Genomic DNA, 42,644 nt, shown 5'->3' on the forward strand with positions numbered 1-42,644 from the left:
TTGTAAGGAAGAATTGGAGATATATTATACCGTGGATGTGGGTATCCGGCAGCTGGATATGGACACCGGCACCTATAATATAAAGGGAGCCATGGAGGAGGACATTATCACGTCCAAACAGCGGCTCTACACGCTGAGGGTATTTGATATCTGCCGGTATGCCTTTGACACCCTGATGGTCATCTGTGTGCTGGTCATACTGGTGCTTCAGATGCGTATCTGGTGGCAGACGGGGATTTTTTAGATTTTTGATAACGATGGGATAGGAGCAGACGATGAGCAAATTAGTTTTGATTGACGGACACAGCATATTGAACCGGGCCTTTTACGGGGTTCCGGAGCTTACCAATTCTGAGGGACTTCACACCAACGCGGTGTACGGGTTCCTCAATATTATGTTTAAGATACTGGAGGAGGAGAAGGCGGACCATCTGGCGGTGGCCTTTGACTTGAAGGAGCCTACCTTCCGCCACAAGATGTTCGAGGCCTACAAGGGCACCAGAAAGCCTATGCCGGAGGAACTGCGGGAGCAGGTGCCGCTGATGAAAGAGGTGCTGGCCGCCATGGAGATTCCCATTATGACTATGGCCGGTTACGAGGCAGACGATATTCTGGGAACGCTGGCGAAGCGGTGCGCGGCCGACGGAATTGAGGTTTCGGTGATTTCCGGCGACAGGGATTTGCTGCAGCTGGCGGACACCCGCATCAAAATCAGGATTCCCAAAACCAGCCGGGGCACAACGGAAGTGAAGGATTACTACCCGGAGGACGTGAAGCGGGAGTACCAGGTGACGCCCACGGAATTTATCGACGTGAAGGCCCTGATGGGAGATGCCTCCGACAATATTCCCGGCGTGCCGTCCATCGGCGAGAAGACGGCTACCACCCTGATCGTCAACTACGGAAACATTGAAAATGCTTACGCCCACTTAAGTGAGATTAAGCCCCCAAGGGCCCAGAAGGCGCTGGAGGAGCATTACGATATGGCGCAGATGAGCAAGGAGCTTGCCACCATCTGCATCGACTGTCCCATCCCATTTTCCTATGAGGATGCGAAGATTGGGAATCTGTACACGAAAGAGGCGTACCAGTTTATGAAGCGCCTGGAATTCAAATCCATTCTGGCCCGGTTCGACGCGGATGAGGTGGGCGGCGTGGATGTGGAACAGCATTTCCGTGTCATCGACGATTTTGGACAGGCGGAGGAATTTTTTAACCTGGTATTAAAGGAAAAGAAAAGCACACTGGGCTTACAGTTGATTGTGGAGGCCGGAACAGAGAAGTCAGAGTCGGGAAAGACCGGCGCTTCCGTAAAGGGACTCTCGGTCTGCGTGGGCGAGAAGACATGCGCCTGCGTGACAGCCGGTGGCTTTATCACGCCGGACTATCTGGTGGAGAAAGCGGGGATGCTCTGTGAGAACGCCGGTCTGACGGCAGTGCTGGGAGTGAAAAAACTGCTGCCTTATCTGGAACTGGAGGCGGACAGCTCCCTGTATGACACCGGAGTGGCCGGATATCTGTTAAACCCGCTGAAGGATACCTACGACTACGACGATCTGGCCCGGGATTATCTGGGCATGACCGTGCCGTCCCAGGCCGATTTGCTGGGAAAGGTGAGTGTGGGGAAGGCGCTGGAGGACGGCCAGGAGAAAGCCGGCATCTGTGCCTGCTATATGGCCTATATCCCATGGAAAGTGGCCCCTATTCTGGAAAGCCGTCTGGAAGAGACAGGGATGAAGAGTCTGTTCCACGATATCGAGATGCCTCTGATATACAGTCTGTACCATATGGAGAAGGCCGGCATCAAAGTGGAGCGGGATGCATTAAAGGAATACGGCGAGAAGCTGAAAGTAAAGATCGATGTGCTGGAGCAGGAAATCTATGAGGAGGCGGGGGAGAGCTTCAATATCAATTCCCCAAAACAGCTGGGAGAGGTGCTTTTCGAGCATCTGAAAATGCCTCACGGCAAGAAGACCAAGACCGGCTACTCCACAGCGGCGGACGTTCTGGACAAACTGGCGCCGGATTTCCCGCTGGTGCAGAAGGTACTTGACTACCGCCAGCTGACCAAATTAAACTCCACCTACGCGGAGGGTCTGGCCAACTACATCGGAGCCGATGGAAGGATTCACGGAACCTTCAACCAGACCATTACGGCCACCGGACGAATCAGCAGCACGGAGCCCAATCTTCAGAATATTCCGGTGAGAATGGAACTGGGAAGGGCCATCCGCAAGGTGTTTGTGCCGGAGGACGGATATGTGTTTGTGGACGCGGATTATTCCCAAATTGAGCTTCGGATTCTGGCTCACATGTCGGGGGACGAGCGGTTGATTGCCGCTTACCGGGACGCCCAGGATATCCATGCCATCACGGCCTCCCAGGTGTTCCATACGCCTCTGGAGGAGGTGACCCCGTTGCAGCGGCGCAATGCTAAGGCGGTGAACTTTGGAATCGTGTACGGCATCAGCGCTTTTGGACTCAGCGAGGGCTTGAGCATTTCCAGAAAAGAGGCGCTGGAGTATATTAACAAATATTTTGAGACTTATCCGGGAGTGAAGGTGTTCCTGGACAACCTGGTGGCCCAGGGCAAGGAGCAGGGCTATGTGTCCAGCATCTTTGGCAGGAGACGGCCCATACCGGAGCTTAAATCCGCCAACTTCATGCAGCGCTCCTTCGGGGAGCGGGTGGCCATGAACTCTCCGATTCAGGGGACGGCGGCCGACATTATGAAGATTGCCATGATTCGCGTGGACGATGCCCTGAGAACAGCTGGCATGAAGTCCCGGATTGTGCTTCAGGTCCACGATGAGCTTCTGGTGGAAACCCACAGGGATGAGGTGGAGCAGGTGAAGGAAATCCTGACGGAGCAGATGAAGCATGCGGCGGACTTGAAGGTATCCCTGGAGGTGGAGGCATCCACCGGAGACACCTGGTTTGACGCGAAATAGAGGGTGAGAGATGAAGGTAATCGGGATTACAGGTGGCGTCGGTTCAGGAAAGAGCCGGGTGCTGGAGATTCTGGAACGGGAATATGGCGCCCAGGTCATCCAGGCCGATTTGGTGGCCAGGGAGCTGATGGAGCCGGGGGGCGCCGGGTATGAGAAACTGGTGGCCCTGTACGGGGATAGGATTTTGGCGACCGATAAGACCATCGACCGCCCGCGGATGGCGGCGCTGATGTTTCACGACGATGAGATGCTTCAGACGGTCAACGGCATCATCCACCCGCTGGTCTGGGCGTCCATCCGCCGGCAGATTGAAGGTTCCGATTCGGAGCTGGTGGTGGTGGAAGCGGCGCTTCCGGATGAAAATCATCGTGACATTTATACAGAATTATGGTATGTTTATACATCAGAGGAGAACCGCATGGCCCGTCTTTTGGAGGGACGCGGTTACAGCCGGGAGAAAACCAGGAGCGTTATGGACAGCCAGCTGCCGGAGGAGGAGTTTCGAAGGATGGCGGACGCTGTCGTTGACAACAACGGCTCCCTGGAGGATACGGGGCGGCAGATTGCCCTGCTCCTGAAATAAGAGTATAATTGCCCCTGCCGGAGTGGAAGGCGGGGCATTGGAGGTAGAGATGAGACTAGTAAGTATTGCCAGCGGAAGCAGCGGCAACTGTATTTATGTGGGCTCCGACAACACCCATATCCTGGTGGATGCGGGCATCAGCAACAAGCGCATTGAGCAGGGATTAAATGAAATCGGCATCAAGGGCGGGGAGCTTGACGGGATTGTCATCACCCACGAGCATTCCGACCACACGAAGGGGCTTGGCGTGCTGGCGAGGAAGCACGGCGTTCCCATTTATAGCACCAGGGAGACGCTGGAGGAGATACGGAAGATGAAATATCTGGGGGAATACCCGGAGGAGCTGTTGAAGCCCATTCACCCGGATGTGGATTTCATGATTGGTGATATGGAGGTGAAACCCTTCCGCATCGACCACGACGCCGCTAACCCGGTGGCCTACCGGATTCAGTGCGAGCGCAAATCGGTGGCGGTGGCGACGGATATGGGACATTTTGACCAGTACATCATCGACCATCTCCAGGGGCTGGACGCCATTTTGCTGGAATCCAACCACGATGTGAATATGCTGGAGACGGGCCCTTATCCCTATTATCTGAAACGCAGGATTTTGGGCGACCACGGACATCTGTCCAACGAAAATGCGGGAAGGCTTTTGAATTACATACTGCATGACAATTTAAAGAACATCCTGCTGGGACATTTAAGCAAGGAAAATAATTATGAAGAGCTGGCGTATGAGACGGTGAAGCTGGAGATTGAGCAGGGAGACCACGGGTATCACTCGGCGGATTTTTCTATCGCGGTGGCGAAGCGGGACTTTATGTCGGAGATCATTACTATTTAATGTAAATCGTAACTATTCAGGGGGGTATCTTCTTGCATGGCTTACAGCCATACAAGAAGCATCGGAGGTCCCTCCGATGTGAATAATGATATAAAAATCCTCTTACAAGCAAGCTTGACGCTGATTTTTATATCATTATTCCCGCCCTTTGGACAGTTAACATAAATCATAAGAAAAAAGAGGAGATGCATTATGAGCAAGACTATCATTACCGTAGTAGGAAAAGATACCGTAGGAATCATTGCGAAGGTATGTACGTACCTGGCGGACAACCAGATTAATATTCTGGACATTTCCCAGACCATCGTTCAGGGATTTTTCAACATGATGATGATTGTGGATAATGACGGCGCGGCGAAGCCTTTTGAGGCGGTTTCGGAGGAGCTGGAGCAGCTTGGCGATGAGATTGGCGTCAAAATCAAATGCCAGAGAGAAGAAATCTTTACAAAAATGCACCGGATTTAAGACCGAAACCAGAAGAGAAGGATGGACCAGCCATGTTAAATATGTTTGAAGTAATCGAGACCAACAATATGATTGAGCAGGAGAAGCTGGATGTGAGAACCATTACCATGGGGATCAGCCTGTTAGACTGCTGTGACAATAATCTGGAAGCCCTGAATCAAAAAATATACGACAAAATTTATGGGAAGGCCAAGGATTTAGTGTCCACCGGCGACGCCATCGCCAGAGATTTCGGCGTTCCGATTGTGAACAAGAGAATTTCCGTGACTCCTATTGCGCTGGTTGGCGGCTGTGCCTGCAAATCCCCGGAGGATTTCGTCAGTATTGCCAGGACCCTTGATAAGGTGGCGAAGGATGTGGGAGTGAATTTTATCGGCGGATATTCGGCTCTGGTGAGCAAGGGCATGACGCCGGCGGAGGAGAATCTGATACGCTCCATTCCCCAGGCTCTGGCCAGCACGGAGCGGGTGTGCAGTTCAGTCAATGTGGGCTCCACGAAGACGGGACTGAATATGGACGCGGTTCGTCTCATGGGGGAAATTATCAAGGAGACCGCCATGGCCACCAAGGAGGATGATTCCCTTGGCTGTGCCAAGCTGGTGGTGTTCTGCAATGCGCCGGATGACAACCCGTTTATGGCGGGGGCATTTCACGGCGTGACGGAGGCGGATGCCATCATCAATGTGGGCGTCAGCGGACCGGGCGTAGTGAAGACGGCTATTGAGAAGGCCCGCGGGGAGAATTTTGAGGTGCTGTGTGAGACCATTAAGCGGACGGCGTTTAAGATTACCCGTGTGGGACAGCTGGTGGCCCAGGAGGCGTCCAAACGTCTTGGGGTTCCTTTTGGCATTATTGATTTGTCTTTGGCGCCGACACCGGCGGTGGGAGACAGTGTGGCGGAGATTCTGGAGGAGATTGGACTGGAGCGCGTGGGCGCGCCGGGAACGACGGCGGCTCTCGCCATGCTCAACGACCAGGTGAAGAAGGGCGGCGTGATGGCGTCTTCCTATGTGGGGGGACTCAGCGGCGCGTTCATTCCGGTCAGCGAGGACCAGGGAATGATAGACGCGGTGACCATGGGCGCCCTGACCCTGGAGAAGCTGGAAGCCATGACCTGTGTCTGCTCCGTGGGACTTGATATGATTGCGATTCCGGGAGATACCACGGCGGCGACGCTGGCGGGCATTATCGCGGACGAGGCGGCTATCGGTATGATCAACCAGAAGACCACGGCAGTCCGGCTGATCCCGGTGATTGGAAAGGGAGTCGGGGAGACGGTGGAGTTTGGTGGATTGCTGGGCTATGCGCCGGTAATGCCGGTGAACCAGTATTCTTGTGAAAAGTTTGTCAATCGAGGCGGAAGAATACCAGCGCCTATACACAGTTTTAAAAACTAGGATGGTAATAGGATGAAAATATATTTGATACGGCATGGCCGGCAGTGCAGCCGGTTGTGCAATGCCAATGTGGATTTATGTGAAGAAGGATACCGCCAGGCCGAGCTTGTCGGCAGGAGGCTTGAGCATGCCGGAATCGAAAAACTCTATTCCAGCGATTTACTGAGAGCCGTCCAGACTGCCGAGACCGCCAACCGCTACTGGAACGTAGAACACGTCATCCGCCCGGAACTGCGGGAGATATCCTTCGGCGATATGGAAGGACTCAGCGACGATGTCATTGCGGAGCGCTTCGCCGAATTCAAACTCCGCCAAAACCAAATGCTGGAGGACCTGCCATACCCCGGCGGCGAGTGCGCCGGTGATGTGATTCAACGTGCCATGCCAATCCTACTGGAGATTGCCCAAAGCGGTCTTAACCGGGTGGCGGTGGTCACCCACGGCGGTGTCATCCGTAGTGTAACAGCGGGAATACTGGAAATGAATCTGGCCAAGGCCCGCCTGATTGGCGGCAGCTTAGAGAATTGCAGCATCACAGAACTGGAGTACAGCCCGGAGAAACCGTTTTTTGTGCTGGAGCGTTTCAATGACTATGCCCATCTGGAACAGGAGCCGGAGCTTTTGCGGTGTCACTGGGCGGGGCAGGAAAATTAAGCAGGTATCTATGAATAAAGATTTGGAAGAGCAACTGGAATATTTTTTAACCGAGTCCATGGAGCAGGCAGTGTTCAGCAACTCCTGTGATAAGGAATCCATCCTGAAGGCGAAAGTCCGTCCGCTAATCATGCGGGAGAAACTGGTATTCCAGGTGGAGGAATTCCGTGGAAAGCAGGCATTTCACAAGAATCTGGAAAAAGAGGAAGCCATCCGTTACATGGTAGCCCTGCTGGATGGAACCTTCCGGCAGATGGAGCTTACCTCCAGGGCCGGCAGTCTCCATGTGCTGGTGAGCAAAAAGGGCACGGTTACGGTGAAGGCCAGGCGGCAGCAGCCGGCGAAAATAACGGCCGCGCCTGTGAATTTGAGCCATAACCGGCAGAAGCGGTATATCCTGGAAGAGGGAAAGCCGGTTCCATTTCTGGAGGATTTGGGGGTGCTGACGGCCGACGGGGCCGTTGTGAAGGCAAAATACCACAAGTTTAAACAGATTAACCGGTTTTTAGAGTTTATCGAGGATATTCTGCCGAGACTGCCAAAGAACCGGGAAGTGACCATTATTGACTTTGGCTGTGGGAAATCCTATCTGACCTTTGCCATGTACTACTATCTGCGGGAGTTACAGGGGTATTCCATTCGGATTATCGGTCTGGACTTGAAGCAGGATGTGATAGACCGGTGCAACCGGCTCAGCGAGAAATATGGATTTGAGAATCTGAAGTTTTACCATGGAGATATCGCCACTTACGAGGGCGTCAGCCAGGTAGATATGGTAGTGACGCTTCACGCCTGTGATACGGCCACGGACTATGCGCTGGCCAAGGCGGTGAAATGGAACGCGTCGGTGATATTGTCGGTGCCATGTTGCCAGCATGAACTGAATGGTCAGATGGATAATAAACTGATGGGGCCGGTGTTTCAATATGGGCTGATAAAGGAACGTATGGCGGCTCTCTACACGGATGCCATCCGCGCCCAGCTGCTGGAAAGCCGGGGGTACCGGACGCAGATTCTGGAGTTTATCGATATGGAGCATACGCCAAAGAATATTCTGATTCGGGCGGTGCGCCAGGGAGAGAAGAAGGACAACCGGAAGGAATTGGAGGAACTGATGACATTTCTGTCGGTGGAGCCAACGCTGTTCCGGTTGTTGAAGGATGAAGAGGATTGAGACATTCACATAACAGGAAAATATGGGAAATGTGGTTAAAAAACAGCCGTCAGAGAGTTAGAGGATAACTATCTGGCGGCTGAATTCGTTGGGGAGCGGCTGCTGATAGCGGCCATTCCATACGGCATTGTATAGGTGGGAGCAGTGGAAATCCTGTTGCAGCATCGTATAGGCGGCTGGCGTCAGGATGTTTTCGGCGTCAGCTGTTTTAGTTATCAGCGGGATATCACTCCGGGCCTTGATTTGCGTCAGAAGGCCGGTGGAATCCTTTTTAAATCCCAGGACTCTGGCATAAGGAGCATAATCCAGGGCGCGGCCGGCTTCCATGTCAGTTTTCTTGATGCCTAACATCAGGTGAAGCAGGGCGCGGCTGACTCTGGTGTAGGTGTACTGCCTTGTTTTTAACCGCTGAATCCGCTCCTCCCAGGAGCCAAATTCCAGCAGCATAGAGCGCAGTCTGGCTTCCAGCTCCTCTGAGACGTCCGCATAGTCACTGAGACGCGCTCCGCTGTGGACCAGATTTAGCAGTGTGGCGTTTAATAAGGCGGAGAAATCTTCGGCAAACAGCGGACGGCAGTCGGTCAGGGCGGTGAGAACGTCCTCCGGAACCTGATTTTTAAGCGCCTGCAATGGCTGTCCATCCTGCATCTCCTGCAAAGTCTTCCGGATTCCGGTAGCGGAGGCAAAGCAGTCCGTCATCTCCGTGTCATGGTAACCACTGCCTGCCCGCTGAATAGTCAGAGGCGTGATATTACAGTTCTGCCGGTTCAGTGCCTTGCAGTACTCAATCCCCAGAATATTATTGGGGGAACCAAGAACCTGCCGCAAGGATTCTATCAGCGGCTCATTGGACCCGGCTTCATTTCCGGAAGTCTTCAGATACTCCATCACAGCCGGTTCTCTGGCTTCCGGAAAGGTGAGTCCCTGCCGCAGTCCCTCCTTCAGCGTTTCTGTATAAACAGCCGGTTCCCTGGCTAAAATATCAGATACCTGGGACAACAGATGCATATCCCCACACTCACTCCCAAAACAGAGGTGGGAAACCACTTCAAGATGGCGGAGCAGAGCCACGCCGCAGGCCGCAAAATCCTCGGCGCTGGAGGCAGCGAAGCGCGCCGGCATTTCCAGCACCAAATCGGCCCCGGACTTCAGGGCCATAGCGGTGCGGATATATTTATCATAGACAGCGGGAGCACCCCGCTGCACAAAGTCGCCGCTCATCACCACAACGCAGGCATCCGCCCCGGACAACTCCTTCGCTTTAGCGATATGGTAGGCATGTCCATTGTGAAACGGATTATACTCCGCTATGATTCCAACGACAGAAAAATTCCCCGATTTTTTCATACACTTTGTCCTTTTTTTAACAAACTTAGGCTTTTTATCATCATAGCCCGTGAATAGTATACCATTTTTTATAAGAAAAGCCATTGTTTTGTAAAAAATGCAAAGTTATTTCAGGACAAGACTTGAAAAAATAAGGTAAAGCAAATAGAATAAGGGTAGAGACACTGAGAAAGAGTGTTTGATTGTATTTCTAAAGAATAGGAGAGTATATAAGTATGAAATTCATGGTTGAAACATCTGCGCGTCACGTACATGTAACACAGGAGCATCTGGAGATTTTATTTGGGAAGGGTTACGAGCTGACCAAGAAGAAAGATTTATCCCAGCCAGGCCAGTATGCCTGTGAGGAGAGAGTGACTGTTGTTGGAAGCAAGAAGGAGATGCCAGGCGTATCCATCTTGGGACCGGTTAGAAAAGACACCCAGGTAGAGTTATCCCTGACTGATGCCCGCTCCATCGGTGTGAGCGCACCGGTAAGAGAGTCCGGCGACATTGCTGGCAGCGGCTCCTGCAAGCTGGTAGGTCCCTGCGGCGAGGTAGAGCTGACCGAGGGCGTTATCGCTGCAAAACGTCATATCCACGCAACTCCGGAAGATGCGGCAGAGCTTGGCGTTGCTGACAAGGATATCGTATCCGTTAAGATTGACACTCCGGAGAGAAGCCTGGTGTTCGGCGACGTCGTGGTACGTGTCAGCCCATCCTACGCGCTGGCGATGCACATTGATACCGATGAGTCCAACGCGGCTGGCTGTGGCAGAGAAGTATTCGGCGAGATTGTGAAATAGGGAATTGAAAAAGAAAGTAAAATAAAGGAGAAATAATCCAATATGAAAATTTTAGTAATCAACTGCGGCAGTTCTTCCCTGAAATATCAGTTAATTGATATGGAGAACGAGAGTGTACTGGCAAAAGGTCTCTGTGAGAGAATCGGTATCGAGGGCTCCAAGCTGACCCACGAGGCGGAAGGCAAGGACAAGCATGTGGTAGAAAATCCAATGCCGAACCATTCCACAGCCATCAAGATGGTTATGGACGCGCTGGTAGACCCGGTTTACGGCGTTATCAAGGATACCAGTGAGATATCCGCAGTGGGACACCGTGTGCTCCATGCAGGAACTGTGTACAGCGATTCCATTATTGTCAATGACGACGTGAAGAGAGTCGTAAGAGAGTGTTTCGACCTTGGCCCGTTACACAACCCGGCCAACTTGATGGGCATCGAGGCCTGCGAGGAGACCATGCCTGGCACACCGAACGTGGCAGTCTTTGACACTGCATTTGGCATGTCCATGCCGGAGAAGGCTTATCTCTATGCCATTCCTCACGAGTACTTTGAGAAATACAGCATCAGAAGATACGGCTTCCACGGCACCAGCCACAAGTTTGTATCCGGCGAGGCGATCAAATTTGGCAATCTGGACCCGGAGAAGGCAAAGGTTATCGTATGCCACTTAGGCAACGGCGCCAGCGTTTCCGCTTCCATCGGCGGCAAATGTGTGGACACCAGCATGGGCCTGACCCCTCTGGAAGGTCTGATTATGGGAACCAGAAGCGGCGATATCGACCCGGCTGTGGTACAGTTTATCTGTAACAAAGAGGGCAAGACCGTCAACGAGGTTCTGGATATTCTGAACAAGAAGTCCGGTGTCCTTGGCATGAGCGGCGGCATTTCCAGCGACTTCCGTGACATTGAGAACGCGAAGGCGGAGGGCAACCACCTGGCAGCCGTAGCGCTTGACGCGTTCCAGTACCGTGTGATTAAATACATCGGCGCTTACGCGGCAGCCATGAACGGTGTGGATGCCATCGTATTTACCGCAGGTGTGGGCGAGAACGACAAACCTGGAAGAAAGGCTATCTGTGAATCCTTAGGCTACCTTGGCGTGAAGATTGACGATGAGGCCAACAATGTGAGAAGCCAGAAGAGAATCATCTCTGCTCCGGATTCCAAGGTGAAAGTAATGCTGATTCCGACCAACGAGGAGCTGGCAATTGCGAGAGAGACCCTTGCTCTGGTGAAATAAGTTTCCATCCGGGCTATATATAGTAGAATCTTAGCAATAATTTAGAAAGATTTGGTTGACAAACCGGATTTGCGTATGTATAATAGCAGAGGTGCGTATTAAGGAGATTAATATGCTAGTTAATTTATCAGAGTTGTTTACCAGTGAAGGAAAAGTAAAACACTATACTCTTGATATTGAGATGAAACAGTTTCAGGCACCTGACGGTGTCTATGAGATTGTCAGCCAGGAACCGGTGAGTCTGAAGGTAACCAATGTGGGTGACCGGACGCTGGTGCTGGAGGGGGAAGCAGGTCTTTCCCTGATGATTCCATGTGACCGCTGTCTGGAACCGGTGAGGAATGATTTTCATCTTACTATCGAACGGACGCTTGATATGAAGCTGACGGAAGAAGAGAGGTTAGAAGACCTGGATGAGCAGCCCTATTTAAAAGGTTATAATCTGGATGTCGACCAGCTTGTTCGTGATGAACTGTTGCTGAACTTACCTATGAAGGTCCTGTGCGATGAAGATTGCAAGGGGATTTGTAATAGATGTGGGGCGAATCTCAATCACGAGACATGCGAATGTGATAGAAGTTCGCTTGACCCGAGAATGTCAGTCATTCAGGATATTTTTAAACAGTTTAAGGAGGTGTAACCATGTCTATCTGTCCAAAGAATAAATCTTCAAAAGCAAGAAGAGATAAACGTAGAGCTAACTGGAAGATGAGCGCTCCAAACCTGGTAAAATGCAGCAAATGTGGCGCTTTAATGATGCCGCACAGAGTCTGCAAGGCTTGTGGCTCTTACAACAAGAAAGAAATCATCAGCGTTGACTAAAAACAAAAACAAGGCCTTTGGGGAGTTTCCTCAAAGGCCTTATGTTTTACCCGGAAACGGATTCCGGACGCTCAGGTTCTACATAGTTTGATTTCATAAATTCTGAATCCACATCTTCTGTCTCCACCTGTTCCCTGGCCGGATTGACGAGAACCGTGCAGTGTTTTACCTTCGGGAAATCCCGTTCCACCGCGTCGTGGACCTGCTGGGCGATACCGTGAGCCTGGGAGAGAGGGATATCCGCATCCGTCTCAATTTCCAGTTCCACATAAAATTTATCCCCAAACAGCCGGGTGGTAAGGCGGTCAATCGCCCGCACCTGTTCGTTGGCCCTCACGGTATCGCCGAGGGCACTGATAATGTCGTCATCGCAGGAGCGGTCCGTCATTTTGGAAATCGCGTCCCGGAAGATGTGGACGGACGCCTTGATGATAAAGATGCAGATCACCACGCTGGCCGCCGGGTCCAGAACGGGAAAGCCCATACGGGCGCCCAGAATACCAGCAAAGCTGCCCACGGAGGACAAGGCATCCGAGCGGTGATGCCAGGCGTCAGCCATGAGGGCGCCGGAATTTATCTTTTTTGCGGTGGCCCGGGTGTACCAGTACATGGCCTCCTTGACGACGATGGAGACTACGGCGGCGGCCAGCGCCAGCCTGCCGGGCACCACCAGCGCCTGGCTGCCTGCCCTGATTTTTTCCACCCCCGTCCAGCCGATGCCAAGGCCGGTGAGTCCCAAAAGAACCGCCAGTATCAGCGCCGCCACACATTCCAGCCGCTCGTGGCCATAGGGATGCTCCTTGTCAGGCTCCCGGTTGGCCAGCTTCACACCCACCATCACCACACAGGTGGTCATCACATCGGAGGCGGAGTGGACGGCATCGGAAATCATGGCCCCGGAATGGGCAATCAGCCCGGCCGCCAGTTTAAAGACGCTCAAAGTTAGGTTCTGGACAATGGTTATTACGGATACGTGCATTGCAATTTGTTCGTTGGTACGTTGTTTCATAATAGTTACCTCCAGGTTTGAGATAGCTCTATGACACTCCATTTGATAGCGCGTGTGTCCCGTCTATACGGAAAAAGGGTAAAAAAATACACCCGCAGGACACACTGACTGTCCCGCAGATGCCATGCACCTGCTGCCAAAAATGGCCCGGCCCCACGAACCTCCTGATAAAAGGTCCATCGCCTGCTCAGTTTGTACCGCTGCTATAACATAGCCCGAAGGCTGTTGGCAGTGCAAAGAGATGTCTGTAATGATAACATATGTGAGGCAGGGCGTCAAGGTTCCTGCTGATTTTTATTGTCCAAACCCGTCAATTCGTTTATAATAAAACAGATATCAAGAAATACATACGGGGACAAATGAGATGAAGCGGAATATCTTTCAGCAAAAAGATGCAGAGGCCGGACCGATCAAGTTTTCCATCAACCAGAAGATACTGATGTTATCGGCGGCCATTGTGGTGCCGTTTTTGATTCTGGTGGTGGTGCTGTTAGTGTCCATGATTAATTACAGCCGGACCTACGACAAGATCGTGAGCAGCATGACCGTGGCCAACGGCTATAACCTGAACTTCAAGGAGGAGATGGACGAGAGTCTGTACAAGCTGGTGGTGGGGTATGTGGAGTTCGAGAACATTTCCGAGGACGAGATGTTGAAGGACCCCTACGCCCTGATTGACGAGCTGCGCAGCGAGTTTACGATGCTTCGTGACATCACCACCGAGGCGGAGAGTAAGGTGTGGCTGGAGACTCTGCTGAGAAATATTGACACCCTGGAAAAGCGGGTGGACGACATTCTGGATAATATCAGAATCGGCGGGAAGTACGATGAAAACATCGAGATGCTGGACAACAACATTTACATCCTGACGGAGCTGATACAGGACGATATCCAGTACTATATCTACTACCAGACCCAGAGCATGGAGGAACTGACCGGCAACTTGAACCAGCGGATCCAGAGCTTTCTCATCGCCTGCGGCGTGCTGGTGGTTGTGCTGGTGGTGTTGACGGTGGCTGTGACCTACGTGATTACCTCCGGCATCCTGCGGCCGGTGAAGGTACTCTACGACGCCACCAGAAAGGTCTCCGAGGGAGATTTCAGTGTCCGGGCGGAGATTGACTCCAAGGATGAGCTGGAGGTGCTGGCCAACGGGTTTAACGACATGGCGGGGAACATGCAGAGCCTGGTGAACAAAATCAAGGAGGATGAGCAGAAGATGAGACAGCTGGATCTGCGGCTGTTACAGGAGCAGATTAATCCTCATTTTCTGTACAATACTCTGGACACCATCGTCTGGCTGATTGAGGGGAACAAGGCGGACGAGGCGGTGGACATGGTGGTGACATTGTCTGACTTCTTCCGGCTGGTGCTCAGCGGGGGAAAGGAATTCATCACCCTGCGGGAGGAAAAACAGCACATCAACAGCTACCTGGAGATACAGAAGGTGCGCTACCGGGACATTCTGGAGTACGACATCCGGATCGACGAGGAGCTGTACGACTACCAGATACTGAAACTGACCCTGCAGCCCCTGGTGGAAAATGCCATCTACCACGGAATCAAATACAAGCGGGCCAAGGGCTGCATCCACATCAGCGGGGAGAAGGACGGCGATATCCTCCGCCTCATCGTCAGCGACAACGGCGTGGGTATGGAGGAGGAAGAGTTAGAGCAGCTGCGCCGGGAGATGGAACGCCCCTGCCGGGAGACGGAGAAGGGCTTCGGTCTTGCCAATGTCAACGAGCGGATTCATATGTATTTCGGCGGGGAATACGGATTGGGCATCGAATCCGGTAAAATGGTGGGAACTACCGTGGCGCTGACCATTCCCGCCACAAAAGCGAAGAGGGGGGAACATGCATGAAACTGTCAGTGAAACGAACCGGCCGCCAGTTCTTTGGCCTGGTACTCCCTGTCCTCCTCTTTGTAATGCTTCTGGCGGGCTGCCATGCGGCTCCGGGGGAGGAGAAGGCGGAGGATATGCGGACACCCACCGATGACAACCTGATTGTGGTAGGGGTATCCCAGGTGGGCAGCGAGTCGGTGTGGAGAACCGCCAACACCGCCTCCATCCGGAAGGCATTTACAAAAGAAAACGGTTACTTCCTGATTTTTGACAATGCGAGACAGAAGCAGGAGAATCAGATTAAGGCGCTGCGGAGTTTTATCTCCCAGCGGGTGGACTATATCGTATTTTCCCCCATCACGGAGGACGGCTGGGACACGGTGCTCCAGGAGGCGAAGGAGGCCGGTATCCCGGTGATTTTGATAGACAGAAAGGTAAATGTGAAAGACCAGTCTCTCTACACCACCTGGATCGGCTCTGACTTCCAAAAGGAGGGGCAGATGGCCGGGGAGACCTTAGCCGGATATTTGAAGGCCCGGGGGCGCCAGGAGGAGGACATCCGGATGGTTGTCCTTCAGGGAACAAAAGGGGCCACCGCAACCATCGGGCGGAGCACCGGATTTGATGAAGTGGCGAAGCTGCATCCCAACTGGCTGATACTGGAGCAGGTGGACGCGGAGTTCACGACGGCCAAGGGGCAGGAGGAGATGAAACGGCTGCTGGCCCGGTATGAGGATATCGACGTGGTCATTTCCCAGAACGATGACATGACCTTCGGGGCCCTGGACGCCATTCACCAGGCGGGGAAGACCGTGGGGGAGGCCGGAGACATCCTGGTCATCTCCTTCGACGCGGTGGAGGATGCGTTAAAGCTGGTGGAGGACGGAATCATAACCGCCGACATCGAGTGCAACCCCAACCAGGGGGAGTATGCGGAGGCCATCATCAGACAGCTGGAGAGCGGCAAAACCGTGGATAAGATGAATTTTCTTCCGGAGCGGGTATTTACAAGAGAGAATATCCAGGAATTCCGAAGCGGCAGTGACGGTTAGCATATAACAATTAGCGTAAAGAGAGGGAAGCAGGATGCTGAAAGTATTTTTGGTTGAGGACGAAAGCGTTATCCGGGAGGGATTCCGGGATAAAATCCCCTGGGAGCAGTATGGATTTAAACTGGCGGGGGAGGCCAGCGACGGGGAGATGGCCCTGCCTCTGATCCGGAAAATCAAGCCGGACGTGCTGCTGACCGACATCAAGATGCCCTTTATGGACGGACTGTCCCTAAGCGAGATTGTGAAGGAAGAGTTCCCCAAGATGAAAATCATTATCATCAGCGGCTACGACGATTTTGAGTACGCCCGCCAGGCCATCGCCGCGGGGGTGGACCAGTACTTATTAAAGCCCATCACCAGGACCGTGCTGCGAAACGCCCTGTTAGAGATAAAGGAAAAAATCGAGCAGGAGCCGGAGCAGAAGGATTACCAGGCCAGATACCAGGACGAGATGCAGGAGTTTGAGCAGTTCGCCCTCCGGCGGTTCTTTGAGAAGATTCTGGACGGCAAGCTGTCCGTCAAGGAGATCTACGAGGAGGCGGCCCAGAAATCCATTCCGCTGACAGCCTCCTGTTACAACCTGCTTCTCTTCTCCATCTACGAGAAACACGAGTCCCCCACCAGGGAGTCGGAGGAGCGTTTTATGAGGAAGCAGGAGGAGGTGTTCCACTATTTTTTAAGACACCCCCAGTACATCCTGTTCCGGTTAAATGTGAACTGCTACGGCGTCCTCATCAAGGGAGAGCCGTCCCAGATGGAGCTGCTGGCGGAGAACAGTCTGGCCCACATGAAACAGGTCTGCGGCCCGGAGGAGGCAGACACCAGCTGGTATGTGGCCGTGGGAATGCCGGTGGAGCGGTTAAGCCTTCTTCCCCAGTGCTACGAGAAGGCCAACCATTATTTTGCCTACCGTTTCATCATGCCAAACCAGCACATCCTCACGGAGGCCACTCTGGCCGGCTGCCTGGGCGGGCAGGAGGAGGAGAAGCTGGAGAAGGTGGATTTCATGCGGATGGACCCGGAAATCATCCGGGATTTTCTGGCGAGAGGGGGAGACAAGGAGATACACGATTTTGTGGAATCCTATCTTCAGAATATCAACAGCGCGCTGAAATCGAGAATGTTTCGAAGCTACGTGATTTTAAATATCCGTTTCGCCGTCGTGGCCTTTCTGGAGTCCTTAGGGGCCGACCAGAAGGACTACCAGGATGATATCGAGGAGGCCGTCCGGATGATTCACCAGGACGACAGCCAGGTGTTTGAGTATTTCGTCCTGATGCTGCGGACCGCCATGGAGATACGGGATCGGGAGAACAGCTATCAGGGCGGGAAAATGTTAAAGAAGGCGCTGGACTACATCGATGAGAACTACGACAGCGACGCCCTGTCTTTAAATCTGGTGGCCGAGCATATCGGCATGAGCGCCAATTACCTAAGCGCCATCTTCAGCCAGACTATGCAGAAAACCTTTGTGGAGTATGTGACGGAGAAGCGGATTGAGAAAGCCAGGAAGCTGCTAAAGCAGACCGACAAAAGCTCCAGCGAAATCGCCAGAGAGGTGGGTTACAAGGATGCCCACTATTTCAGCTTCGTGTTCAAAAAACAGCTGGGATGCAGTCCCAGGGAGTACCGCGCCGAGAAAAAACACTGATAAGGTTACCGGTCCGTCTGCGTGCTCTCTTTCAAATTCAGTTTCCAACGGGTTTCCTGTGACAGAACAGGGAGCCCGTTCAGTTTTTGGATGACGGCCTGGGCCGCCTTCGTCCCCATCTCGTGGGGTTCGTGGGAGAGGGTGGTCACCGTCAGCAGGGGAGAGTTGCTGAAGTAGGTATTGTCAAAGGCGGCAATAGCCATGTCGGTCGGCAGCTTGTAACCGGCGTTAAGCAGCTCATCCACGAGATAGTAGGCAATGATATCATTGTAGCAGACAACCGCCGTGCAGCCGCCTAAAGATTCCTCTATCATTTCCTTCAAAAAGCCGGTATCCTTGTGGCAAAGCAGCCGGTCTAACTGGCGGGAGCCATACCAAGAGACCCGCTTGTCCGACACCGGTATCCCCATATCCCTCATCGTCTCAGCAAACCCCTGATACCGCTCGATGCCCTGCATATCATCCGATTTGAAAATGCCGCCGATGGCCGTATGCCCCTGCCGCACCAGATATTCCACCAGCAGGGCGCTGCCGGAAACATTGTCATCCTTGATGTGGATGCAGTCGGACAGGGCGGGATAGTAGTTATATAAAAATACAATCTGACAATTCTTTTTCATCAATTTCCGGTACAAATCCAGATTCGGGTTGGGGAGCGCGCTCTTACAACCCTCCACAATCAGCGCTCGAAGTGGATTCTTCAGCAGTTCCAGTAGAATTTCCCGCTCTTGTTCCACCTGGTTGCCGGTGACAAACACCTGTCCGGTGAACCCGTGGCCGGAGAGAGTATCTTGAATATCGCTTATCACTCCGGGATAGATATATTCCTGGTCGCTGGAGATGAGAATGCCGATGACATTGCCCAGGGGCTTTTGGGAGCGCCCGGTGATGTAGGCGCCGCTTCCCTGCTTCCGGACAATCAGCCCCTTTTCCTCCAGAATCGCCATCGCCATGCGCACCGTCTGGCGGCTGACGTGATACCGGGTGCAGAGCTGCTGCTCGGTTGGCAGCTTGTGGATACCGGCCTGAATATTCTTCAGTATCAGCAGCTCCAAACGCTCCGCCAGCCATTTGTACTTGATTGCCATAAAATACCTCCGTCCCATCATAGAAAAGTCGACAATCTGCCGAAATCCGACTACCTCCGGCAGCGTAAAAAATTTACAAACAGGATAAAAAATCTCCCCTTTTTTCCGGAAAACAGAAAAGTGCACAAACGGAAAATTGTCGAATTTTGTTGGAAAACCAGGGGAAATCTTAAGATTTTCTACTTATCCTGAAAAAATAACCGTCCAGATGTAAATTTGTATTGTATTTCGATTATAACATGACAAAATTGTATTGTAAAGAACTGCCAAATCAGGAATTACAAAGGGTTTTTCGATTGAAGACAGAACTTTCGGCTGATAAGATAAAAGCACAGGGAAGAACAACTCCCCAGTGTGAAAAAAATCAGATAAGCGGAGGAAAAAAGATGAGAAAGAAAGCACTTGCAACAATGTTGGTATTATCCATGGCAGCAGTTGGGCTGGCCGGATGCGGAAGCTCCGACACGGCGGCAACCACCCAGGCGCCGGCGGCGACGGAAGCGCCAGCCACAACTCAGGCACCGGCAGCGGATGCTGGCACAGAGGCGGCAGCTCCTGCAGCTGACAGCGGAGAGTTAATCCGGGTCGGCATCATCAACAATGACCCCAACGAGTCCGGGTACCGTACCGCCAACGATGCTGATTTGAAAGCCATGTTTACCAAGGAAAATGGCTATGACGCTTCATTTGCTTACAGCTTAAAGAACGATGAGCAGATTACGGCGGCACAGAAGTTCATCCAGGATGAGGTGGATTACCTGCTGTTATCCGCGGCAGATACCTCCGGATGGGACAGTGTGTTGAAGGATGCCCAGGACGCAGGCATCGGCGTGATCTTGTTTGACCGTACCATCGACGCCAGCGAGGACTTATATCTGGCTTCCATCGTTTCCGATATGAACAAAGAGGGCGACACCGCCGTGAAATGGCTGGCAGACCAGGGCTTAGACGATTACAACATCATCCACATTCAGGGTGTGATGGGCTCCGCCGCACAGCAGGGACGTACCGGCGCGCTGGATACTAAAGTTGCCGCTGAGGCTTCCTGGAATCTGGTAACCCAGCAGACCGCAGAGTGGAACTCGGAGAAGGCACAGCAGATTGTACAGTCCGTCATTGACTCCGGCACCAAATTCAATGTGATCTACGCGGAGAACGACGATATGGCAAAGGGCGCCGTGGCAGCGCTTGATAAAGCCAATATCTCCCACGGCGTGGGCAAGGACGTCATCGTTATGGGCTTTGACTGCAACAAGTGGGCGCTTCAGGAACTGTTAGACCAGAACTGGAACTACGACGGCCAGTGTAACCCATTCCAGGCCGCTTACATTGATGAGGTTATCAAGAAGGTGGAGAGCGGAGAAGCTCTCGGCGAGAAGACCATCATTATGGAAGAGAAGGGCTTTGACGCGACGACCATCACAGCAGAAGACGTTGAGAAATATGGAATCTAATGGCTAAAACAAAAAAGAGCGCAGCGCGGCATCTGCGCTCTTTTTCAATAAAAAGGAGTGAATATCACTGGTGAAAGAACATTCTGTATTGGAAATGAGAAATATACACAAGAGCTTTCCCGGGGTACGGGCGCTGCAGGCGGTGGACTTTACGCTGTGCGAGGGGGAGATTCACGCGCTGATGGGAGAAAACGGAGCGGGAAAATCCACCTTAATCAAGGTTCTGACCGGGGTATACGAGAAGGACGAGGGCGAAATCTATCTGTCCGGTCTCGACAAGCCGGCAGTCATTAAATCGCCCCAGGACGCCCAGAACCTGGGCATCAGCACGGTGTATCAGGAGATTACCCTGTGCCCCAATCTGACGGTGGCCGAGAACATGTACATCGGCCGGGGAAAATCCCAGATCACCAATTGGAAGAAAATAAACGGGGACGCCGAGCGGATGTTAAACAACCTGGGGATTCCGGCACAGGCCACCCAGCAGTTGTCCGACTGCTCCATCGCCATCCAGCAGATGGTGGCCATCGCCCGGGCGGTGGATATGGACTGTAAGGTGTTGATTCTGGATGAGCCAACCTCCTCCTTAGATGAGTCGGAGGTGGAAAAACTCTTCGGCCTGATGCGGGATTTGAAGGCGAGGGGCGTGGGCATCATCTTTGTCACCCATTTTCTGGACCAGGTGTACGAGGTCTGTGACAAAATCACGGTACTGCGGGACGGCCAGCTGGTGGGCGAGTATGTAATCGAAGAACTGCCCCGGTTAAAGCTGGTTGCCAAGATGCTCGGCAAGGAGCTGGACGACATGGAGGATATCAAGGGGGAGACCACAGGCTACAACGGCGACGACGAGTACGTCATTGAGGCCGAGGGCCTTCAGAGCGACGCGGGAATCAAGCCCTTTGACTTCCATATCAAGAAGGGCGAAGTGAACGGGTTTACCGGCCTTCTGGGTTCCGGGCGGAGTGAGTGCGTGAGAGCCCTCTTCTGCGCGGATAAGGTTATCGCCGGCACCATCAAAAAGAACGGGAAACCCATCAAGATAACCAAACCTCTGGACGCCATGAAAAACGGCATTGCCTACCTGCCGGAGGACAGAAAGCGGGACGGCATCGTGGGAGACTTGTCCGTGCGGGACAATATCATCCTGGCGGCCCAGGTGCTCCGTGGCTTTTTCAAGCCCTTCTCCAAGGCGGAGGCCAACAAGCTGGCGGAGGAGTATATCAAACTGCTGGAAATCAAGACGGCCTCGGCGGATACGCCGATCAAGTCTCTCTCCGGCGGAAACCAGCAGAAGGTGATACTGGCCCGCTGGCTGCTGACCCATCCGGAGTATCTGATCCTGGATGAGCCCACCCGAGGTATCGATATCGGAACCAAGGTGGAGATTCAGAAGCTGGTTCTGAAACTGGCCTCGGAGGGCATGAGTCTGACCTTCATCTCCTCGGAGACGGACGAGATGCTGCGGACCTGCTCCCGGCTGATTGTCATGCGGGACAGGAGAGTGGTGGGAGAGCTTTCCGATGAGGATTTGACACAGAGCAAAGTGATGGAAACTATTGCCGGAGGTGAGATGTTATGACAGAGAAGAAACATGTAACTGCATCCGGGGCCATGGGCCATATCTTCCGGAAGCAGATCTTTATCCCCATAGCGGCGCTGTTACTTCTGGTGGTATTCAACCTGGCACTGGACCCATCCTTTTTCAAGATTACCCTGGGAAGAAACAGCGGGGGAGACCCGGTCCTGACCGGATACCTGATGACGATTCTGGATTACGGCTCGGAGGTGGCGATTCTGTCCATCGGCATGACGTTAGTGACGGCGGCATCCGGCGGACAGGATATCAGTGTGGGGGCGGCGACAGCCATTGCCGGCTCCGTGATACTCCGGGTTTTAGTGGGCCGCGGCGGAGACGGAACCCTTCAGGCGCCGATACTGCTGGCATTCCTGACAGCCTGTGTGGTCGCCATGCTGTTCGGCGCCTTCAACGGCGTTTTGGTGTCCATCTTTAACATCCAGCCCATGGTGGCCACGCTGATTCTCTACACGGCAGGCCGCTCCATCGCCGCCTGGATTAACAACAATGAGCTTCCCATCGTCACGGACAGGAGTTTCACCTATTTTGGCGGATTTATTCCCGGAATACCGATTCCGACGCCGTTTTTCCTGGCAGTGGTGTGTATCGTCATCACCATGCTGGTGCTAAAGTTCACCAACTTAGGGCTTTACACCCAGGCCGTGGGCATCAACTCGGATTCCTCCAGATTAAACGGACTGAATCCCACATTTATCAAATGGCTGAGCTTTGTGATTCTCGGCCTGTGCGTGGCCGTGGTGGCCCTGATCAAGACCAGCCGCTTATCCACCATCAACTACTCGGTGATCGCGAAGGATATTGAGATGGATGCGATTCTGGCTGTGGCCCTTGGTGGAAATGTGTTGAGCGGCGGCAAGTTCAACATCATGGCCTCCATTTTAGGGGCATACGTGATTCAGTTCCTGACCACGACGCTCTACAAATTCAATGTCTCCTCAGACGCGCTTCCAGCCTACAAGGCCATGGTGGTTATTCTGCTGGTGGTGATCAGCGCGCCGGCCGTCAAGGCGAAGCTGTCCGCTTTGGGAAAGAACTTAAAAAAGCAGAAGGAGGTCGGTTGATATGGCAAAGAAACATAATACGGGCGGCAGCGTCATGCCGGGCAGGACAAAAAAGCTGACCGACACCAATCTGCTGCTGTTCATCACCGTGATCGTCTTCGTCGTGATGTACATAGGAGCCATGCTGTTCTTAAAAAAGGGTTTTTTAAAGCCCCAGACATTCTTTAATATTTTAAATGCCAACGCGGCGCTGATTATCACGTCCTGCGGCATGAGTCTGGTGATGATAACCGGCGGGATTGATATCTCCGTGGGCGGCGTGGTGGCTCTGGTCAGCATGAGCTGCGCCGTGTATCTGGATTACCAGGGAGGCGATGTGTTTACTTCCCTGCTGATTGCTCTCGGCATCGGCCTGGCTTTTGGAGCGGTGCAGGGCTTTCTGGTGGCCTACTTGGACATCCAGCCGTTTATTGTGTCCCTGGCGGGGATGTTCTTTGCCAGAGGCATGACGACCATCGTCCACACGGCGCCGTTTAACGTGGCCAACGAAGCGTTTTCCGCCCTCAAGAATGTGAGAATCAATATTCCGGGGCTGGGAACGGTGAATAAACTTGGAAAATATGTCAATGCCTACGTGGAAATCGGCGTTATCGTGGCGATTCTGACGGTCATTATCCTGTTCTGCGTGCTGAAATGGACGAAGCTGGGCCGCAATTTCTATGCGGTGGGCGGAAACCGGCAGAGCGCGCTGATGCTGGGCATCAATGTGAAGCGGACCAGATTCCTGTCCCATTTACTTTGCGGACTGCTGGCTGGTATCGGCGGCTACGTGTACTTCCTCCACGTGGGCTCTGGTTCGGCTTCCCACGCCAGCGGCATGGAGATGAACGCCATCGCCTCCTCCATTATCGGGGGGACCCTGCTGACCGGAGGCGTTGGAAATATTTTCGGAACCTTTGTGGGGGTGCTGTCCCTGAGCACCATCCAGAATATCGTGTCCTCCATCGGCCTGGACCAGGCGTGGTGGACCGGAATTACCGTGGCGGGTATGCTGTGCGTGTTCCTGGTGGTTCAGAGCGTGATTCTGGCACGCAAGCATTAGCGATGGCATGAAAAAAGTATGAATAATCGGAATCGGGAATGCCGGGGGCAGTGGATGCCTCCGGCATTTTCGGCACATTTTTGGCGTTTTTGAAAAATCTGTAAAATCGTATTGATTTATAGAATGATATCTAGTATATTATGTAATAGATTATCTAAGGCATTTAGTAAGAAAGTCCATACGTGTGTTGGTTTGCGGTGGGCTGAAAGGAGAAGCGTAGATGATTAAAGTAGCAGTTGACGCCATGGGCGGTGATTATGCTCCCGCGGAAATCGTGAAGGGAGCGGTGGAAGCCGCCAGGGAGAAGACGCAGATTCAGGTAATCCTTGTGGGACAGGAAGACATTGTCAAGAAGGAACTGGAGAAGCAGGACTATCCCAGAGACCGGGTGAGTGTGGTACATGCCTCTGAGGTGATAGAGACGGAGGAGCCGCCGGTGAATGCCATCCGAAAGAAGAAGGATTCTTCGATTGTGGTGGGCATGAATATGGTGAAGAAGCAGGAGGCGGATGCCTTTGTATCCGCAGGCAGTTCAGGAGCCATATTGGTGGGCGGTCAGGTGATTGTCGGCAGAATTAAGGGTGTGGAACGTCCCCCGTTAGCGCCGCTTATCCCCACGGAGACCGGTGTGTCGCTGTTAGTGGACTGCGGAGCCAATGTGGGCGCGAGAGCTTCCCACCTGGTACAATTTGCACGGATGGGTTCTATTTACATGGAACACGTAATAGGAATTAAGCATCCGAGAGTTGCCATCGTGAATATTGGCGCGGAAGAGGAGAAGGGCAATGCCCTGGTGAAAGAGACATTTCCACTGTTAAAAGAGTGTAAGGATATCAACTTTATCGGCAGCATTGAGGCCAGAGAGATACCTCACGGCGGGGCGGACGTGATTGTCTGCGAAGCCTTTGTTGGAAATGTAATCTTGAAACTGTATGAAGGCGTGGGAGCCACTCTGATTAACAAAGTCAAGGGTGGTATGATGGTGAACCTAAGAAGCAAGATAGGCGCCCTGCTTGTAAAGCCGGCGCTGAAAGAGACGCTTAAGACCTTTGACGCCAGCCAGTACGGAGGCGCGCCGCTTCTGGGCTTAAACGGCCTGGTGGTGAAGACCCACGGGAATTCCAAGGCGGTGGAGGTGAAGAACTCCATCATCCAGTGCGTCACATTCAAAGAACAAGAGATTAATGAGAAGATAAGAGAGAGCCTGAAGCCAGAGGAAGCCGGCCAGGAGAATCAGGAAGCGTAACGCGGAATGGAAGGAATCAAAGAATTCAGAGAATTCTAAAAAGAAAGAAAAGAAGAAGTGTAAGAGAGGAAGGTATTGTTATGGAATTTGAGAAATTACAGGGAATTATTGCTGAGGTATTGAACATTGAGACGGATGAGATTACATTGGGTACCACGTTCGTAGATGATTTGGGAGCAGATTCTCTGGACATATTCCAGATTATCATGGCGATTGAGGAGGAATTCGACATTGAGATTCCGACCGAGGAAGCTGAGAAAATCGTATCCGTGGGAGACGCCGTAGAACAGATTAAAAACGCGCTTAACTAAGCAGCTCTTATTTGAAAAGCCCTGGTATCTGGGGCTTTTTCATATAAATAGAGTTAATAGTAAAAATAGTATGAATCGTTAAATGGAAAGGGGGAATGAAATCCCATGAACCGTAAATTAGAAGAACTGGAGCAGGCCATCGGCTACTCGTTTCAGGACAAGCAGATGCTGACCCACGCCATGACCCACAGCTCCTACGCCAATGAGCACCGGATGGACAAGCTGATGTGCAATGAGCGCCTGGAATTTCTGGGGGACGCGGTGTTGGAGATTGTGTCCAGCGATTTTTTGTATCACAAATATGGACAGTCACCGGAGGGGGAACTGACCAAGGTGCGGGCAAGCATTGTGTGCGAGCCGACACTGGCTTTCTGCGCCGGGGAGATTCATCTGGGAGAATATCTGCTTCTGGGCAAGGGGGAGGACGCCACCGGAGGACGGGGCCGCAATTCCATCGTGTCGGACGCCATGGAGGCATTGATTGGCGCCATCTATCTGGATGGTGGTTTTGCTAATGCAAAAGAGTTCATTCACCGGTTTATCCTGAATGACATCGAACACAAGCAGCTCTTTTTTGATAGCAAGACTATCTTGCAGGAAATGGTCCAGAGTATGGGGGAAGCGTCCTTAAGCTATGAACTCATCAAGGAGGACGGGCCGGACCACAACAAGACCTTTGAGGTCTGCGCCGTCGTTGGGAAGGATGAGATTGGAAGAGGCGCCGGCCGCACGAAGAAGGCGGCGGAGCAGGTGGCGGCCTATCACGGCATCCTGACGCTGAAACGGACCACTGGCGGGTCACATCAGGGAAATACGGAAGAGAAGACGGGTGGAGTATGTATTTAAAAAGCATTGAGATACAGGGCTTTAAGTCATTTGCAAATAAAATATTGTTTGAATTCCACAACGGAATCACCGGCATCGTAGGGCCCAACGGCAGTGGCAAGAGCAACGTGGCAGACGCGGTCCGCTGGGTGCTTGGCGAGCAGCGGATTAAGCAGCTGCGCGGGGCCAGCATGCAGGATGTCATTTTTCTCCGGCACGGAGACCAGAAAGCCCCAGGGCTTCGCCTACGTGGCCATCACCCTGGACAACTCCGACCACCAGCTTTCCATCGACTACGACGAGGTGACGGTGTCCCGCCGCATCTACCGCTCCGGCGAGAGCGAGTACATGATTAACGGAAGCGCCTGCCGGCTGAAGGATATCAACGAGCTGTTCTACGATACGGGTATCGGAAAAGAGGGATACTCCATCATCGGACAGGGCCAGATTGACAAGATTCTGAGTGGAAAGCCGGAGGAGCGGCGGGAGCTGTTCGACGAGGCCGCTGGTATTGTGAAGTTCAAGCGGCGCAAGAACATCGCCCAGAAGAAGCTGGAGGACGAGAAACAGAACCTGGTCCGTGTCAGCGATATCTTATCGGAGCTGGAAAAACAGGTAGGCCCCCTTGCCAGACAGTCGGAGGCGGCCAGAGAGTACCTGCGTCTGAAGGAGGAATTGAAGGCCTATGAGGTCAACCTCTTCCTGCTGGAGAGCGAGGGCATCAAGTCCCAGCTAAAAGAGGTGTCGGGAAAAGAGGAGATTGTGTCCGGGGATTTGGAGGACGCGAAGGCGGCTTCCGACAAGATTAAGGCGGACTACGACTCGTTGGATGAGGTGCTGTCGGCTCTGGACAGCCAGATCGGCGAGGACGGCGGCCGGGTAAACCAGGCGAATATGCTGAAGGGGAACTTGGAAGGCCAGATCAACGTCCTGCGGGAGCAGATTAACACCGAGAAGATGAACGCTGAGCATATCAATGCCAGGATTCAGTCCATCAAAGAGCAGATCGAGGAGAAGAAGGCCCAGATTCTCAAATACGAGACTGACAACTCGGAGATTGCCGATTTGGCCAAGGGGAGCGCGAAGCACCAGGAGGAGGCGGAGCAGGCCCTTAGAGAAAAAGAAGAGTACATCATGCTCTTAGATGAGAAGATGGAGACGGCCAAGGGCAGCATTATCAATACCCTCAACGAGAAGGCCTCCCTGACTGCCAGACAGCAGCGCTACGAGACCATGCTGGAGCAGGTCCAGGTGAGACGTTCCGAAGTCTGCCAGAAGCTGTTGAAATCAAAGAGCGACGAGTCGGTGCAGGAAGAGCAGTTGAAGGTGGAGCAGGCCCGGCTGGCAGAGGTAGACGAGCGGTTAAACAGCCTGCAGCTGTCCCAGGGGGAAGGCGAGCAAAGGTGCGGGGAGCTGGACCAGGAGGTCCGCCGCCTCACCAGGAATCTAAACGAGAAGGAGCAGGAATACCGGACCGATTACACCAAGCTGGATTCCTTAAAGAATATTGCCGAGCGCTACGAGGGCTATGGCAACAGCATCCGCCGTGTCATGGAAGTGAAGGACCGGGTGCGGGGCATCCACGGCGTAGTAGCCGATTTGGTGACCACCCAGAAGGAGTATGAGACCGCCATTGAGACGGCGCTGGGCGGCAGTATCCAGAATATCGTCACGGATTCGGAGCAGACGGCCAAACAGCTGATTGAATATTTAAAGAAGAACAAGTACGGAAGAGCCACCTTCCTTCCGCTGACCAGTATGGGGCAGAAGGGGGGCTTCACCCAGGAGAAGGCGTTAAAAGAGCCGGGTGTCATCGGCCTTGCCAGCGATTTGGTGCAGGTGGACGACGCCTACCGGGGACTGGCCCGCTATCTCCTTGGCAGAGTAGTGGTGGTAGATAAGATTGACAATGCCATCGCCCTGGCAAGAAAGTTCCAGTATTCCCTGCGGATTGTCACATTGGAGGGCGAGCTGTTAAGCGCCGGAGGTTCCATGACCGGCGGCGCCTTCAAAAACAACAGTAACCTGCTGGGAAGAAAGCGGGAGATTGAGGAGCTGGAGGAGCGGTGTGAGAAGGCTCTGAAGGCGGCGGACAAGCTGAAAGCAGACTTGGAGCTGAATGAGAGCCTGCTGGCGGAGAAGCGGGAGGAACTGGAAGCCATCCGCACGGAGCAGCAGAAGGCTTATCTGGAGCAGAATACCATCCGGATGAACATTTCCCAGCTGGAAGATAAGATCACGGAGATATCCGAATCCGCGGAGGATTTGGTGCTGGAGAACCGGCAGCTGGAGGAGCAGATTCAGGAGATTGCCGGCAGCCGGGACGGACTGCTAAGCGATGTGGAAGGCCTGGAAGCGGCCAACGACAAGGTGAACCAGGATATCGAGGCCCTGGGCCGCCAGATGGAGACAGCCAGAACGGAGCGGGAGGAGATGGCCCACCAGTTGTCCGCCATCCAGATGGAGACGGCCAATTTACAGCAGAAGTACAGCTTTGTGCTGGAAAATGTGGCCCGCGTCAACGAGGAGATCAGGAAGCTGGAGGAGGAAGCCAGGGGACTGGCCGGAGGCACCAGTGATACCCAGACCATCATCGACGGAAAGAACCAGGAGATTGCCCGCCTGCGGGAACTGATTGACAACGCCATGCACGAGATGGAGGAGGCGAAAGCCCGACTTGAGGAGGCCACCGGCAGGAAGGAAGAGAAATCCAGAGAGCAGAAGGGCCTGTTTGAGAAGCGGGAGGAGCTGTCCAACCGGATGAACCAGCTGGACAAGGAGCTGTTCCGTCTCCAGAACCAGAAGGAGAAGCTGGAGGAGAAGCTGGAGACCCACATCAACTACATGTGGAGCGAGTACGAGCTGACATTCACCACGGCGGAGGCGCTGCGAAATCTGGAGCTGACCGTCCTTCCGGACATCAAGAAGAAGATAGACGGCTTAAAATCCGGCATCAAGGGTCTTGGCAATGTGAATGTCAACGCCATCGAGGACTACAAAGAGGTGTCCGAGCGCTACGAGTTTATGAAGACCCAGCACGACGATTTGATCCAGGCGGAGGAGACACTGTTAAAGATTATCGAGGAGCTGGATATCGGTATGCGCCGCCAGTTTGAGGAGAAGTTCCTGGAGATTAAGACGGAGTTTGACAAGGTATTTAGGGAGCTGTTCGGCGGCGGACACGGAACGCTGGAGCTGATGGAGGGCGAGGATATCCTGGAAGCGGGAATCCAGATTATCTCCCAGCCGCCGGGCAAGAAGCTGCAGAACATGATGCAGCTCTCCGGTGGGGAGAAGGCCCTGACGGCCATCGCGCTTTTATTTGCCATCCAGAACCTAAAGCCATCCCCCTTCTGTCTGTTGGACGAGATTGAGGCGGCGCTGGATGACTCCAACGTGGACCGGTTTGCAGGATATTTACATAAATTGACTAAAAATACACAGTTTATTATTATCACCCACCGGCGTGGCACCATGGTGGCGGCGGACCGCCTCTATGGTATCACCATGCAGGAGAAGGGTGTATCGACACTGGTGTCCGTGAACCTGATAGAGGATGCGCTGGACAAGTAAAGGAGGGCATTATGGAAGAGCAGAAAAAAGGCTTTTTTGGACGGCTGGTCCAGGGGCTGACGAAGACGAGAGACAACATTGTGTCCGGCATGGATTCCATCTTCAGCGGATTTTCCGCCATTGACGATGATTTCTATGAGGAGATAGAGGAAACCCTGATTATGGGGGATTTGGGCATCCAGACCACCATGTCCATCGTGGAGGACTTGCGAAAAAAGGTGAAGGAACAGCACATCAAGGAGCCGGCGGAATGCCGGAGCATCCTGATTGAGAGCATGAAAGCCCAGATGAACCTGGGGGAAAATGCTTACGAGTTCGAGAACCGGAAATCGGTGGTTTTAGTCATCGGCGTCAACGGAGTGGGGAAAACCACCTCCGTAGGCAAGCTGGCGGGACAGTTAAAGGACCAGGGAAAGAAAGTGATGCTGGCCGCAGCGGATACCTTCCGGGCCGCCGCCATCGAGCAGCTGACCGAGTGGGCCCACCGGGCCGGCGTGGAGATTATCGCCCAGCAGGAGGGCTCTGACCCGGCCGCCGTCATCTACGACGCCGTGGCCGCCGCCAAGTCAAGACACGCGGACGTGCTGATCTGCGACACGGCGGGGCGCCTTCACAACAAGAAGAACCTGATGGAAGAGTTAAAGAAAATCAACCGGATTATCGACAAGGAGTACCCGGATGCTTACCGGGAGACTTTGGTGGTGTTGGACGGCACCACCGGACAGAACGCCCTGTCCCAGGCAAGGCAGTTTATGGAGGTGGCCGAAGTGACCGGCATTATCCTGACCAAGCTGGACGGTACGGCCAAGGGCGGCATCGCCGTGGCGATTCAGTCGGAGCTTGGCATTCCGGTGAAATATGTGGGCATCGGGGAGCAGATCGACGACTTGCAGAAATTCAATGCGGATGAGTTTATCAACGCGCTGTTTGCGGTGAGAGAATCATAAAAATCATGTGCAGTTGAAAGAATATACAGATTTGAAACAGTTAACAAGCAGGAAAAGAGGCGGATGGTATGATGACATTGGAGAGTTTTGAGGAGGCTGCCGAGGCAGTCAGCAAAGTAACCCAGGAGACGAAGCTGTTATACAGCGAGTATTATTCTGGTCAGACCGGCAACAAGGTGTATTTCAAGCCTGAGAACATGCAGTACACCGGGGCATACAAGGTGAGGGGCGCCTATTACAAAATCAGCACCCTGACGGACGAGGAGAAGGCGAGGGGCCTGATTACGGCTTCCGCAGGCAACCATGCCCAGGGCGTGGCCTACGCGGCCAAGCTGGCAGGGATTAAGGCTACCATCGTGATGCCAACTACCACACCGCTCATCAAGGTAAACCGCACCAAGGGTTACGGTGCGGAGGTGGTTCTGGCAGGCGACGTGTTCGACGAGGCATGCGCGAAAGCCTATGAGCTGGCGGACGAGTTCGGCTACACCTTCGTCCATCCCTTCGATGACCTGGCGGTAGCAACCGGACAGGGCACCATCGCCATGGAGATTATCAAGGAACTGCCAACCGTGGACTATATTCTGGTTCCCGTGGGCGGCGGCGGACTCTGCGCCGGCGTCTCCACCCTGGCCAAGCTGCTGAATCCGAAGATTAAGGTGATTGGCGTGGAGCCGGCAGGCGCCAACTGCATGCAGGAATCCTTAAAGGCCGGCCATGTGGTAGGTCTTCCCGACGTGAACACCATCGCGGACGGCACGGCAGTCAAGTGCCCCGGCGAAAAGATTTTCCCTTATATTCAGGAAAATGTGGACGATATCATCACCATCGAGGACAGCGAATTGATTGTGGCCTTCTTAGACATGGTGGAGAACCACAAAATGATAGTGGAGAATTCCGGTCTTCTGACTGTGGCCGCCTTGAAGCACATGAATGTGGAGAAAAAGAAGATTGTCTCTGTCTTAAGCGGTGGCAACATGGACGTGATTACCATGGCTTCTATCGTTCAGCATGGTCTGATTCAGAGAGACAGAGTCTTCACCGTATCCGTGCTTCTGCCGGATAAGCCAGGCGAGCTTGCCAAAGTATCCACCCTTCTTGCCAAAGAGCAGGGCAATGTCATCAAGCTGGAACACAACCAGTTTATCAGCATTAATAGAAACGCGGCTGTGGAGCTTCGTATTACTATCGAGGCCTATGGGACGGAGCATAAGAATGCTATTGTTCAGGCGTTAAATGATGCGGGGTACCGCCCAAAATTGGTGAAGTCCAAGGGGACTTATACAGAGTAGGACGAAACAATCCAGAAGACAGCCGTCGTAACGTCCAAGAATACATAAGCCAGACACCACTGACTTTAGTTCTAAAGAACACAGCGCAGTGATGTCTGGCTTATTCCGCGAATCCAAAGCGGTTTAAGCTATAATCACAGGGGGATATGAAAAAAATGAACAAGAACCTTCTTCACTACACAGCCAAAACTCCAGTCGGAGCAAACCTGCAATACTTTTTAAAATGGACCGCCATCGCCTGCGTCATCGGCTCCGCAGCCGGGCTTGCCGGAGCTGTATTCGGCCAAGGCATCAGTCTGGCCTCCAACTTCTTTGACCGCCACAGCTGGTCCATCTTCCTCCTTCCCGTCTCCGGTCTTCTTATCGTATGGCTATACCGGACCTTCAACGAGGAAGGAAACAAAGGCACCAACATGGTCATTGAGGCCATCTCCTCCAACGAAAAAATCACGCCCACCACAGGACCGTTGATTTTCGTCAGCACCATCTTAACCCAGTTAGGCGGCGGCTCCGCCGGCCGGGAGGGAGCGGCCCTTCAGCTGGGCGGCAGCCTTGGAAGTCTCTTCGGCAGAGTCTTAAAGCTGGATGAAAAAGACAAAAAAATAGCTGTCATGTGCGGCATGAGCGCCTGCTTCGGGGCACTGTTTGGCACCCCGCTTGCGGCCGGAGTCTTCTCCATGGAGGTCATCAGCATCGGCATCATGTACTACGCGGCCCTGGTGCCATGCCTCTTCGCCTCCTTCATCGGTGCAGGCATCGCAGGCGTCATGGGCCTTACCCCGGAGCATTTCATCATCACGGAGATTCCGCCGGTAACCCTTGGCTCCATGGCCTTTATCGTACTTCTTGGTCTCATGTGCGCCATGGTCAGCATTCTGATGTGCATTATGCTGCACGGCTCGGAGCATTTATACCGGACCTATCTCCACAGTCCCTACACCAGAATCCTGGCAGGCAGCGCCATCCTGGTAGTGTTGACGCTGTTAATGGGAACCAGAGATTACAACGGTGGCGGAATCCCGCTGATCGAGCGGTGCATGGAAGGTGACGTGCGCTACGAAGCATTCCTGGTGAAAATGCTGTTCACCGCGGTGACTCTGGGCGCCGGCTTCAAAGGCGGCGAGATAGTGCCGACCCTATGCGTGGGCGCCGCCTTCGGCGCCGCGGTAGGATTACTCCTCGGCGTCTCCCCGTCGCTGTGTGCGGCCTGCGGGATGGCGGCATTGTTCGTTGGGGTGACCAACTGTCCTATCGCCAGCGCGCTGCTGGCCTTTGAGATGTTCGGATTTGAGGCCATGCCTTACTTCTCCATCATCATCGCGGTGAGTTTCACCCTGTCGGGATATTACGGTCTCTACCGGAGCCAGAAGTTTATCTACTCCAAGACAAAAACCGAGTTTATCAACCGGAAAGCCAACTAGCGGAATTACATAACCGATAACGATACATATCAAAATAGAAGGAGACTGCCAGATGAAAACTTTAATCAAGCATGCCACCGTATTGACGATGAATGACAGGATGGAGACCTACCCGGACGGCTACGTGCTGGTAGAGGACCAGATGATCCGGGAAGCTGGGGCCGGAGAGTGCCGGGAAAACTGTGACACGGTGATAGACGCCAAAGGCGGGATTGTGATGCCCGGCATGGTCAACACCCACTGCCACGTGTCCATGGTTCCCTTCCGCTCCATGGGGGACGACTGCCCGGACCGTCTGCGTCGTTTCCTGTTCCCGCTGGAGCTGGAGGCCATGACGCCGGAGCTTGTATACACCGGAGCCAGATACGGTATCTGTGAGATGCTTCTGTCCGGCGTGACCACGTTTGCGGACATGTACTATTTTGAAGATATGGTGGCGAAGGCCTGCGAGGAGCTGGGCATCCGGGGCTATCTGGGGGAGACAGTGATTGACCAGGAGACATGTGACAGCAAAACGCCCTATGGCGGCCTTGATTACGGGGAAACCTTTATCAAAAACTGGAAGGGCCATCGTCTGGTCACCCCCATGATTGCCCCCCACGGAACCAGCACCAACTCGCCGGAGATGTTACAGAAAGCCTGTGAACTGGCCGCCGCCCATGACGTGCCATGGACCATGCATGTCAGCGAGATGGATTATGAAATGGCCCATTTCCGGGAAACCTATCAGCAGACGCCGGTAGAATTCCTGCACAGCCAGGGGCTGTTAGACGAGCGCCTCATCGCCGCCCACTGCATCCATCTGACGGAGCGGGATATGGAGCTGATGGCGGAGTGTGGTGTGAAGGTATCCCACTGTATCGGCTCCAACACCAAGGCCGGAAAGGGCGTGGCGCCGGTGAAGGAACTGCTGGCTCATCGCATCCCCGTAGGCTTCGGCACCGACGGACCGTCTTCCGGCAATACCCTGGATTTGTTTACCCAGTTCCGCCTCTTTGCCTCCTTCCAGAAGACCTGGAACCGGGACAGAAGTCTGTTTCCGGCGGCGGAGATTGTCCGGATTGGGACGATGGGCGGTGCGGCGGTGCTGGGAGCGGAGAAGATGATTGGCTCCATCGAGGCCGGCAAGAGGGCGGATTTGGTGATGCTGGACCCGGATAAGGTGCAGATGTTCCCCTGTTACAATCCTTACTCCCTGCTGGTATATTCTGCCAACCCGTCGGTGGTGGATACCGTTTTCGTGGACGGCCGCATTCTGGTGTGCCACGGAGCGCTGACCTGTGTGGATTTGGGGCAGGTGAGAGCGGAATTGATGGAAAATATGCAGGATTTCTATAAAAAGGCCGACGCTTACAGGGATATGATTTAAACTGTGGAATTTGTCGAAAAAGTACCACGGTGGTTGACATTTCCGGCCGACAATGTTAAGGTATATTCATAAGTGAAATTCATACTGACATCTTTGTATATAAGCCGTACTAATTAATTAAAATTAGTGCGGTTTATAACTGAGTCGGGAAACGATCAGAAACCGGAGAGGGGTTTGAGAGTGAAAGAGAAGAAAACCAGAATCTATTGGCTGTTATTACTGCCTGGCATCTTATTTATTACCTTTTTTATGCTGATACCGCTGTTTTCTATTATCCTGAAAACATTTTTTAATGAGGGCGGCAGCTTTTCCCTGGAGGGATATTTCAAGCTGTTTCAGAGCACCTATTTTCAGCAGGTGTTTGTGCGCAGCATCAAGCTGAGTCTTATCAGCACGCTGGTGTGCGCGGTGCTTGGGTTCCCCACCTCCTATTACATTTCCAAATATGCGAAAAATAAAGGCATGCTGATGGCTCTGGCGGTGTTCCCCATGTTCACAAGCCCTGTCATCCGCTCCTTCAGCTGGATGGTTATCCTGGGCAAGAAGGGAATTGTCAACACCACCCTGGTGAATCTGGGGCTGATACCGAAGCCGGTGGGTCTGCTCTACAATGAGTTTTCCATGGTGGTGGGCTTTATCCAGCTGTTCCTGCCGCTGATGATCCTGTCACTGATTGGTGTGATGGACAACATTTCCGAGGATTTGAACGAGGCGGCCTGCAGTCTTGGGGCTACCAGGCTGGGAGCTTTCCGCCATATCGTCTTTCCACTCAGCATTCCGGGACTTGTGACCGGGAGCGTGCTGGTATTTACCGGATGTCTGACGGCCTACACCACGCCCCAGCTTCTGGGCGGAACCGACACCCGGGTGCTGGCGACCATGATATACCAGCAGGCCATGTCCTTGGGAGACTGGACCCAGGCTTCGGTGGTGGCGGTGGTGATGATTGTGGTCACCATAGTCGTATCCAGCGGTATCAACGCGGCCAGCCGGAAATTAAATCCAACCATTTAGAGAAGGAGAACTCCTATGTCATTATTAGAATTACAGAATATCACAGCGGGATATGATAACAATGTCATCCTGAAGGATTTGAATTTTCAGGTGGAGAAAGGGGAACTGGTGTCCCTGCTGGGCTCCAGCGGCTGCGGCAAGACCACGACCCTGCGGCTGATTGCGGGATTTTCCAACCCTATGTCCGGAACCTTCATGTTCGACGGCAAGGACTACACCCACGTGCCGCTGCACAAGAGAAACTTCGGCTTTGTGTTCCAGAGCTACGCCCTGTTTCCCCATATGACCATTTTCGACAACGTGGCCTTTGGCTTAAAGATGCGGAAAATGTCGCCGGAGCAGATGAAAAAAGAAGTGATGGACATGCTGGAGACTGTGGACCTGGCAGGCTTTGAGAACCGTTTCCCCAAGGAAATGTCCGGCGGACAGAGACAGAGGGTGGCCCTTGCAAGGGCGCTGGTGATCAAACCGGATTTGCTGCTGCTGGACGAGCCATTAAGCAACCTGGACGCCAAGCTGCGGGTGAAGATGCGGGTGGAGATTCGAAGACTCCAGCAGAAGTTTGGTTTCACGGCCATATATGTGACCCACGACCAGGAGGAGTGCTTTGCCATCTCCGACAAGGTGGCGATCATGAACAAGGGCGTCATCGAGCAGATGGACGCGCCGTCGGTCATCTACAACCATCCGAACACGGAATTTATCGCCCATTTTGTGGGATTTGAGAATTTTATCGATTTGACGAAGACGGAGGAGGCCGATGTCTACCGGGCGGCCAACGGTCAGAGCATCCGCGTGATGAACGGAAAGGCGGGAGAGCGTTTCAAGGCCTGCATCCGTCCGGAGGATATCCAGGTGGCGCCGGCAGGCACATCCATGGTGAACGGCATTCCGGGAGAGATTACGGTAAACACATTCCTTGGCAAGCGGAACCAGTACAATGTGAAAACAGACATTGGGGAGCTGGAGGTCAGCACGGACCAGGAGAATGTTTACAGGAGCGGGGACAAGGTGACACTGTCTCTGGCCCCAAATAAAATTATATTGCTTTAAGGGAGAAAAGGGAGAACAATTATGAAGAAAAACATGATGGCTGTCACAATGGCAGCAGTACTGGCAGCAGGAGCCTTGACCGGCTGTGGCGGCGGTTCCGGAACAGCGGACACGAAAGCGGCAGGAGCGGAGAGCACCGCGGCGGGAGCAGCGGAAACCAGCGCGCAGGCGGCGGGAGATTTGCCATTCGCAGGACAGAAACTGAGCATTTCCACATTTTCCTTCAATGCGGAGCTGTTACAGAAAAATGTATACGACCCCTTCATGGCGGCCACCGGCTGTGAACTGATTGTGGAGGGCGGAAAGAACGCGGAGCGTGTGACCAAGATTAAGGAGTCACCGGCCAACTACGATGTGGTGATTATCGGGGATGCCTTTATCGCGGACCTGATTGACGCCGGTCTGGTGGAGACCGTGGACAGCACGAAGCTGACCAACTTAGACGCCTTATATGATATTGCAAAAGCGCCGTTTGGCGAGGAGTACGGCCCGGCTTACACCTTCAACCGTCTGGGAATTGTCTATGACCAGGCCACCACGCCAGTGGAGGTGACCAAATGGGAAGAACTGTGGAATCCTGATTTTGAGGGCTCTATCGCCATCCCGGATATCACGGCGACCACCGGCCCGTTATTCTACTACTCCGTAGCGAAGATGATGGGACTGGAGCCAGGCAAGGACGACGACGCTATCTTTGCCAAGCTGGCAGAGTTAAAGCCCAACGTGGCCAAGACCTACACCAGCGCCAATGATACCATCACCATGTTAAACCAGGGTGAAATCTCCGCGGCGGTGCTGCTGGATTACTCCTACACGGCTGCCAAAGAGGCTTCCGAGGATTATATCTGGGTGGACCCGGCCGAGGGAAGCTACAGCGGCTACAACACCATCAACATCGTGAAGGGCAGTGAGAATAAAGAACTGGCCGAGGCGTTTATTGATTTCTATATTTCCAAAGAGGTTCAGCTGGCCGAGGCGCTGGACGGCGTGGACTCCCCGGTGAGAAAAGACGTGGAGCTGACCGAAGAGCAGTCCGCCAACTTTACCTACGGCGCGGACATGATTGACAATCTGTTACTGCCCGACTGGTCCGTGATTAACGCCAACAAGGCGGACTGGACCGAGCGCTGGAATGAGTTATTCTCAGTCAAATAAAAGAGGAGCGTAAAACCTGATGAAGAAAAGTAAATCACTCTTGATAATAACCATACTTGTCTATGTATTTCTGGTGGGACCTTTGCTGGTGATTGTGGCGGCTTCCTTTAGCGACACCACTTATTTAAAGTTTCCGGGAGAGGGATTTACGCTGCGCTGGTACGAGCAGATTCTGAAGGTGAAATCCTTTGGGGCGGCGGCGAAATACAGTATCATCGTGGCTCTGGCCGCCACTCTGATTGCGCTGCTTTTAGGACTGCCGGCGGCTTACGCGCTGAACCGGTACCGGTTTAAGGGAAAAGAGGCGATAAAGGGACTGTTCCTGTCGCCGGTATTGATTCCTGTTATCGTGCTGGGCTTTGTCATGCTTCGTTATGTGGTAAACCGGTATCACCTGCCGGCGCTGCCCAGTCTGCTGATTGGACATACGATTCTATCCATCCCCTATGTGATGCGGGTGGTGACCTCCAGCCTGGCAAACTTTGATTTTGCCACGGAGGAGGCGGCCCGGATTCTGGGGGCGGGGCAGGTGTATACCTTCTTTCACATTGTACTGCCGAATATCAAGTCGGGTATTGCCTCGGCCTGTATTATGGCGATTATCAACTCCTTCAATAACGTGTCCCTGTCAGCCTTCCTGACAAGCGCCGGGGTGACCATGCTGCCAATCGAGATGATGGCCTACGTGGAATATCACTTCGACCCCACTATCGCGGCCCTGGCCAGCCTTTTGATGGCGATTACGCTGGGCGTGATGCTGGTGATTGAGAAGACCTTGGGACTGAAGAGTGTTGTGTAGTGGGGAAATCAATGAGTATTATTGGATAAAAAGAGAAAAGGAAAGCCGCTGTGGCATATCAAAATGCTTACGGCGGCTTTTAGCGTTACGGTAATTCGATTCCAGGCAGGTCCAGTTCCCGGAATAATTCCTCCGGAAGGGAAGCTCCCTTTACGCCCACCACCGCGGCGGAGACCCGGTTGGCAGTCTCGATGGCCTGGCGCAGCGGGATGTCGGCGGTCAGACAGGAGAGAATGGCGCCGATGTGGGAGTCGCCGGCTCCGATGGTGTCCACGACCTGGGCCGGGACGCCGGGAATGGTGTAGGAGTCCCCATTCTGCTCCAGGCAGTAGGTGCCATGTTCCCCAAGGGTGATGATGACGGTGTTGTGGGTGGCGTCCTGCAGCTTCCTGGCGGCAGCCGGGATATCCCCGGTTCCGGTTAATGCCTCCGCCTCCAGCTCGTTGATGTGGAGCATGGGGGAGAGGGCGAAGATGCGCTCCAGCCTGCCAGCCTGAATCCGGACTCCTCTGGGACCGGGGGCAAAGCAGACGGAAAGTTCTGGGTGTTCCTCCAAGTATTCCACCAGATTTCCGCCGGTTGGCTCCTCCACCTCCAGGCCGCAGATGTAGGCCATGGAATAATCGGTAGCCGGATAATCCTTCATCCAATCCTTCTGAAAGGTGTACTCCACCCCGTGATAGGAGAGAAAGGTGCGCTCCCCGGAGGCTTCCACCAGACAGTAGCAGCAGCCGTTTTCCTGCTCCGGCAGATAGATGGGGACATCCCGTCCCTGCTTTTTTAATTCTTTCAACACGTAGTCGCCGTAGGTGCCGCCGCCCACCGGGGAGATGAAGGTGTGTGGCGCGCGAAAGAGGTTCATCACGTAGGCAACATTATAGGCACAGCCGCCAAGCGCCATGGACTGGGCGGTGGGGCGGAGATTTTCCTGGGTTTTCGGCAGGTGGTCGATATTGATGATAATGTCGACACAGGTGGAGCCGATGACAAGCACTGGTTTCATAATTTCCTCCTGATGTAATTTGCTATCATCCAGTATACGATAGAAACCTGTTTTCATCAATTGTTTTTGACGTTTATTTATGTTAGAATCTATGTAGTTTTCAGGAAGTAATCACAGATAAAGGAGAGAGAGAACTATGGATGCGGAGATTATCACATTATCGAAGGCGCTGGCCGGTAAGAGCGTGGCGAGGCGGAGAGATTTTCATAAACACCCGGAGATGGCCTGGTTTGAGATGCGGACATCGGCGATTATCGCGAAGACGCTGACGGAACTTGGATACGAGGTGCTGACCGGGAAAGCGGTCTGTGCGGAGCAGGCAAGAATCGGCGTCCCCTCGAAGGAGGCGCTGGAGGAGCACGCCGCGCTGGCGATGGAACAGGGGGCTCCGGCAGAGTATCTGACGGAGGAGATGAAGGAAGGATATACCGGCGTGATTGGGATCCTGCGCTGCGGGGAAGGACCTGTGGTGGCGCTCCGGTTTGACATTGACGCCCTGGGGCTTCATGAGAACGGGACGGACAGCCACCGGCCCCACAGGGAAGGGTTTGCCTCCGTCAACGAGGGCGTCATGCACGCCTGCGGCCACGATGGCCATGCCGCTATCGGCCTGGGAGTGGCGGAGGTTCTGATGCAGTTAAAGGACCGGCTTCACGGCACGGTAAAGCTGTTGTTCCAGCCGGGCGAGGAGGGCACCAAGGGGGCCAGAGCCATGGTGGCGAACGGTCACCTGGACGACGTGGACTTCTTCGCAGGCACCCACATTGCACCGGATGACGGGCCGGACGACGGGGATGTGACACCTGGCACCTACGGCTCCCTGGCTACCACCAAATACGACGTCTACTATCACGGACAGGCGTCCCACGCCGGCGGTTTTCCGGAGAAGGGCGCCAGCGCCATCGTGGCGGCGGCCAACGCGGTGGTGAATCTGACGGCGATTCCAAGGCACAGCGGCGGTATCAGCCGGATCAATATCGGCACCATCGAGGGCGGAACCGGGCGGAACGTGGTGCCGGACGAGGCGAAACTCCAGATTGAGGTGAGAGGGGAGACCACGGAGATTAACCGGTATATGGAGGACTGTGCCAGACGAATCTGTGAAGGGGCGGCGGTCATGTGCGGCTGCACCTGCGATATGGTGGTGATGGGCACCGCCGAGTCCCAGCAGAGCGATGAGGACTTCCTGACGGAAATCGGACAGCTGATCAGGGAGGAACTTCCCCATCTTCGGGTCAGCAGCTGTGAAAATGCCATGAACTGGGGAAGCGAGGATATCTCCCTGATGATGAACCGGGTGCAGGAGCACGGCGGCAAAGCGACCTATATGCGCTCCATGACGCCTATGGCATCGGCGCAGCACACCACCGGCTTTGATTTTGACGAGAAGGTGCTGACAGAAGGGATACAGACCTTTGCCGCCATTGTCTGCCATTTTATGAAATAGAAGCATGTTATAAAATCACACAAAGGGGCGCCCGGCCAATGTTCTGGCCAGGCGCCCCTTGTCTGCTCTGCATATCCATTAATTTTCTTCGGATTTTTTGTCTTCCGCTTTTTTCTCCGTCTCCGGCTTTACCTCAATGTAAGGCGGAGACGGGATGATGGCATCGTTATCCAAGTCCAAATCCTCTTTCTTGGATTTAATCATCCGGATGCCCAGCACGATAATCAGGAGGGCGATGACGCCCTGGGGAATGGTATTGCTGGCCCGGAAGATAAAGTTTCTTAAGGTATCCGGTACATGGAGCATCCACATCATTTCCCTGGTGAAATCGGTGAGAATATTCCACAGGATGCTGACGCCAAAGAGAATCAGGATTCCGGCAACCAGCTTTCTGTACTTGCGAAGCCAGTCGTTGAAAACAAAGGTGTTTGGATCAAACGGGACAATCCAGTAGTCTTCCTGGGCATAGAATTCTTCGTCCGGCAGGCCATTTAGGTTATGCACGTGAAAGAAGCTGTAAAACCAGATGACCGGCAGAAGGAACATGAAGACGGGGGAGTTTAACACCCCGCTCAGCGCGGATACAATGCCGAAGATACACATCAGGCTGATACCCATTTTATAAAATCCAAGATACATCTCCCCGGCGCCTGGAATCAGGGAAAAGCAGAATGTAAAAAATTTATTTTTCTTATTTGTCATCAGATGATACCTCCGTTTTGTGATTAGTGAATTGATTGGTAATGCCGTTTATGATATCCGTAATATCCAGCGCCTGCTCGTAGAGGCGGGAAAACGGTTTTGCTTCCCGGTAGTGTGTTCCGCTTCCATGAGCGATTCCGGTGGAAAAGGAAGGACCGGCCAGGGATGGCGCCATAATGAGAAACACAAGGGCGAACACCGTTGCAAATCCCACCTTCAGGGCGTAATAGAACAGTTCCAGTTTTTTGGTACGCCTGGTTGCTCTTTGCCACAATCTGTATATCCAGCTGGCGGCTCTTCTTTAAAATTAGTCTTCTTTTAAATATCTGGGCGCGCTTATAAGCTCCTGCTCCTCAATATAGTCCGCAAACTGCTCCATGCAGTAATCGCAGGATGCCAGATGCTCCAAATCGCTGA

Annotated in this window: 37 protein-coding genes, 1 pseudogene and 1 riboswitch; of the genes and pseudogenes, 32 read left to right on the forward strand and 6 right to left on the reverse strand. The window is 53.5% G+C overall.

From position 1 onward, the window contains the following. The 8 genes from HMPREF9473_RS11920 to HMPREF9473_RS11955 all read left to right on the forward strand — a co-directional run. Nucleotides 1-244 (forward strand): hypothetical protein (locus tag HMPREF9473_RS11920; RefSeq protein ID WP_006780361.1); only part of this gene is annotated, 244 nt, incomplete at its 5' end. A 31-nt stretch (nucleotides 245-275) separates the two neighbouring features. Next, entirely contained in the window at nucleotides 276-2,951 is a 2,676-nt protein-coding gene (gene polA, locus HMPREF9473_RS11925) for a DNA polymerase I (RefSeq protein WP_006780362.1), read from the forward strand. A gap of 10 nt (nucleotides 2,952-2,961) precedes the next feature. Continuing rightward, complete coding sequence (coaE, locus tag HMPREF9473_RS11930) at nucleotides 2,962-3,534, forward strand: dephospho-CoA kinase (protein WP_006780363.1); 573 nt, start codon at nucleotides 2,962-2,964, stop codon at nucleotides 3,532-3,534. A gap of 49 nt (nucleotides 3,535-3,583) precedes the next feature. Beyond that, nucleotides 3,584-4,381, forward strand: coding sequence for an MBL fold metallo-hydrolase (locus tag HMPREF9473_RS11935; protein ID WP_006780364.1), 798 nt, complete (start codon nucleotides 3,584-3,586; stop codon nucleotides 4,379-4,381). 192 nt (nucleotides 4,382-4,573) lie between these two features. Beyond that, entirely contained in the window at nucleotides 4,574-4,846 is a 273-nt protein-coding gene (locus HMPREF9473_RS11940) for an ACT domain-containing protein (RefSeq protein WP_006780365.1), read from the forward strand. A gap of 32 nt (nucleotides 4,847-4,878) precedes the next feature. Continuing rightward, complete coding sequence (locus HMPREF9473_RS11945) at nucleotides 4,879-6,243, forward strand: PFL family protein (protein ID WP_006780366.1); 1,365 nt, start codon at nucleotides 4,879-4,881, stop codon at nucleotides 6,241-6,243. 12 nt (nucleotides 6,244-6,255) lie between these two features. After that, complete coding sequence (locus HMPREF9473_RS11950) at nucleotides 6,256-6,897, forward strand: histidine phosphatase family protein (protein WP_006780367.1); 642 nt, start codon at nucleotides 6,256-6,258, stop codon at nucleotides 6,895-6,897. A gap of 10 nt (nucleotides 6,898-6,907) precedes the next feature. After that, nucleotides 6,908-8,071: a class I SAM-dependent methyltransferase gene (locus HMPREF9473_RS11955; protein ID WP_006780368.1), complete on the forward strand. Its 1,164-nt coding sequence runs from the start codon at nucleotides 6,908-6,910 to the stop codon at nucleotides 8,069-8,071. Between the two features lie 57 nt (nucleotides 8,072-8,128). Here HMPREF9473_RS11955 and HMPREF9473_RS11960 read toward each other — a convergent pair whose 3' ends face one another. Next, a complete protein-coding gene (locus tag HMPREF9473_RS11960) occupies nucleotides 8,129-9,418 on the reverse strand; it encodes a nucleotidyltransferase (protein ID WP_006780369.1) in 1,290 nt (429 codons plus the stop codon). Nucleotides 9,419-9,633: 215 nt separating this feature from the next. On the opposite strand from HMPREF9473_RS11960, the gene HMPREF9473_RS11965 reads away from it, so the two are divergent. The 4 genes from HMPREF9473_RS11965 (at nucleotide 9,634) to rpmF (ending at nucleotide 12,264) form a co-directional block, all read left to right on the forward strand. Beyond that, nucleotides 9,634-10,203: a PduL/EutD family phosphate acyltransferase gene (locus HMPREF9473_RS11965; RefSeq protein WP_006780370.1), complete on the forward strand. Its 570-nt coding sequence runs from the start codon at nucleotides 9,634-9,636 to the stop codon at nucleotides 10,201-10,203. A gap of 42 nt (nucleotides 10,204-10,245) precedes the next feature. Beyond that, on the forward strand, nucleotides 10,246-11,442 hold the full coding sequence (locus HMPREF9473_RS11970) for an acetate/propionate family kinase (protein ID WP_006780371.1): 1,197 nt from the start codon (nucleotides 10,246-10,248) through the stop codon (nucleotides 11,440-11,442). A 112-nt stretch (nucleotides 11,443-11,554) separates the two neighbouring features. Then, the gene (locus HMPREF9473_RS11975) at nucleotides 11,555-12,082 is read left to right on the forward strand and encodes a YceD family protein (protein ID WP_006780372.1); all 528 of its coding nucleotides are present in this window, start codon (nucleotides 11,555-11,557) and stop codon (nucleotides 12,080-12,082) included. Nucleotides 12,083-12,084: 2 nt separating this feature from the next. Further along, a complete protein-coding gene (rpmF, locus tag HMPREF9473_RS11980; protein WP_006780373.1) occupies nucleotides 12,085-12,264 on the forward strand; it encodes a 50S ribosomal protein L32 in 180 nt (59 codons plus the stop codon). Between the two features lie 46 nt (nucleotides 12,265-12,310). Here rpmF and HMPREF9473_RS11985 read toward each other — a convergent pair whose 3' ends face one another. Next, nucleotides 12,311-13,273, reverse strand: a complete 963-nt coding sequence (locus HMPREF9473_RS11985) for a cation diffusion facilitator family transporter (protein ID WP_006780374.1) — start codon at nucleotides 13,271-13,273, stop codon at nucleotides 12,311-12,313. 106 nt (nucleotides 13,274-13,379) lie between these two features. Further along, nucleotides 13,380-13,474: riboswitch (NiCo riboswitch) on the reverse strand. 163 nt (nucleotides 13,475-13,637) lie between these two features. On the opposite strand from HMPREF9473_RS11985, the gene HMPREF9473_RS11990 reads away from it, so the two are divergent. From HMPREF9473_RS11990 to HMPREF9473_RS12000, 3 genes are read left to right on the forward strand one after another with little or no spacing between them, the layout of a single operon-like run. Continuing rightward, nucleotides 13,638-15,140 (forward strand): sensor histidine kinase, encoded by a 1,503-nt coding sequence (locus tag HMPREF9473_RS11990; RefSeq protein WP_006780375.1) that lies wholly within the window; start codon nucleotides 13,638-13,640, stop codon nucleotides 15,138-15,140. Next, nucleotides 15,137-16,174: an ABC transporter substrate-binding protein gene (locus HMPREF9473_RS11995; protein WP_006780376.1), complete on the forward strand. Its 1,038-nt coding sequence runs from the start codon at nucleotides 15,137-15,139 to the stop codon at nucleotides 16,172-16,174. Before HMPREF9473_RS11990 ends, HMPREF9473_RS11995 begins: the two co-directional genes overlap by 4 nt. A gap of 34 nt (nucleotides 16,175-16,208) precedes the next feature. Next, on the forward strand, nucleotides 16,209-17,825 hold the full coding sequence (locus tag HMPREF9473_RS12000; protein ID WP_006780377.1) for a response regulator: 1,617 nt from the start codon (nucleotides 16,209-16,211) through the stop codon (nucleotides 17,823-17,825). Between the two features lie 5 nt (nucleotides 17,826-17,830). Here the strand turns inward: HMPREF9473_RS12000 and HMPREF9473_RS12005 are convergent, their stop codons facing one another. Continuing rightward, the gene (locus HMPREF9473_RS12005) at nucleotides 17,831-18,913 is read right to left on the reverse strand and encodes a GntR family transcriptional regulator (RefSeq protein ID WP_006780378.1); all 1,083 of its coding nucleotides are present in this window, start codon (nucleotides 18,911-18,913) and stop codon (nucleotides 17,831-17,833) included. 386 nt (nucleotides 18,914-19,299) lie between these two features. On the opposite strand from HMPREF9473_RS12005, the gene HMPREF9473_RS12010 reads away from it, so the two are divergent. The 16 genes and pseudogenes from HMPREF9473_RS12010 (at nucleotide 19,300) to HMPREF9473_RS12085 (ending at nucleotide 39,075) form a co-directional block, all read left to right on the forward strand. Further along, complete coding sequence (locus tag HMPREF9473_RS12010) at nucleotides 19,300-20,367, forward strand: ABC transporter substrate-binding protein (RefSeq protein WP_006780379.1); 1,068 nt, start codon at nucleotides 19,300-19,302, stop codon at nucleotides 20,365-20,367. Between the two features lie 94 nt (nucleotides 20,368-20,461). Further along, on the forward strand, nucleotides 20,462-21,949 hold the full coding sequence (locus HMPREF9473_RS12015; RefSeq protein ID WP_080568859.1) for a sugar ABC transporter ATP-binding protein: 1,488 nt from the start codon (nucleotides 20,462-20,464) through the stop codon (nucleotides 21,947-21,949). Next, on the forward strand, nucleotides 21,946-23,028 hold the full coding sequence (locus tag HMPREF9473_RS12020; RefSeq protein WP_006780381.1) for an ABC transporter permease: 1,083 nt from the start codon (nucleotides 21,946-21,948) through the stop codon (nucleotides 23,026-23,028). Before HMPREF9473_RS12015 ends, HMPREF9473_RS12020 begins: the two co-directional genes overlap by 4 nt. Before the next feature lies 1 nt (nucleotide 23,029). Then, complete coding sequence (locus tag HMPREF9473_RS12025; RefSeq protein WP_006780382.1) at nucleotides 23,030-24,070, forward strand: ABC transporter permease subunit; 1,041 nt, start codon at nucleotides 23,030-23,032, stop codon at nucleotides 24,068-24,070. A gap of 220 nt (nucleotides 24,071-24,290) precedes the next feature. Further along, nucleotides 24,291-25,316, forward strand: a complete 1,026-nt coding sequence (plsX, locus tag HMPREF9473_RS12030) for a phosphate acyltransferase PlsX (RefSeq protein WP_006780383.1) — start codon at nucleotides 24,291-24,293, stop codon at nucleotides 25,314-25,316. Between the two features lie 80 nt (nucleotides 25,317-25,396). Continuing rightward, on the forward strand, nucleotides 25,397-25,627 hold the full coding sequence (gene acpP, locus HMPREF9473_RS12035; RefSeq protein ID WP_006780384.1) for an acyl carrier protein: 231 nt from the start codon (nucleotides 25,397-25,399) through the stop codon (nucleotides 25,625-25,627). Between the two features lie 105 nt (nucleotides 25,628-25,732). Then, a complete protein-coding gene (gene rnc / locus HMPREF9473_RS12040; RefSeq protein WP_006780385.1) occupies nucleotides 25,733-26,473 on the forward strand; it encodes a ribonuclease III in 741 nt (246 codons plus the stop codon). Continuing rightward, a pseudogene (gene smc / locus HMPREF9473_RS12045) lies at nucleotides 26,464-30,025 on the forward strand (chromosome segregation protein SMC). The gene rnc and the pseudogene smc overlap by 10 nt, the downstream one beginning before the upstream one ends. Before the next feature lie 11 nt (nucleotides 30,026-30,036). Next, a complete protein-coding gene (ftsY, locus tag HMPREF9473_RS12050; protein WP_006780387.1) occupies nucleotides 30,037-30,972 on the forward strand; it encodes a signal recognition particle-docking protein FtsY in 936 nt (311 codons plus the stop codon). A gap of 68 nt (nucleotides 30,973-31,040) precedes the next feature. Then, on the forward strand, nucleotides 31,041-32,264 hold the full coding sequence (gene ilvA / locus HMPREF9473_RS12055; RefSeq protein WP_006780388.1) for a threonine ammonia-lyase: 1,224 nt from the start codon (nucleotides 31,041-31,043) through the stop codon (nucleotides 32,262-32,264). A 155-nt stretch (nucleotides 32,265-32,419) separates the two neighbouring features. Further along, on the forward strand, nucleotides 32,420-33,685 hold the full coding sequence (locus HMPREF9473_RS12060; protein ID WP_006780389.1) for a chloride channel protein: 1,266 nt from the start codon (nucleotides 32,420-32,422) through the stop codon (nucleotides 33,683-33,685). A gap of 52 nt (nucleotides 33,686-33,737) precedes the next feature. Continuing rightward, a complete protein-coding gene (locus tag HMPREF9473_RS12065; RefSeq protein WP_006780390.1) occupies nucleotides 33,738-35,054 on the forward strand; it encodes an amidohydrolase in 1,317 nt (438 codons plus the stop codon). A gap of 180 nt (nucleotides 35,055-35,234) precedes the next feature. Beyond that, on the forward strand, nucleotides 35,235-36,068 hold the full coding sequence (locus HMPREF9473_RS12070) for an ABC transporter permease (RefSeq protein ID WP_034858344.1): 834 nt from the start codon (nucleotides 35,235-35,237) through the stop codon (nucleotides 36,066-36,068). 15 nt (nucleotides 36,069-36,083) lie between these two features. After that, nucleotides 36,084-37,121, forward strand: coding sequence for an ABC transporter ATP-binding protein (locus tag HMPREF9473_RS12075; protein ID WP_006780392.1), 1,038 nt, complete (start codon nucleotides 36,084-36,086; stop codon nucleotides 37,119-37,121). 21 nt (nucleotides 37,122-37,142) lie between these two features. Next, nucleotides 37,143-38,276 carry an ABC transporter substrate-binding protein gene (locus HMPREF9473_RS12080; RefSeq protein WP_006780393.1) on the forward strand — a complete coding sequence of 378 codons (1,134 nt, stop codon included), beginning with the start codon at nucleotides 37,143-37,145 and terminating at the stop codon, nucleotides 38,274-38,276. Between the two features lie 19 nt (nucleotides 38,277-38,295). After that, nucleotides 38,296-39,075, forward strand: a complete 780-nt coding sequence (locus HMPREF9473_RS12085) for an ABC transporter permease (RefSeq protein WP_006780394.1) — start codon at nucleotides 38,296-38,298, stop codon at nucleotides 39,073-39,075. 85 nt (nucleotides 39,076-39,160) lie between these two features. On the opposite strand, the gene HMPREF9473_RS12090 is transcribed toward HMPREF9473_RS12085, so the two are convergent. Next, a complete protein-coding gene (locus HMPREF9473_RS12090; RefSeq protein ID WP_006780395.1) occupies nucleotides 39,161-40,078 on the reverse strand; it encodes a carbohydrate kinase family protein in 918 nt (305 codons plus the stop codon). Nucleotides 40,079-40,214: 136 nt separating this feature from the next. On the opposite strand from HMPREF9473_RS12090, the gene HMPREF9473_RS12095 reads away from it, so the two are divergent. Beyond that, entirely contained in the window at nucleotides 40,215-41,525 is a 1,311-nt protein-coding gene (locus tag HMPREF9473_RS12095) for an amidohydrolase (protein WP_006780396.1), read from the forward strand. Nucleotides 41,526-41,603: 78 nt separating this feature from the next. On the opposite strand, the gene HMPREF9473_RS12100 is transcribed toward HMPREF9473_RS12095, so the two are convergent. Together HMPREF9473_RS12100 and HMPREF9473_RS12105 are read right to left on the reverse strand one after the other, a co-directional pair. After that, nucleotides 41,604-42,227, reverse strand: a complete 624-nt coding sequence (locus tag HMPREF9473_RS12100; protein WP_006780397.1) for a hypothetical protein — start codon at nucleotides 42,225-42,227, stop codon at nucleotides 41,604-41,606. After that, a complete protein-coding gene (locus HMPREF9473_RS12105; RefSeq protein ID WP_006780398.1) occupies nucleotides 42,217-42,501 on the reverse strand; it encodes a hypothetical protein in 285 nt (94 codons plus the stop codon). The genes HMPREF9473_RS12100 and HMPREF9473_RS12105 overlap by 11 nt, the downstream gene beginning before the upstream one ends. Between the last annotated feature and the right edge of the window lie 143 nt (nucleotides 42,502-42,644).

This window comes from Hungatella hathewayi WAL-18680 (genome assembly GCF_000235505.1).
In the GTDB taxonomy this organism is placed as follows: Bacteria; Bacillota; Clostridia; order Lachnospirales; family Lachnospiraceae; genus Hungatella_A; species Hungatella_A hathewayi_A.

What these genes read in the sequence shown, in the direction of transcription:
- polA (WP_006780362.1), top strand. Translation starts at nt 276, where the DNA reads ATGAGCAAATTAGTTTTGATTGACGGACACAGCATATTGAACCGGGCC.
- coaE (WP_006780363.1), top strand. Translation starts at nt 2,962, where the DNA reads ATGAAGGTAATCGGGATTACAGGTGGCGTCGGTTCAGGAAAGAGCCGG.
- HMPREF9473_RS11935 (WP_006780364.1), top strand. Translation starts at nt 3,584, where the DNA reads ATGAGACTAGTAAGTATTGCCAGCGGAAGCAGCGGCAACTGTATTTAT.
- HMPREF9473_RS11940 (WP_006780365.1), top strand. Translation starts at nt 4,574, where the DNA reads ATGAGCAAGACTATCATTACCGTAGTAGGAAAAGATACCGTAGGAATC.
- HMPREF9473_RS11945 (WP_006780366.1), top strand. Translation starts at nt 4,879, where the DNA reads ATGTTAAATATGTTTGAAGTAATCGAGACCAACAATATGATTGAGCAG.
- HMPREF9473_RS11950 (WP_006780367.1), top strand. Translation starts at nt 6,256, where the DNA reads ATGAAAATATATTTGATACGGCATGGCCGGCAGTGCAGCCGGTTGTGC.
- HMPREF9473_RS11955 (WP_006780368.1), top strand. Translation starts at nt 6,908, where the DNA reads ATGAATAAAGATTTGGAAGAGCAACTGGAATATTTTTTAACCGAGTCC.
- HMPREF9473_RS11960 (WP_006780369.1), bottom strand. Translation starts at nt 9,418, where the DNA reads ATGAAAAAATCGGGGAATTTTTCTGTCGTTGGAATCATAGCGGAGTAT.
- HMPREF9473_RS11965 (WP_006780370.1), top strand. Translation starts at nt 9,634, where the DNA reads ATGAAATTCATGGTTGAAACATCTGCGCGTCACGTACATGTAACACAG.
- HMPREF9473_RS11970 (WP_006780371.1), top strand. Translation starts at nt 10,246, where the DNA reads ATGAAAATTTTAGTAATCAACTGCGGCAGTTCTTCCCTGAAATATCAG.
- HMPREF9473_RS11975 (WP_006780372.1), top strand. Translation starts at nt 11,555, where the DNA reads ATGCTAGTTAATTTATCAGAGTTGTTTACCAGTGAAGGAAAAGTAAAA.
- rpmF (WP_006780373.1), top strand. Translation starts at nt 12,085, where the DNA reads ATGTCTATCTGTCCAAAGAATAAATCTTCAAAAGCAAGAAGAGATAAA.
- HMPREF9473_RS11985 (WP_006780374.1), bottom strand. Translation starts at nt 13,273, where the DNA reads ATGAAACAACGTACCAACGAACAAATTGCAATGCACGTATCCGTAATA.
- HMPREF9473_RS11990 (WP_006780375.1), top strand. Translation starts at nt 13,638, where the DNA reads ATGAAGCGGAATATCTTTCAGCAAAAAGATGCAGAGGCCGGACCGATC.
- HMPREF9473_RS11995 (WP_006780376.1), top strand. Translation starts at nt 15,137, where the DNA reads ATGAAACTGTCAGTGAAACGAACCGGCCGCCAGTTCTTTGGCCTGGTA.
- HMPREF9473_RS12000 (WP_006780377.1), top strand. Translation starts at nt 16,209, where the DNA reads ATGCTGAAAGTATTTTTGGTTGAGGACGAAAGCGTTATCCGGGAGGGA.
- HMPREF9473_RS12005 (WP_006780378.1), bottom strand. Translation starts at nt 18,913, where the DNA reads ATGGCAATCAAGTACAAATGGCTGGCGGAGCGTTTGGAGCTGCTGATA.
- HMPREF9473_RS12010 (WP_006780379.1), top strand. Translation starts at nt 19,300, where the DNA reads ATGAGAAAGAAAGCACTTGCAACAATGTTGGTATTATCCATGGCAGCA.
- HMPREF9473_RS12015 (WP_080568859.1), top strand. Translation starts at nt 20,462, where the DNA reads ATGAGAAATATACACAAGAGCTTTCCCGGGGTACGGGCGCTGCAGGCG.
- HMPREF9473_RS12020 (WP_006780381.1), top strand. Translation starts at nt 21,946, where the DNA reads ATGACAGAGAAGAAACATGTAACTGCATCCGGGGCCATGGGCCATATC.
- HMPREF9473_RS12025 (WP_006780382.1), top strand. Translation starts at nt 23,030, where the DNA reads ATGGCAAAGAAACATAATACGGGCGGCAGCGTCATGCCGGGCAGGACA.
- plsX (WP_006780383.1), top strand. Translation starts at nt 24,291, where the DNA reads ATGATTAAAGTAGCAGTTGACGCCATGGGCGGTGATTATGCTCCCGCG.
- acpP (WP_006780384.1), top strand. Translation starts at nt 25,397, where the DNA reads ATGGAATTTGAGAAATTACAGGGAATTATTGCTGAGGTATTGAACATT.
- rnc (WP_006780385.1), top strand. Translation starts at nt 25,733, where the DNA reads ATGAACCGTAAATTAGAAGAACTGGAGCAGGCCATCGGCTACTCGTTT.
- ftsY (WP_006780387.1), top strand. Translation starts at nt 30,037, where the DNA reads ATGGAAGAGCAGAAAAAAGGCTTTTTTGGACGGCTGGTCCAGGGGCTG.
- ilvA (WP_006780388.1), top strand. Translation starts at nt 31,041, where the DNA reads ATGATGACATTGGAGAGTTTTGAGGAGGCTGCCGAGGCAGTCAGCAAA.
- HMPREF9473_RS12060 (WP_006780389.1), top strand. Translation starts at nt 32,420, where the DNA reads ATGAACAAGAACCTTCTTCACTACACAGCCAAAACTCCAGTCGGAGCA.
- HMPREF9473_RS12065 (WP_006780390.1), top strand. Translation starts at nt 33,738, where the DNA reads ATGAAAACTTTAATCAAGCATGCCACCGTATTGACGATGAATGACAGG.
- HMPREF9473_RS12075 (WP_006780392.1), top strand. Translation starts at nt 36,084, where the DNA reads ATGTCATTATTAGAATTACAGAATATCACAGCGGGATATGATAACAAT.
- HMPREF9473_RS12080 (WP_006780393.1), top strand. Translation starts at nt 37,143, where the DNA reads ATGAAGAAAAACATGATGGCTGTCACAATGGCAGCAGTACTGGCAGCA.
- HMPREF9473_RS12085 (WP_006780394.1), top strand. Translation starts at nt 38,296, where the DNA reads ATGAAGAAAAGTAAATCACTCTTGATAATAACCATACTTGTCTATGTA.
- HMPREF9473_RS12090 (WP_006780395.1), bottom strand. Translation starts at nt 40,078, where the DNA reads ATGAAACCAGTGCTTGTCATCGGCTCCACCTGTGTCGACATTATCATC.
- HMPREF9473_RS12095 (WP_006780396.1), top strand. Translation starts at nt 40,215, where the DNA reads ATGGATGCGGAGATTATCACATTATCGAAGGCGCTGGCCGGTAAGAGC.
- HMPREF9473_RS12100 (WP_006780397.1), bottom strand. Translation starts at nt 42,227, where the DNA reads ATGACAAATAAGAAAAATAAATTTTTTACATTCTGCTTTTCCCTGATT.